The sequence below is a fragment of the Leptothoe sp. PORK10 BA2 genome (assembly GCF_034932105.1).
Lineage (GTDB): Bacteria > Cyanobacteriota > Cyanobacteriia > Phormidesmidales > Phormidesmidaceae > Leptothoe.
On sequence record NZ_JAYGIG010000128.1, the window covers coordinates 1 to 53,826 of the forward strand.

The 53,826-nt window shown below is 46.2% G+C and carries 42 protein-coding genes; 25 read left to right on the forward strand and 17 right to left on the reverse strand.

Features of this window, described 5'->3' with window-relative positions; translation table 11 throughout:
• Positions 1 to 438 precede the first annotated feature (438 nt).
• On the reverse strand, positions 439 to 2,643 hold the full coding sequence (locus VB741_RS20405) for a GumC family protein (RefSeq protein ID WP_323367046.1): 2,205 nt from the start codon (positions 2,641 to 2,643) through the stop codon (positions 439 to 441).
• A 239-nt stretch (positions 2,644 to 2,882) separates the two neighbouring features.
• On the reverse strand, positions 2,883 to 4,352 hold the full coding sequence (locus tag VB741_RS20410; RefSeq protein WP_323367047.1) for an SLBB domain-containing protein: 1,470 nt from the start codon (positions 4,350 to 4,352) through the stop codon (positions 2,883 to 2,885).
• 1,131 nt (positions 4,353 to 5,483) lie between these two features.
• Between VB741_RS20410 and VB741_RS20415 the strand changes: the two genes are divergently transcribed.
• From VB741_RS20415 to VB741_RS20500, 18 genes are all read left to right on the forward strand, one after another.
• Positions 5,484 to 6,347: a WecB/TagA/CpsF family glycosyltransferase gene (locus VB741_RS20415; RefSeq protein ID WP_323367048.1), complete on the forward strand. Its 864-nt coding sequence runs from the start codon at positions 5,484 to 5,486 to the stop codon at positions 6,345 to 6,347.
• A gap of 749 nt (positions 6,348 to 7,096) precedes the next feature.
• Positions 7,097 to 8,947 carry a heterocyst formation ABC transporter subunit HepA gene (gene hepA / locus VB741_RS20420; protein ID WP_323367049.1) on the forward strand — a complete coding sequence of 617 codons (1,851 nt, stop codon included), beginning with the start codon at positions 7,097 to 7,099 and terminating at the stop codon, positions 8,945 to 8,947.
• A 56-nt stretch (positions 8,948 to 9,003) separates the two neighbouring features.
• Positions 9,004 to 9,927: a glycosyltransferase family 2 protein gene (locus tag VB741_RS20425; RefSeq protein WP_323367050.1), complete on the forward strand. Its 924-nt coding sequence runs from the start codon at positions 9,004 to 9,006 to the stop codon at positions 9,925 to 9,927.
• Positions 9,928 to 10,190: 263 nt separating this feature from the next.
• Entirely contained in the window at positions 10,191 to 11,438 is a 1,248-nt protein-coding gene (locus VB741_RS20430; protein ID WP_323367051.1) for a polysaccharide pyruvyl transferase family protein, read from the forward strand.
• Positions 11,439 to 11,590: 152 nt separating this feature from the next.
• Positions 11,591 to 12,415, forward strand: a complete 825-nt coding sequence (locus tag VB741_RS20435) for a hypothetical protein (RefSeq protein ID WP_323367052.1) — start codon at positions 11,591 to 11,593, stop codon at positions 12,413 to 12,415.
• Positions 12,416 to 12,604: 189 nt separating this feature from the next.
• Entirely contained in the window at positions 12,605 to 13,750 is a 1,146-nt protein-coding gene (locus VB741_RS20440; RefSeq protein ID WP_323367053.1) for a glycosyltransferase, read from the forward strand.
• Between the two features lie 2 nt (positions 13,751 to 13,752).
• Positions 13,753 to 14,730, forward strand: a complete 978-nt coding sequence (locus VB741_RS20445; RefSeq protein ID WP_323367054.1) for a glycosyltransferase family 2 protein — start codon at positions 13,753 to 13,755, stop codon at positions 14,728 to 14,730.
• Positions 14,731 to 14,824: 94 nt separating this feature from the next.
• Positions 14,825 to 15,577: a sulfotransferase family 2 domain-containing protein gene (locus VB741_RS20450; protein WP_323367055.1), complete on the forward strand. Its 753-nt coding sequence runs from the start codon at positions 14,825 to 14,827 to the stop codon at positions 15,575 to 15,577.
• A 369-nt stretch (positions 15,578 to 15,946) separates the two neighbouring features.
• On the forward strand, positions 15,947 to 16,843 hold the full coding sequence (locus VB741_RS20455; protein WP_323367056.1) for a glycosyltransferase: 897 nt from the start codon (positions 15,947 to 15,949) through the stop codon (positions 16,841 to 16,843).
• On the forward strand, positions 16,840 to 17,970 hold the full coding sequence (locus VB741_RS20460) for a hypothetical protein (RefSeq protein ID WP_323367057.1): 1,131 nt from the start codon (positions 16,840 to 16,842) through the stop codon (positions 17,968 to 17,970). The genes VB741_RS20455 and VB741_RS20460 overlap by 4 nt, the downstream gene beginning before the upstream one ends.
• 4 nt (positions 17,971 to 17,974) lie before the next feature.
• On the forward strand, positions 17,975 to 18,886 hold the full coding sequence (locus tag VB741_RS20465) for a glycosyltransferase (RefSeq protein ID WP_323367058.1): 912 nt from the start codon (positions 17,975 to 17,977) through the stop codon (positions 18,884 to 18,886).
• Positions 18,887 to 18,940: 54 nt separating this feature from the next.
• Positions 18,941 to 19,858, forward strand: a complete 918-nt coding sequence (locus tag VB741_RS20470; RefSeq protein WP_323367059.1) for a glycosyltransferase — start codon at positions 18,941 to 18,943, stop codon at positions 19,856 to 19,858.
• A gap of 62 nt (positions 19,859 to 19,920) precedes the next feature.
• Positions 19,921 to 20,886, forward strand: coding sequence for a glycosyltransferase family 2 protein (locus VB741_RS20475; protein WP_323367060.1), 966 nt, complete (start codon positions 19,921 to 19,923; stop codon positions 20,884 to 20,886).
• A gap of 331 nt (positions 20,887 to 21,217) precedes the next feature.
• Positions 21,218 to 23,509: a glycosyltransferase gene (locus tag VB741_RS20480; protein ID WP_323367061.1), complete on the forward strand. Its 2,292-nt coding sequence runs from the start codon at positions 21,218 to 21,220 to the stop codon at positions 23,507 to 23,509.
• Between the two features lie 8 nt (positions 23,510 to 23,517).
• The gene (locus tag VB741_RS20485) at positions 23,518 to 24,660 is read left to right on the forward strand and encodes a glycosyltransferase family 4 protein (protein WP_323367062.1); all 1,143 of its coding nucleotides are present in this window, start codon (positions 23,518 to 23,520) and stop codon (positions 24,658 to 24,660) included.
• A 17-nt stretch (positions 24,661 to 24,677) separates the two neighbouring features.
• Complete coding sequence (locus VB741_RS20490) at positions 24,678 to 25,925, forward strand: glycosyltransferase family 4 protein (RefSeq protein WP_323367063.1); 1,248 nt, start codon at positions 24,678 to 24,680, stop codon at positions 25,923 to 25,925.
• A gap of 67 nt (positions 25,926 to 25,992) precedes the next feature.
• Positions 25,993 to 27,135, forward strand: a complete 1,143-nt coding sequence (locus VB741_RS20495) for a glycosyltransferase family 4 protein (protein ID WP_323367064.1) — start codon at positions 25,993 to 25,995, stop codon at positions 27,133 to 27,135.
• Between the two features lie 95 nt (positions 27,136 to 27,230).
• Positions 27,231 to 28,628, forward strand: a complete 1,398-nt coding sequence (locus VB741_RS20500; protein WP_323367065.1) for a hypothetical protein — start codon at positions 27,231 to 27,233, stop codon at positions 28,626 to 28,628.
• A gap of 160 nt (positions 28,629 to 28,788) precedes the next feature.
• Here VB741_RS20500 and VB741_RS20505 read toward each other — a convergent pair whose 3' ends face one another.
• The 11 genes from VB741_RS20505 to VB741_RS20555 all read right to left on the reverse strand — a co-directional run bounded on the left by VB741_RS20505 (position 28,789) and on the right by VB741_RS20555 (position 40,634).
• Complete coding sequence (locus tag VB741_RS20505; RefSeq protein WP_323367066.1) at positions 28,789 to 30,015, reverse strand: nucleotidyltransferase domain-containing protein; 1,227 nt, start codon at positions 30,013 to 30,015, stop codon at positions 28,789 to 28,791.
• 109 nt (positions 30,016 to 30,124) lie between these two features.
• Entirely contained in the window at positions 30,125 to 31,849 is a 1,725-nt protein-coding gene (locus tag VB741_RS20510) for an ABC transporter ATP-binding protein (RefSeq protein WP_323367067.1), read from the reverse strand.
• Positions 31,850 to 31,923: 74 nt separating this feature from the next.
• Positions 31,924 to 32,847: a hypothetical protein gene (locus VB741_RS20515; RefSeq protein WP_323367068.1), complete on the reverse strand. Its 924-nt coding sequence runs from the start codon at positions 32,845 to 32,847 to the stop codon at positions 31,924 to 31,926.
• 304 nt (positions 32,848 to 33,151) lie between these two features.
• Positions 33,152 to 33,325, reverse strand: coding sequence for a hypothetical protein (locus tag VB741_RS20520; protein ID WP_323367069.1), 174 nt, complete (start codon positions 33,323 to 33,325; stop codon positions 33,152 to 33,154).
• Between the two features lie 135 nt (positions 33,326 to 33,460).
• Positions 33,461 to 35,482: a lasso peptide isopeptide bond-forming cyclase gene (locus VB741_RS20525; RefSeq protein ID WP_323367070.1), complete on the reverse strand. Its 2,022-nt coding sequence runs from the start codon at positions 35,480 to 35,482 to the stop codon at positions 33,461 to 33,463.
• On the reverse strand, positions 35,482 to 35,922 hold the full coding sequence (locus VB741_RS20530; protein ID WP_323367071.1) for a lasso peptide biosynthesis B2 protein: 441 nt from the start codon (positions 35,920 to 35,922) through the stop codon (positions 35,482 to 35,484). The genes VB741_RS20525 and VB741_RS20530 overlap by 1 nt, the downstream gene beginning before the upstream one ends.
• Positions 35,906 to 36,202, reverse strand: a complete 297-nt coding sequence (locus VB741_RS20535) for a lasso peptide biosynthesis PqqD family chaperone (RefSeq protein ID WP_323367072.1) — start codon at positions 36,200 to 36,202, stop codon at positions 35,906 to 35,908. The genes VB741_RS20530 and VB741_RS20535 overlap by 17 nt, the downstream gene beginning before the upstream one ends.
• 480 nt (positions 36,203 to 36,682) lie before the next feature.
• Entirely contained in the window at positions 36,683 to 37,603 is a 921-nt protein-coding gene (gene crtC, locus VB741_RS20540; RefSeq protein WP_323367073.1) for a cyanoexosortase C, read from the reverse strand.
• Between the two features lie 346 nt (positions 37,604 to 37,949).
• Positions 37,950 to 38,636 carry a PTPA-CTERM sorting domain-containing protein gene (locus VB741_RS20545; protein ID WP_323367074.1) on the reverse strand — a complete coding sequence of 229 codons (687 nt, stop codon included), beginning with the start codon at positions 38,634 to 38,636 and terminating at the stop codon, positions 37,950 to 37,952.
• A 565-nt stretch (positions 38,637 to 39,201) separates the two neighbouring features.
• Positions 39,202 to 39,831: an HpsJ-like protein, cyanoexosortase C-associated gene (hpsJ-C, locus tag VB741_RS20550; RefSeq protein WP_326522198.1), complete on the reverse strand. Its 630-nt coding sequence runs from the start codon at positions 39,829 to 39,831 to the stop codon at positions 39,202 to 39,204.
• Between the two features lie 146 nt (positions 39,832 to 39,977).
• Positions 39,978 to 40,634 carry a sugar transferase gene (locus tag VB741_RS20555; RefSeq protein ID WP_323367075.1) on the reverse strand — a complete coding sequence of 219 codons (657 nt, stop codon included), beginning with the start codon at positions 40,632 to 40,634 and terminating at the stop codon, positions 39,978 to 39,980.
• 789 nt (positions 40,635 to 41,423) lie between these two features.
• Here VB741_RS20555 and VB741_RS20560 point away from each other — a divergent pair.
• From VB741_RS20560 to VB741_RS20570, 3 genes are all read left to right on the forward strand, one after another.
• Entirely contained in the window at positions 41,424 to 42,593 is a 1,170-nt protein-coding gene (locus VB741_RS20560; RefSeq protein ID WP_323367076.1) for a hypothetical protein, read from the forward strand.
• Positions 42,594 to 43,452: 859 nt separating this feature from the next.
• On the forward strand, positions 43,453 to 43,956 hold the full coding sequence (locus VB741_RS20565) for a PTPA-CTERM sorting domain-containing protein (protein WP_323367077.1): 504 nt from the start codon (positions 43,453 to 43,455) through the stop codon (positions 43,954 to 43,956).
• Between the two features lie 259 nt (positions 43,957 to 44,215).
• A complete protein-coding gene (locus VB741_RS20570; protein WP_323367078.1) occupies positions 44,216 to 44,884 on the forward strand; it encodes a CIA30 family protein in 669 nt (222 codons plus the stop codon).
• Positions 44,885 to 44,903: 19 nt separating this feature from the next.
• Here VB741_RS20570 and sodC read toward each other — a convergent pair whose 3' ends face one another.
• The 4 genes from sodC to VB741_RS20590 form a co-directional block, all read right to left on the reverse strand.
• Positions 44,904 to 45,446 (reverse strand): superoxide dismutase [Cu-Zn] SodC, encoded by a 543-nt coding sequence (gene sodC, locus VB741_RS20575; RefSeq protein WP_323367079.1) that lies wholly within the window; start codon positions 45,444 to 45,446, stop codon positions 44,904 to 44,906.
• Between the two features lie 345 nt (positions 45,447 to 45,791).
• Positions 45,792 to 46,742 carry a DMT family transporter gene (locus VB741_RS20580; RefSeq protein WP_323367080.1) on the reverse strand — a complete coding sequence of 317 codons (951 nt, stop codon included), beginning with the start codon at positions 46,740 to 46,742 and terminating at the stop codon, positions 45,792 to 45,794.
• Between the two features lie 50 nt (positions 46,743 to 46,792).
• Positions 46,793 to 48,703, reverse strand: a complete 1,911-nt coding sequence (locus VB741_RS20585) for a fumarate reductase/succinate dehydrogenase flavoprotein subunit (protein ID WP_323367081.1) — start codon at positions 48,701 to 48,703, stop codon at positions 46,793 to 46,795.
• A 29-nt stretch (positions 48,704 to 48,732) separates the two neighbouring features.
• The gene (locus tag VB741_RS20590; RefSeq protein ID WP_323367082.1) at positions 48,733 to 49,605 is read right to left on the reverse strand and encodes a glycosyltransferase family 2 protein; all 873 of its coding nucleotides are present in this window, start codon (positions 49,603 to 49,605) and stop codon (positions 48,733 to 48,735) included.
• A 213-nt stretch (positions 49,606 to 49,818) separates the two neighbouring features.
• Here VB741_RS20590 and VB741_RS20595 point away from each other — a divergent pair, with 213 nt between their 5' ends.
• The 4 genes from VB741_RS20595 (at position 49,819) to VB741_RS20610 (ending at position 53,760) form a co-directional block, all read left to right on the forward strand.
• Positions 49,819 to 50,391 carry a 2-amino-4-hydroxy-6-hydroxymethyldihydropteridine diphosphokinase gene (locus VB741_RS20595; RefSeq protein ID WP_323367083.1) on the forward strand — a complete coding sequence of 191 codons (573 nt, stop codon included), beginning with the start codon at positions 49,819 to 49,821 and terminating at the stop codon, positions 50,389 to 50,391.
• Positions 50,392 to 50,611: 220 nt separating this feature from the next.
• Positions 50,612 to 51,526 (forward strand): hypothetical protein, encoded by a 915-nt coding sequence (locus VB741_RS20600; protein WP_323367084.1) that lies wholly within the window; start codon positions 50,612 to 50,614, stop codon positions 51,524 to 51,526.
• Positions 51,527 to 51,752: 226 nt separating this feature from the next.
• Entirely contained in the window at positions 51,753 to 52,514 is a 762-nt protein-coding gene (locus VB741_RS20605; protein ID WP_323367085.1) for an SDR family oxidoreductase, read from the forward strand.
• 520 nt (positions 52,515 to 53,034) lie between these two features.
• Entirely contained in the window at positions 53,035 to 53,760 is a 726-nt protein-coding gene (locus VB741_RS20610; protein WP_323367086.1) for a hypothetical protein, read from the forward strand.
• The last annotated feature ends 66 nt before the right edge of the window (positions 53,761 to 53,826 follow it).

The window sequence follows — 53,826 nt, forward strand, 5'->3', positions numbered from 1 at the left end:
GTCACTGAGTTTGATGCGACCCTTGGGCTTGCTCAAGGAGGTTACCAATTCCTATATTTGGATTACGCTAGCTGATAATCTCTGTAACCTGGGAAAACTCTCTAATTTTTTAAGCCTGAGTAGTTACCTAGAGCCAGCGAATTAGGCTATAGGTTTCAACTTGGACGTAGTTTAGCACCTTTGATATTTTTTGAAGAGAGAATCACCCATGCCTAGCAATCGGGTATCAACTTAAGCCGGAAAATCCTGGTTAGGTAGAGAATCAGGGACCAGAAGCCAGTGAGGCCCTGATTCCTGACGCCTGACGCCTGAATACTATCCTTGGGAAAACGTCCCGCTTTGAGTTAGTACCCTAGCAATCCTCACTCCATAGCTACATTCTATATTTAGGACAAAAGAAACTCCATAAAGGAGCGGTCAATTATGGCCTTTTATGATTTAGCTTTCTCGAACAGCGACACCAAAGACATTTACATTGGCAATGCGCAGCTGGTCCATGGCTTGGTCCAGGAGATTTTGCTTGAGTTGACCAGGACGGGCAACGATCAACATGCCATCTACTTGTTCTGCAATTAAATAAGCATCTGACTGGCCAAGCAGTGATGGGGCATCAAACACAACTAGGTCAAATCTAGGCTTAAGCTGTTGAATGAGCCGCTGCACGCGCTTGGTTGTTAGGATATGACCGGCATCGTGTCCTTTTGTTCCTGCACAGAGAACTTTAAGTCCATCTATCGGCTCATGGAGAAATGTATTTTTGGCAACAGACTTGATATCGGTCAATGCCAAGTCTGTCAATCCTGCCTCATTGGATAACTTGAGATAGCTATGGATCTTGGGATCCCGCAGATTTGTATCCACTAGTAAGACTCGCTGCCCCAGCAGTGCTGCTGCTTCGGCCAAGTGAATAGCAGCTACTGATTTTCCCTCATTACCCATCACCGAGCTAATCACTACTGATTTAAGTGGTTGGTCTGAACTACTCAGTCTTAGATTGGTATAGAGTGATCGAAACGCTTCCATAAACGGATCTTCGATAATGGCTCCATTGCCATTGGGTGAGCCATGGCCCCTAGCGACATTTTCCACGCTCCCCTTGTCTAGCTGTAATGCTCTGGCAGGTTCCAGTACCTTAGGAATAATCTTCCGAGGAGTTGGAATTTTACCCAAGATCGGCAGTTGCATAGCCCGTTGAATCTCTTTTTCTGAATAGAGTACGCCCGTTGACTTATCCAGTAACAAGGCTAGCACCGACCCTGCCAATAGTCCTAACACTCCACCCACGATCAAATTTTGGATTAAATTAATGGGTTGGGAACGGGATGGCGTGGTCGGAGTCACAATTTCCCATGGAATTTCTCGCTGGGCTGCATCAATTTCTAGGGCCGCTTGCTTGGCTAAAAACTGATTTAAATTTTCGGTGGCAATCCCTAGCTCTCTTTGGATGTCAACATATTCCCTGGAGATGCCGGAGAGTTCATCCACATCGGAGCTTAATCCCTGAAGCGTTTGGTTTAAAGAACGTTCCTGGGCTTCTAGTTCCTGCATTTGACTGACTAAGTCTCGCTGGGATTGCTCACCCTGCTGATCTAGCAGCACCAACAAATTCTGCCGCTGTTCTTTGAGCACTTGCATATCGGGACTGCTATCTAGATAGAGCGTCGATGCTTCGGCAATTTGGGCATCTAGCTCTAACAGAGAATTGAGCAGTGTTTGATAGCGCGGATTTTGGGCTAATGCTGAGGAGGACGCTTGCTCTTGGGGACCCCCGAGCTGGGCACGTAGGTTTTCATAATTAGCTCGATTTTGATCCAGAGCTATTTGTAAATCTAGCTGTTGTTTAGAGAATGTACCGACTTGTCCCGATAATTGGGCACCACGGGAGTCGGGATCAATGATGTTGTAATTTAATCGGAGTGACTGAAGCTGGTTTTGCAGCGTATCCACCTTATCCGTCAAATCAGGGAGTTTTTGCTCAACAAACTCGATGGCACGACGGATATCAGCTTGTTTGGATTCTAGGCTGTAGGCGAGGTAAGCATCGGACACCAAGCCCAAAATTTCCTGCACTGTTTGCGGCTCAGGGTCCTGTAATGTCACTCGAATGATATCTGAGTTTTTACCCACGGGAGTTACCTTTAGACTCTGGGATAAAATCTGATAACAGGGATCATAGTTAATATTTGGCTTAATATTTGGCTGATCTGCCTCAGGCGCTGGCAAATTAGCCCCAGACAAGGTTGGGGGACAGTAATTAGGGTAGCGTTCCTTAACTCCTTCAACCACTGGCTGTAAGACGTTTGGACTGGTTAATATTTTGAGTAAATCTCCGTCCACGAGGGTCGATTGAAATTGTTCTGAATCTTGACTGGTGATGGTTTCTGGAATATTGGAGATCACCTCAGTTTCAGTACTTTGAGCCTGTACTAAGATTTCAAAGCTGCCGTTATAAATAGGTTTCTCAGTGAGGACCTTAGCGGCAGCCAACCCCATGGTAACAACTGTTACACCCGTGATTACCCACCATTTGCGCTGTAGGGTTTTAACTAGGGAACCAATGTTCAGTCCACCTTCGTCTTCGGTGGTGGATCGGTCGGGCGCTATCCAGTTTGGGGGGGATGAGGGAAGGGTGTCAGCTCTCATGGATTAGGAGATAAATAATAGAAGGTTAGTAGGGATTAGATGTTAAAAGTCTTCGTTCTAGATAGGGCATCAACTCAAAGCGGGACGTTTCCTAAAGGGTAAAAGTCAGAATACTGAAGTCAGAATATATCGCTGTACTGACTGCTGACTTCTCCCCCGTTCGGCTGAACTCATATCGAGGCATGACTTCCCACCTAGCAAGATTTTTCGGCTTGAGTCAATATTCCTGGATCGTTAAATTAGTCAAGGATATTAAGGAACCTGAGGGGCGAGATAACGTTGTCAATCACTTGTCCAACAGGGCCTAGGACTGTCCCAATACTGTCACTTAGGCGGGCCAGAGCAGATGGGTTGACGATAATCACATCATTATTTTGCAAGATGGGATTATTTTCATCGCTGATGCCCTGGGCAAAGTCCACCGGCAGGGTGGAGCGAGTTACGGAGCCATCGGGATTGAGGCGGATGAGTTCGGCCTCACCTTTCTTAGCTCGGTTGTTAAACCCGCCAGCAGCCAAAATAGCCTGACTGAGGGCTGTGTCGGGAGGCAACTCACGCAATCCTCCTTCGGTGACTTCCCCCACGACATTGACTCGAATGGAGTTGGGTGAGAGGCTGGACCCCACCACCGTGGGAATTTCTTCTGGGTTTAATGCGGTGGCTAGGGGGACAAAAATAGTGTCGTTGGCCTGCAAGGCAATGTCCTGATAGATATCACCCGTTTCCAACAGTTTCCAAAGGTCGACATCAATCACCTGGGTTCCACCAGCCCGAGTCGGGCGGACAATCTGAACCTGGCGGATGTTGGCTCGGGGTCTAATGCCTCCGGCCAATTGCAAGGCCCGAGTAACCGTTGTGGGGGTACTGGTTCTGGCGGATGAGCCGGTGTCTCCGGCATCTCTGGTGGTGGCCAAACCGCCCTGAAGGGTGTAGGGACCCGGGCGATAAACTTCACCAATTACTGCAATATTAATCGGCTGACTCACGCTGGCGGCAAAGCTGGCATCGGCTAAAAGAGACGCCTCCTGTAGGGATAGGGTACCGGTGGGGATAAAGATGGAATCGCCATCCCGGAGGGAGATATCGTATTGGGAGTTGCCCGTGTCCAGGAGTTGCCACAGATCGACGGTGAATATCTGTGGGTTGCCATCGCGGCCGGGGCGCTGAATCTGGACTTGATGAATGTCAGCTACTTGGGTGACGCCCCCTGCCTTTTCTAGCAGTTGGGTTAACCGAGGGGCCTGGGTGCCGGTTTGGGTGAGAGTGTAGGCACCGGGGGTATTAATTTCACCGGAAATGCCAACCTGCAATGGACGGCGGCTGAGCAGACTGAGGGTGACCAGGGGACGTCTGAGATATTGAGCATACTGGCTTGAAAGCAGTGCTGTGGTTTCATCTATACTTAGTCCGGCCACATTGACTGGGCCCACCAAGGGCAAATTCAGGGTGCCATCCAGGGCAACTTCCCTCTCGCCGCTGTATTGCGGCACCCTAAAGATGTCTACACGGACAACATCGCCAGCACCCAGGGTATAAGCTGTTTCTGCCGGTGGGGCGGAGTAGGCAGGTGGCGGGGTGGTGGACACCGTGCTGCTACTGCCAGGTAGGGGAGGCAGGGATGCGGTGGCGGGGATTGGTGCGACGGTGATGGCCGCTAGGGCAACACAGAAGAATGTTAGTTGTGAGGGGGGCAAGGTACGGGGCAACATGGGCAGATTGCTTATGTTGTAGGACGGTTCGTTGGCACAAGGGGCAGACTAGCCAATTGCCAGCCTTGGAGCCTACATTTTCATCACTACCCTAGGGAAATCCGTTTAGTTTTGGGTCAGTAATTGGATTGATCGACCAACTAACTTTGCTCTTTTTTCAGGGGCTGTTTAAAGATTTTAAATATAGTCGGATTCTGTTCATATGTTAAGAACTATTTATTTGGCCGCAGTTATTCAACTTATTTGGGAAATACTGACTTCATATGAAAGCTGAAAATGCACTCTATATAAGCCTTGGCAGGATTTTAGCGAATGTTCCCGGTTCTGTAGTGACAAATCAAAAATATTCGCCTATGCTGTGTAATATGAAGGGTGAGTGTTGAATAATCGAAAAAGTTGATTTTTACTTCCTGATTGATTAGGTATTTCCCGTATTGTTCATTACATTAAAAAAATTGAGCAATGTTTGGTCTATACCTATAAACAGTTTGTAAGTACAAACCACTGAGTTTCCTATGTACCTCTGCATCTATCTGAAGTAGGAAATTTCTCAACACACCTCAGGGCTTTTTAAAAATGATGTTGCTACTCTTTGGAATGATTTAACCTGAAAAGTCTGGTATTGTTCCCTTTGCCCAGATTGGCTTATCCTCTTGATTAGCAACGGCCAAAGTTTGAATTATTTAGGCTCATTTCCCAGATAAGTATGCTTGGGTTCTAGAAATTAGCTATGGGTGAAATCCTTTACAGGCAGCTAGAGTCTTGTATTGTGAACAGATCTCATTCCCTAGGCCGTTTGTACTCATTTAGTTAAGTACATTGATGCCAACCCGTACCGTCCTATTCTTGATCCTGTCATGCTTATTTTAGGCAAAATTTTCTGAGTCTGATCCCCATTTGCAACAAAAATAAAAAAGATAGTTATACGCATGTGCTTAGTAGAGTTTAAATCTTTTCCTTGGTGAGTTCGCCGTTAGACGGTCAGTGAAATTAAGGTCACGTAGTCCGTTGAAATTAGTTGCGTGACGTTTGGCTTGCCATGGATTAATGGGATTGACTGCTCGCCGTATACAGTGGCATCTCATACCAAAGTCTTTTCGTTAACCGACCTCAAAGTATTCGAGAGTAATTATGCTGTATTCAACTAAGTCTAGACTGAACAGTCTTTGGAAGAAGAGTACCAAGAAGCTGGAAACTCAAAGTGTAATAGGGTTTCCGGTTACTGCAGAACCATTTGATGTGCAAATTGATACTATGTTGAGCTGGGCTCATCAGCGGCTGAGTAAAGTTGTCTGTGTAGCTAATGTACACATGCTGATTGAGGCAAAATGTAGCCAAGGTTTTGCACGAGTCTTACATCAGGCCGATATGCTCACTCCCGATGGTATGCCTCTAGTGTGGGTTACAAGTCGTTTGAGAAAGCGGAAGCAAGATCGGGTGGCAGGTATGGACATTCTGCTGAGCCTGTGTAAGAAAGCGGCTAAGGAAAATACTGGTGTGTTTTTCTTGGGATCAACCCCTGACGTGTTGTGGAACATGAAACAACGTTTAAAGAAGGAGTATCCGGATTTGAAGGTTGTTGGGATGGAGTCACCTCCATTTCGTCCACTAACGGCAGAGGAAGATGAAGCCCTAGTGCAACGCTTGAATGAAAGTGGTGCTGGCTTTGTACTAGTGTCATTGGGTTGTCCCAAGCAAGAATGGTGGATGTCCGACCATAAAGGCCGGGTAAAGGCGGTGATGGTTGGTCTGGGTGGGGCGTTCCCCATTTTCGCTGGCGAGAAGAGATGGGCTCCTGTTTGGGTTCAGGAAAACGGTCTTGAGTGGCTATATCGCTTGGTTCAAGAGCCGAGAAGACTCTGGAAACGCTACGCGAAGACGGTTCCCCTCTTTATGTTGTTGGCTTTTAAGCAATTAGTCAAAGTCAAGCTGGGAATAGAACCTCGATTTGGTGCTCCCCGTTCTGAAATATTACTGGGACATAACAGACAATGAAACCTAATCGGGGCTAGATAAATCTTATCTCGGTCTCGTGGGTAACTAAATTAACAAGCCTGTTGCGTGCATTGACTGGAGCGATGTACACAACAGGCTGCAGACTAATGACTTGAATCCTGTGAACTTCTCAAAGCCTTTGGTACTGATGCTTTGAGAGGCGTAGGGAATATAAATTTCTTGGGTTTTGAGGCATTTTGACTCATTTTCAGAGGCTGAAATCCTTATTCCTTTCTTGGCTGGCTAGCATATTCCAAGTTCACACGTGCCTATAATCGATGATAAGTAAGGATTTCAGCAAAACACAAAATTCAAGTAGTGACTTGATTTAGCTGCCTAAAAAGTCGCTAAATAGCTTGATCATCAATGCAATTGGACACAGGAATACCTTGAAATCACAAGGTACTAAAATATTTGGTGAATAGAATAGCGAGCTGTAAAATATGCATAGTTGGCTATACATATTTGGTTATACCTATTTGGCAACAGGCTTTAGCTAATGGCATTCCTCACCAACGATCAACAGCTGAAAGTATACTGTAATCCATCACAGAACATAATAATTTGATGCAGTGAAGAATCACTATCAAATTATATAACTGTTATGAGGTATCGATTCTGGTTTGGCCTCCCTTAGCTCTCCCGAAAGCCTCCCTATGATAGGAATATTATAGTGTCATGAGTTGGGCTTAGACTAATAACGTTTGTGGGTTGTGAACTAATTGTCAAGTGATCTATATCTTTAGCATATGAAAATGAAGTTGCCTGGAGCCCTCCGTACACTAGTTAAAACAACCCAATTTTGGAAAGATAACCACCTAATTCTTAGGGAGTTCAGATATTTCCCGAGAATCGTCTTTCTAGCTATACTTTTTGCTCTAGTTGCAGCTGCCTTCGAAGGGATAACCGTTGGACTTATTGCCTCTTTTTTACAAGGATTGACTAACCCAAATGAGCCCCCAATCCAGACAGGTATAGCATGGTTTGATACTATATTCTTGGGAACTCAAGCCTCTGCCACACAAAGGATATATAGACTTTCGGGTCTTTTGTTAGTTGGAGTATGGTTCCGGTCAGGTTTTGAATACATTGGCGAAATTTATTCTAAAAGGGCTTCTCTTAAATTAGTTGATCGATTACGTGGTCGTATTTTTGACCAGTTAGAAAGCTTTAGACTCAGCTACTATACTACCGTTAGCCCTGGGGCTTTAATGAGCACCGTCCGAGGGGAAGTCAACCAGGTACAACAAGCATTTAATACTCTTGCCATATCTATCGTTCATGGCTCTAAGGTATTGGCGTACCTCGTAGCAATGCTGGTACTATCCTGGCAATTGTTTGCGATCTCCATCTTAGTCTTTGGCTTAATGTCTGTTGGACTGACATCCTTAACTGCCAAGGTACGAGAAGCCAGTTTTGAAGTGCCAACAGCCAACAAAGCATTTACCAGCCGGGCACTATCCTTTGTTAACGGGATTCGGACTGTCCATGCCTCGGGCACCCATGAATTTGAACGTAAGCATTATTATGCCGCTGCCAAAAAAATTCACGACTCTCAACTTGCAGTCATCAAGCTATCCGCTTTGGTGAGACCTTTAATCGAGGGGTTAGGCGTTACACTTTTGGTAGGTATGGTTGTTGTATCCTACGGTCTACTAATCTCCACCGGTAGACTGAAGGCAGCAGAACTACTGACATTCTTATTTGTGCTTATTCGAACAACACCATTAGTCTCATCCTTAAATGGTACTAGAGTGGGCTTTATCTCATCCCAAGGTGCATTGCATGCCGTAACTGAGCTACTCAGACAGGATGACAAACCCTATTTTCAGGATGGGCACAAGATATTTCAGGGGTTACAGCGTTCAATTGATTTTGTCTCAGTTGACTTTTCCTATAATCCTGGCGAACCCATACTCAATGACATTACGCTTTCGATTAAGCGTGGAGAAACCACTGCTCTCGTGGGAGCCTCTGGAGCGGGTAAAACTACCCTAGCAGATTTAATTCCTCGCTTTTATGACCCCACGCAAGGGAAAATTCTAATTGATGGTGTAGATCTAAATGAATTTAAAATTAGTTCATTCCGACAGCGCATGGCAGTTGTTAGTCAAGATACCTTCATCTTTCAAACAACCGTAGCTAAGAACCTGGTATATGGTGTCGAAAATGCCAGCGATACTGATATTATCGAAGCCGCTCGAGCAGCCAATGCCTTAGAGTTTATCCAAGAGTTACCACAAGGGTTTGAAACCCAGTTGGGCGATCGTGGCGTGCGATTATCGGGAGGACAGCGACAGCGGATTGCCATTGCCCGCGCCCTACTCCGTAATCCTGATCTCCTGATTCTAGATGAGGCGACCAGTGCTCTGGACTCAGTAACCGAAAAGCTAATTCAGGAATCGCTTGAGAAACTCTCTAAAGGACGAACAGTTGTCGCTATTGCTCACAGACTCTCTACCATTGCTAATGCAGACAAGGTAGTCGTAATGGAAAAAGGACGGATTGTAGAACAAGGAAGATACCAAGATTTACTTAAAAAAGAAGGTAAGCTTTGGAAATACCACCAAATGCAATTTGAAATGGGTGGTGCTCACTAAAGTTCTACAATTCTCAAACCAATTTATCTAAAGTGTTGTTGTGTTCGAGATTAATCATGATGCAAACTCCTTCATTAGAGTTCAAGGTCAGTGTTGTTATTGTTTCAGACTACGAAGCAAGTACTATCAAGTCATGGAAGGTTGAGGAGCGCATGCTCAAAGCGTTTGCTGCTCAGACTTTTGATGAATCTTTTGAAGTCCTACTCGTTGACAATGAACAATACCAAGCAAATGTACCTGACCACTTGTATGGTATTGTCCCAAATTTGAGAATAGTGTTCTCAAGTGAGATACAATCTGCCCGACTAAAGGATTATGGTGTAGAACTTGCCTCGGGGGAACTTGTTGCAGTACTTGAAGCAGATGCACCGCCTTGTCAGAACTGGCTACAAACATTAGTCGAGATACTGCGTCTCAATCCTGATGTAGCAGTGGCCACCGGGAGAACTTCTTACGGAACTGAAAATACGTACAAGCGTGTTCTCAATTTATTGGATCGGAGCTTTGATGACTTGGGCAAACCTGGCACAACTCCTAATATTTCCAATAACGGAGCAGTTTATAGACGCAGTGTATTAAAGGAGTTTCCGTATCCTGATGCAGCAACGCCTTTCTTGTCTTCAAGACTACGAAATAAGCTGATCAGAGAAGCGGGACACAAGTTTTATTTTCATCCAGATGCTGTCACATTTCATGAAATTGGAGGATGGGGTTTTATTGTAGATGTGCGGAGAAATATGGGGTACTCGGACATGAATACCTTTTCTAACAAAATCGGTTATTCTGCAATTCCTGGTTTAATGAAACGACGCCTTAAAAAAGAACTGTCCTATTGTAAACGGTTGGGCAAACAGTATCTACGCTGGTGGGATTGGCCTCTGTTTGTGACCCTAGCTCCAATTATCCCTTTTTTAGAAGTACCTGGCATGTTAGATGCAGTCCAGAAGAAAGAGGAGATCCCCAGAACCGCATATCGTTAAACAGCATGTGTATTAGGCTAAATTGCTTACACTCTTAGTTTCAAACTAAAGCATTTCATGTAAGAAAAAGCAGCGTTGCTGAATCCGGCCGTGAAAGGATTTCTGAGAGCCTTGAGACTCTATCCAAAACCCGGCGAAATCATAGCGCCATTCAACAACGCCGAAAAAGCCATTACGCCATCCAACGAATTGAATAATTTTGAACTGCTTATATGCGGTGAAAAATTGATTAGTAGTATTAACGAGCAACGAAATAATTAGCGATGAATACAATCAAAGCATTGGTTAATGAGACTAAGTTTATAGCTCTTCGACTACAGAAAAAAACCATCAGAAAAAGAATCCCAAATTCAGCGTTCATACTACCTCCAGCCTCACCAGGCAGCCTAGGTGATGAAGCTTTAGTTGTAGGAGCTATAGAATATTTAGCACAATCTGGAATCACCACAATCGGCATTATGTCCCATGATCCGAAGCGACAGTGGAAAATTGATAAACCAATTGAATCAACTGATATTAAACACCACTATTTATATGGATCTTTATCATCAGAAAAGTCCCCATACAATTTTTTGAAGGCTGTTAGTGACTATGAGAAGTTTTACTGCATCGGTGCGGATGTAATGGATGGTTATTATTCTGAACGGGACACAGTGCAAAGGCTGAAGTTCACCTCGATAGCCCATAGTATAGGAATTGAGTCTTCAATAGTCAGTTTCAGTTTTAATCAGCAGCCTCCTGTTGGATGTGTTGAGGCATTCCAAAGATTATCTCCCAATATAAGACTTTGTGTTAGAGATCCAATTTCTTTAAAGAGACTGGAAAAAATCACAAACAACCCAATTAACCAAGTTGCTGACTTAGCCTTTCTCTTAACGCCTAAGAATAATACTAAGGTCTCGGAAATGGTTGACAAGTGGGTTTTTGAGCAACATACTAAGAACAATATTGTCCTCGGAGTGAATGCAAACTATAAACTTATTGAGAACCTCGAAAATCAATCACTACAGACTCTTTCGAATATATATATAGATACCTTGATAAGACTTTATGATGACAATAATGCCCTTAGTTTTGTATTAATTCCCCACGACTTTCGAAATATCGGTGGAACGAACAGCGATGTTGCACTTGCTGAAGCAATTTATCAAGGGTTACCCACTACTCTGCAATCACAATGCTTTAACGTTCCTGCTCCCTTCAGTGCAGGGGAAGTCAAAGGAATTGTAGGTAAGTTAGATTTTGTACTCAGTGGAAGAATGCATCTTGCCATTGCTTGTCTAGGCCAAGGAACACCTGCAGCTTGCATTACCTATCAAGGAAAATTTGAGGGTCTGTTTAGACACTTTGACATAAAGGGTATGGAAATCGAGCCTAAGGAAGCATTAGAACCACAGCAGTTAGTAAGTTTCTTAAGCCCTCTAATTGAGAAGCGTAATGAGATTAGTCAACATATTAGGCAAAAGCTACCTCAAGTAAAAGAAAAATCTACAAGAAATTTTTCATCATAGGAGTTGAAAGAAATCAGGTAGAAACTTTCAACTAACTTTTTTACTCATTTCTTCAACGCTAAGAATAGTTTTATGAGTTAAAAATCTAATTTTATCTGGAAGATCACAACGAATCATTGAAATAGTATTCATTAGACCCTCATATTGTATCAATGCTTAAATCTCTAGGCAAAAAAATCAGCTCTCCTATACTGAATAAGTTGAGTCCTGGCAGTATTGCAATGTTTCATATTGGCCGTAGTGGCAGTACAGTACTAGGAAATTTGCTGAACCAAAATCCAAATGTTTTTTGGGATGGAGAGGTGTATCACACCTATGTTGACTGGGGTGGCCAGAAAGCACTGAAAAAAGGTCAAAATCCTTCAATTGACCCTGTAAAACTCCTGCAAGTTCAAAAAATAAAAGCACGCAGAAGGTACTATGGTTTCGAAGTTAAATTTTACCACCTGGATCGGACAAACATTAGTCTTCCAGACTATGTTCAACAAATTTCCGAGCAAGGTATTAGCCACTTCATTATCCTTAAACGAAAAAACTATTTACGAAAAATTGTTTCTAGCTATGTATCTTTTGATAAGAAAAAAAGCCGTTTGAGAACTATTTATGAGTCAGATCATCATCCAGCAGATACAAAAGCTAAGCTACATCAGATTAATCTAAACGTTAATAGTTTCACAATTGATGGCTCAAGAAAATCTTTGCTAGATCATCTTGAATATTATCAACAAAGCTTTCAAAAGCTAGATACTGAACTTGTTAACAAAAAGGTCTTACGACTAACTTATGAAGAACACATCGCCCAGGGACCCATCAATGGATATCACCAAGCCTGTGATTTCCTCGGTATTAGTCGCCATCCAGTCACAGTCCAATATGGCAAAACTAACCCATTCAAACTATCTGAAATAGTAGAAAATTTTAGTGAGGTAGAAAAAACACTCAACAACACTGAATTTGAATGGATGCTTTATGAGTAGACTCAACCCCTTATAGGGGGTCTATGACTCAGAGTTGTCTTATTGTTTAGATATTCGACTAATATCCAACAACTTCCTACCCCATGGCTACCGATATTACTTAACGACTTTACAAGTATGAGAGTTCTATTCGTTTCTAATAACTTCCCCACTGATCTTCGCGTCAAAATCCATGGCGTTTACAAACGAATGGCTCTTTTTATCGATGCTATTAAGGGCTTAGCATCCATTGATTTCCTCTACTACGTTTCTCCAAATTTTGATACATCTTCCGCTAACATTTTCAAATTAGAAAAAGAATTTTCAGAGCATTGGCAAGTTGATGTCACCCTAACCCTATGTAATCGTTCAACACTGCAACATCAGCTTTTACGACAGCCCAACTACCTACCCGGTGCCCTAAACTTTTTTGAACAAAAACCTTACGTTAGCGTTAGCGGAAAACAGCAAATAGCAGCATTGGAAACCTGCTTAGAACGTAAACCAGATGCCATTTTTGCCCATCGGTTACAGGCCATGTGTCCGCTAATGTTGACTAACGCTAAACTGCCCCCCATTTTTTTTGATCTAGATGATATCGAACATATCTCCCTAGCTCGTCAGCTAAAACAACCCGCCCCTTATCGTAAAAAAGGCCGTGGTTACGCTTTATACTTACCTAGTCTCAAACGCGCAGAACTCAGGGCTATTCGTAAAGCCAAGAAAACATTTATTTGTTCTGAGCAAGACCGTACCTACTTAGCTGATCAGCTAAATCTCCCCGGCATCGTCACCATTCCCAATGCCATCACCCTCCCATCGACTTATCCCCTCACCACTGAGCCGACACTGTTGTTTATTGGTTCGTACACCTATCAGCCCAACGTCACCGCAGCAGAGTTCCTAATCGAGCAGACATGGCCTTATATTCATAAAGCTATGCCAAAGGCTAAATTACTGATTGCTGGAGCCAATCCAGAACATATTCGGAACCATCAGAAACCACCTCCAGGGGTAGAATTTACCGGATTTGTTGAAAATCTTGATGAACTATATCAAAAGGTTAGGGTTGTCTGTTGCCCAATTTTGTCGGGTAGCGGCACCCGCGTCAAACTGATTGAAGCAGCCGCCTACCGTAGACCCATTGTGTCCACTCGTATTGGAGCAGAAGGGCTGGATCTTGTCGATGGAGAAGCTATCTTTTTACGGGACCATGCCCAAACCTTTGCAGATGCCTGCATCGAACTACTTCAAAACGACCAACTGTGCCACTGTCTTGGCAACAACGCTTATACTGTAGCCTCAAAACGATACAACAGAACTCAGATTTTGCAGCAGATTCAACATCATCTCTAGTTATGAACATAGTGACGACGTCGATTACTAGCACCCTGGTCCCTGATGTATCAGTGATCATTCCTACCTATAATCGCATCGCGATGTTGGAGGAAGCTCTGGCCAGTTTGTACTCTCAAGAGTATGACGGCACAGTGGAAATTATCGTCATAGACGATTACTCCCAAGATGGCACCACCCAGGTTATTCAGGAGAAATATCCAGATATTCACCTGATTACGTGTTTTGAAAATAGCGGAGTTTCTGCTGCACGTAATCAGGGAATTGCTGCGTCTAAGGGTAAATTTATTGCGTTTTTGGACTCGGATGACCTTTGGGAGAAAGAGCACTTGCGATCGCAAATGACCCTCTTAAACAGTAAGACCATCACTGACACTCAAACACACTTTGGGGTCAGTGATATTTTTATCTGGGAAACCATCAAAAATATTAGATACAAAAAGTCCCAAAAACCCAAACCTCAATATTCATCAACATTACATCACCTATTATCGGGAGGCAGTTTTGTATCCACACCATCAGCTGTCATTTTCCCAAAACACATCCTTAATGAAATTGGTGTTTTTGACACCAATCTAAGGCTGGCGGAAGATACCGATCTGTACACTCGCGCCATTCTCAAAGGCTTTCAACCAGCCTTTACAGAGCAAGCATCGGTTATCAGACGTAAACATGATAGTGGTCAAGCCATAACCATCAAGAATATCGAACCTAGGATCAAAAATCGTCTCGATGCATTGCAAAAATACTACCCCCTAGCCAAACAAAAGCTAGGTAATATCAAACAACGTCAAATTTATTCCGAAATTTATTCAGACTTTGCCAAGTATTACTACGAAGATAAATCTTACGGTGATTGGCTAAAGTTTCTCCTTACTTCTGCTCGCTATAGTTCTCCACTATTTGTACTCCGTACTAACTGGCGTTATATCAACGATTTCTTCGGCAGAATCATCAGTAAATTAAGGTTTGCAAGCTGATACTAAACAACCCTTTCAGCTCTTCTTAGCCACCTAAATTCCGGCGATTGCATTGATAAATAACACTACGCACCCCCTTCGTGACAAGCCAACCATGAAAAAGATAAATCTACTAAAATTCAAACCTGCCAAGCCCTCTATATTCTTCATGCATCTTCCTAAAACAGGAGGAACATCCGTTGATTCAGCCTTTCAGGAATATTACGGCAGAGAACACGTAAAAATTGAAGCATCTGAATCCTATGAAGCCTCAAAAGTTCTCTACGATAACCCTCACAAAGAGTTTAGCTATGACGACTGCTTTCGCTATCGTGAAAGCCTGCTCTTATACCATATGCAATTAGGGTCACAATACATCAGTGGCCACATCCCATTTAATCAAAAAATCTGGGAAAACACTAAAGACAAGTACGCATACGTTACTGTCCTCAGACATCCCGTTAAACGCTATATTTCCAACTACTTCTTTAACAAATATAAGACAACCGAACACTGCAGAATCAATGATGGCTTGTCAGAGTTTCTCGACTCTGACCGTGGCAAATCTTGGGGATACATGTATACCAACTACTTCTCTGGTAATCCCAACTCAGCTGTAGAACCCACTGAAGAACTATTAGAAATTGCAAAGGAAAACGCATTGAAGTTTAACACTGTTGGGTTCCTAGAGAAGCTAGATGATTTTGTCGCTGAATGTAAGGCCAAATATAATCTAAGGCTCAGAATTCCCCATAAAAGAAAAAACCCCAAGTCTAATCGCGAAATATCTCAGACTGACCTAGAGAAAATAAACCACATTACTCGTTTTGATTTAGAGCTCTATAACTTCATCAGTCAAAACTCCTAACCTCTATAAGTTGAATCTGCTAACGAAGGATATAGAAAACTATAGGGCACCCTAATTAATTCAGTTTTGTTAAAAGAAAACTCATTCTATTGAGAATAGCAAACGAAGTTCCAATGGGTTCAGACATTGTTTTTGAGATCAAGGCAATTAATAGAGGTGCCCTATAGATATTCAATAGCCAAATCATCGAGATAGAAGACAATTAGCTTTGAAATATGAATTATAGGCTTAAAGCTATCGGAGACCAGATAAGACAAATAAAAAACTGGATTAGGGGCATGGCTATCTCATGCATATAAAGTTACACTAAATTTTAGTCGCTTATCTTGCAGATTTCGTTACATAAAAGACTATAGTCACCAAGATTTTATGACTACTCCATTTGTATCCGTTATTATCCCGGTATATAACGACTCTGAACGCCTACACAAATGTTTGGAATCGTTGGAACATCAGACATATCCTCAAGCATACTACGAAGTAATTGTCGTAGACAATAACTCCACTGAAGACCTTAAATCCATCGTCTCTCAGTTTAAGCAGGCCCAGTATGAGTTTGAGTCAGCTCCAGGCTCCTATGCCGCACGCAACAAAGGGATTAACCATGCAAAGGGAGAAATTTTTGCCTTCATCGACTCTGATTGTCTACCACAAGACTATTGGATTGCAGAAGGGGTCAATAGCCTAAAGACTAATTCCGCCGATTTGGTAGGGGGACAGGTCACCTTCACGTTTTCCCCGGCTAAAGGGCCAGCAGAGCTATATGACTCTGTAACCAATATGCAAATCAAAGAGAATATTGAAACCCGTAAGATTAGCAAGACGGCTAATCTTTTCACGTATAAATACGTGTTCGATAAGATTGGGCTTTTCCCTGCTCATCTAAAATCTGGCGGTGATGTTTTGTGGACCAAGAAAGCCACCGACGCAAACTTTCAGCTTGTCTATGCACCAGCAGCAGAAGTCTTCCATCCAGCACGTAATTTCTGGGAACTGATGCAGAAGCAATACCGTGTTGGCAAAGGACAGCTCAAAATATTACAGGCCGAAGGGCAATCTACTCCTGCTGTGGTAACAGGGGCCTTAAAGGGGCTTTTGAAACCCCCTTCTATGAAAAAAATACAAGAGCTGACTGAGCGAAAAGGTTTAGGACTAGAAACCACCAACTTGTTCTCTATTTGGCTAGTTAGCTGGATGTGTCAAGCATCCAAAGGGCTCGGGCGTCTAAGTAAACTTGCTGCAGAAAGTTCTTTACTAAACCGATGAATTTATACGACATTCTCATTCAAAGTGCCACTGTGGCCCTATCACTTCAAGACTCTGAACAAGGCTTTATGCCCCCCGGGCATAACGGTGCGTACCATGACCCGGAAACACCTGTTCGGAATACGGCCCATTGGCTAATTACATTTTTAAAAGCCTACGAAATATCAGGGAAACAGAAGTTTCTAGATGGCGCTAAGTCAGCAGTTAAGTATCTCTGTAGCCCAGAAATTCGTCCTATGGGTGCCACATTCTGGCACCGCAAGAACCCGCGCAAAGATTTTTGCAATGGCCTAATGGGCCAAGCCTGGACAATCGAAGCATTAGCCGTTGCTGCTGAAAAATTGGAAATGCCAGAACTGCTAACCATTGCAGAGCAAGTATTTTTAATACACCCCATCGACCAAGTTAGTGGCGGCTGGCAGCGAGTTGGCGTTGATGGCTCGTATTTAGACGTTGACTATACCTTTAACCATCAGCTATGGTTTGCCGCTAGCGGTGGCCTACTGGCCAAGACAAGTCAGTCTAAAGAAGTAGAACAACAAGTTCAGAAATTTCTTGATGGTTTACCCTCAATGTTTGAGGTTTATGCCTCTGGGCTAATCAGACATATGATGCCCTTCAAGTTATTTTCCATCGAAAAACAGGCACAGGTTTTCCGTAAACAATTTCGACAGATTAGAAAGCCCCACATTTTTCTGAAGGAAAAGGAGTACCTGCGCAAAAAAGAAGTAGGCTACCACGGATTTAATATGTATGCCTTTGCTTTGTTAAAGCAGACATATCCCGAGCATGCTTTCTGGAAAAGTAGCAAGTTTTTAGGCACACTGAAATTTATCCGCTCTGATTATTATGCTAAAGAAATTCAAACCAGTAAGTACGGTTTTCCTTATAATCCCCCTGGATTTGAGATACCGTTTGCCCTAAAAACATTTTATCCAGACTCAAAATCCCAGGCTGAGCAAAGCCGTTGGATCTCTCAACAGTTAAACGCTTCCTATAACTTCGAGACAGATCTAATGAATAAAAATACAGATGATTTGATGACCCATGCTGCTCGCATTTACGAAGCAACCCGATTGGATAACTTGCCTCTAGATATCACCATTCTCCAAAAGGAGCTGACTTAAAACCATGAGCAGTCCTCCCCCTTTTGTTTCAGTTATCATCCCGGTCTATAACGATTACGATCGGTTAAAAAAGTGCCTAGAAATTCTAGACAATCAGACTTATCCTAAACAGTCTTATGAGATCATCGTTGTAGACAATAATTCAACCGATGATATTAAGTCTTTAATCGAGAAGTTTGAGCAGACTAAGTATGAGTTTGAATCTGTTCCAGGCTCATACAGTGCTCGCAACAAAGGACTCTCTATCGCTCAAGGTGAAATCCTTGGCTTTACTGATTCTGACTGCACACCTGCCACAAACTGGATCGAGAAAGGCGTAGTCAATATCCTGAAAAATCCTGGTTGTGGACTTGTTGCCGGGTGCATTAACTTTGCCTTTCAGGATCCAGAAAATCCCCACCCGGCTGAACTATACGATAGTCTGTATTTTCTCCAGCAGGAAAAGTATATTGAGGAAGACCATTTTGGTGCTACGGCCAATGTATTTACCACCCGAAAGATATTCGACGTCGTAGGACTATTTAATGCCACCCTCAAATCCGGCGGCGATCGGGAATGGGGGGAACGAGTTTACGCCGCAGGTTATGAGTTGATTTATGCCGCCGATGTAGAAATTTCTCACCCCGCTCGGGCCAGCTTCCAGGAACTCAACAAAAAGCTGCACCGCGTATTTAAAGGCAGTTTTTATATCAATAAAAAGGCAGAAATACCAATCTTCGACTTATTGCAAGAGCTTACCTTTGATATCAAGCCACCAGCAAGATTTCTATTTCGAGCACTGAAAGAACGTGGTATTAATAATCGGAAAAAGTGTATGTCCGTTGTAATTCTCTATATGTTACTTAAAGTATCCAAAGCTATTACAGAGCTACAGCTCTACTGGCAGGAAAACTGGAAGCTACAGTCAACTGGTTAACTGTATTTTTAATCAAACAGCAATAGGGAAACCCGTATTTCACCCTTTATCACCATGTCTCTTGAACCTAACCAAATTCCATTTGTCTCTATTATCATTCCTGTCTACAACGATAATGACTTTTTGAAAGTTTGTCTGGCAGCACTGACTAAGCAAACCTATGGCAAAGATCATTTTGAGATTATTGTCGTGGACAATAATTCGGAAGAAGACGTCAGCCAAATCACCAACCAGTTTGAGCCAGTAACCTTAACCCATGAAGCCACCGCAGGTTCCTACATTGCCCGCAACAAAGGGCTAAGCGTAGCCAAAGGAGACATTATTGCCTTTACAGATGCTGACTGTATCCCTCAATCCGACTGGCTAGAAAAAGGCGTCGCCGCCCTAACCCAACGCCCTAATATTGGCCTAGTTGCTGGTCGCATCGAACTATTTTATAAAAACCCTCAAAAACCCAGATCATTTGAGCTATACGATAGTTTAACTATGGGCTTTCCCCAAGAAGACTTTGTCAAAGACAGTCATTTTGGAGCAACAGCTAATCTGTTCACATTTCGCTCTGTTCTAGATAAGGTTGGCGGCTTTGATGAAAATCTTAGATCTGCTGGAGATCGGCAGTGGGGCAAACGCGTTTACGACAGTGGGTACGAACAAGTTTATGACAATAATGTTTGCATTCATCATCCAGCAAGATATTCATGGACTGATGTCAAAAAGCGCGCCATCAGAATCACGGGTGGTCGATATGATTTAGCCAAACGAAGTTGGAACTCTCAGTGGGATGCCATTAAGGACTTAGTTGATTATCTAAAGCCACCCTTTAGGAGCTTCTTTAGGATTTGGGCTGACGACAGACTCAAGGGACCTCAACAAAAATTGCAGTTTACAATCGTAATGCTGCGCATTCGCGATGTAGTCATCAAAGAACGCCTAAGACTCCAGATTTGGGGCGGCACGCCCGAACGCAGCTAGTAGAAAACCCTTTTTAGTATTTACGTCTAAACTCGCAATATTACCAATTTTGAAATATGGCTGTGGGAAATACTTCTCCATTAGTTAGTATTATAATTAACAATTATAACTACGGCTCTTTTCTTGGACAGGCAATTGATAGCGCCCTCGATCAGAACTACAAAAATGTAGAAGTTATCGTCGTTGATGATGGTTCACAGGATAACTCAAGAAGTATCATCAGTAGCTATGGTAATAGGATTATTCCCGTACTTAAAGAAAATGGTGGCCAAGCATCAGCATTTAACGCTGGCTTCTCCAACAGCAGTGGAGACATTATATGTTTTCTAGATGCAGACGATCTTGTCTTTCAAAATAGAGCTGAGCAAGTAGTTAGACTATTTACAACTTATCCAGAAATCGAATGGTTTTTCCATGAGTCAGCTCCTATCGATTCTGAAAATATAGCCCAAATAACCCTTTCCAATATCCAAGCTAAACACCCTAAAAGTTCTGAAGAAACTCACTTTGAAATAATCGACTTTAGAGATAACTTACGTAATGCTGTATTACCTCATTTTGCACCTTCTACCTCAAATCTTTGCTTCACTAGAACGCTTTTAAATAAGTTTTTTCCCTTGCCAGAAGTTAAAGGCCATTCTGGACTAGCAATCTGTGATGTCTATTTGAGGACGGTGGCCGTGTGGCTAGGCATAGGAATTAAATCTGAAGAATATCTAGGCGTTTTCAGGTTTCATGAAAGCAACCTATATACAACTCAGGGAATTACAAAAAAAAGGAGAACTTACTGTGAAATATTATTATTCACTGCATACTATTTATTATTAAATTATCCGGAACTATCAAGATTAGGCCAGAAGTTATTATCTAAGGGCATCTGTCTGCATTGGAATGTCAGGAATAATAATTTTAATTATGATAATATAATTTCTAAATCTCAGTCAAAAATGTCTTACTTAGTGCGGTCAAGTCTATATATAAGAGCAACCCTATATTCTATGAAACTTAAATTTTCAGATCTAGTCTAAGGCTAGATTACAGAATTAATAAAAATATTAACAGAAGCACTAAAGAAACAAATTTAAATCGGCAAAACCTCTAGTCCACAATATTTAATTATAATACCTCTAAGTAGAGGAGAAAAGATTTTAACGTCGATAAGTTAGCGGTCACACCTGGAATCGTAGAGTACGTGACGAAGCTATAGGGTGAAGGCGTTATCAGTCTGGAAGAACTTTCTGTACAGGTTTGCAGTTTGGGAAAGGCTGATGCTAGTGCCTAGAAATAAGTGTTTTCTGTTAGAAGTTTTTTGATTTTAAGTGTACGCAAGGCCTGTCAGGCATTACAAGTATCTGTATCATGCAGCACCCTCTTTCCGTCAGTATTATCATCAATAACTATAACTATGACCGCTTTTTAGCCAAGGCAATCGACAGTGCCTTGGCACAGACCTATGCCCATGTGGAAGTCATTGTTGTAGACGATGGTTCTACTGATAACTCGCGCAAGATAATTGCCGGCTATTGCGATGCAAGAAGTGCTGACCCGTCGGTTCGCTTTACCTCAATTCTGCAAGCCAATGGCAAACAAGGTGCCGCCTTTAACAATGGCTTTAAACATTCCCAAGGAGACATCATCATCTTTCTAGATGCCGATGACTACCTATATCCCCAGGCCGCAGAACACATCGTCAACGCTTGGCGTCCCGATATCGCCAAAGTTCACTATCGCCTTTCCGTCGTAGACGGAGACGGCCATCCCAAAGGATTCTCCTTTCCCCAGGGCGGCACTCTAGACAGCGGCCACCTACGCAATAAAATCCTCCAAACCAGCGGCTACGCCAGTGTCCCCACCAGTGGGAACGCTCTCAGTCGCTCTGTGATGGAAAAAATATTTCCCATTCCGGTGGAGTTTAATACCACTTCAGACGACTACCTTTCCTCCCTGGTTCCCCTGTACGGTGAAGTGGTTGCCATCGAAGAAGAACTGGGCGCATATCGCATCCATGACAGCAATCAATGGGCCTTGGTAGAGCTAGACAGCAGCCGTTTCCGGCGCTTTGTCGCCCACGACCTGCAGCGCTGCGCCCTACTCAAAGCCACCGGCCCCACCCTAGGCTACCAAGTGCCCGACAACCTAGAAATCCGTAGGTTTGGCTCCGTCTGGTCTCGCCTGGTCTCCCTGCGTTTAGAACCCGAGAAACACCCCGTCCCCGACGATAGTGCCATTCTGCTGGCCCTGTGGGGAGTCCAATCCCTCTGGTTATATTCCAGTGAGTCCTTAGTTAAACGCATTCTCTTTAGTCTCTGGTTTATCTGGGTAGGTCTGTTGCCATTGCCCTTAGCCAAGCCAGCGATTCATTGGCTATTTATGCCCAATCAACGGCCCCGCCCCCTGCACTCTTTGATGAATATACTGCATCGAAACCGGCCCAAAGACGTCCCTCAGGATGGGGCGGAAGATATCGAAAAACCCTTACGAGTTTTGTTTATTAGCCACACCTATGTGGTTGGCATCAACCAGGGCAAACTGGCCGCCATCGCCGACCAGGCCGAGGTGGGACTGCTCACCCCAGCGACCTGGTGTTCCCAAGGATGGGACCGGGTGCTGCTCTTAGAAACCCCCTTCCCGAATATCACCATGTTCCCCAGCAAAATTCTATTTTCTGGGCGGGGTGGAGCCTATGTCTTTAACCCCTTTAGAATTTGGCAGGCCATTGGCCAGTTCAAACCCGATATTCTCCAGGTCGAAGAAGAAGTCTTCTCGCTGTGTGCCCTACAGCTTGCCATTTTTTCTCGGTTGATGAGACTGCCCCTAGTGATCTTTGGTTGGGAAAATATGGATCGTAACCTGCCATTACCCCGACGCTGGATACGTGACTTTGTGCTCAGTACCGCCTCTGCGATTTTAGCGGGTAACCGTGACGGCGGGCAGCTGCTCAAGCAATGGGACTACCGAGGCATCATCGAAGTCATGCCCCAAATGGGAGTGGATGAGGAAATCTTTTCACCGGAGCTAATCACCAGCAGCAACGACAAAATCAACATTGGTTTTTTAGGCCGCATCGTCCCAGAAAAAGGAATTGACCTGATGCTGAAAGCTGCCCAGCAGCTTCAAAAACAAGGATTGCCCTTTGAAATGACCATCTGCGGCTCAGGTCCAGCCCAGGCCGATCTTGTCACCATGGCCAAAGACCTTGGGGTGGAGGGCTGTGTCCGCTGGCGAGGGGCCGTGGCCCATGGGCAGGTGCCTGCTGAAATGGCCCAGTTCGATGTGTTGGTGCTGCCTTCTCGCACCATAGACACCTGGAAAGAACAGTTTGGCCATGTCCTGATCGAATCCATGGCCATGGGAATTCCCACGGTGGGCTCCACCTGTGGTGAAATTCCTAATGTGATTGACCATCCTGAGCTGGTGTTTGCAGAAAATGATGCTGACGGGCTAGGGACACTCCTGTCACGGCTGGTGAGGGATCAGGAATTTCGGCAGTCCATGGGGAATTTTTGCCTGCAGCGGACGCAGCAACATTATACCCATAAGCGCATTGCCCAACGGCTGCATACCCTGTGGCATAACATCCTGAACACGTCCTGTGCCAAGCGCACTCTTCCTCAGGGGCCGATCACCAAATCAACCATATCAGAGGCGTAGGGACCATTATGCGTGTTGTCATTGCTCGAACGATGACCGAGTTTAGTATGGATGCCTACGCCACAGGCATTGTTCAGGGGTTGCGTACGGTACGACCTGAGTGGGACATTGTGGATCTTAAACCTCACTCCGTCGATCGCCGGAGTGGATCGTTACGGGTGCGGGCCCATAAAGCCTACGAACGATTTTGGAATTTTCCTAAGACAATTCAACGGCAACAGGCAGATATTTATCACATCATTGATCCTGCCGAAGCCCATGCGGTATATCGCCTCAGGCGCAGAACCCACAAAAAGATTGTTGTCACCTGTCACGATCTGATTAATTTTCACCATCAATATAACCTACAGGGTTCGGTACAGTTGCCGCTGGTGAGTAGACGGCTGTGGCTATGGGCGGTCCACGGCATGAAACAGGCCGATCACATTGTCTCCGTGTCAGCGGCTACGGCCCAAGACACCTCCGATCTGTTGGATATTCCTGCCGACCAGATTACCGTCACCCCCAACGGTATCGATCCGCTCTTTCAGCCCATTACGCCTGAGCTGTCGGCCTCTATCCGTCAACGCCATGGCATGGCGGCCAACACCCTGTGTTTACTGAATGTCGGTTCTAATCATCCCCGCAAAAATATTTTGGTTATTTTGAAGGCGGTTAATCAACTAAAGCAGCAGGGATTGCCAGTTTGTTTTTGGAAGGTGAGTGCCGATTTTACCGATGAGCAAAGGGCCTATATTCGGGACCATGACCTGGAGTCATCGGTGGTCTACCTGGGGCAACCGGCCTCGGAAGAGTTGGTTCAGCTCTATGGTGCTGCCGATATCTTGATAGCGCCCTCCCTCCAGGAGGGGTTTGGTTTGACCATTTTAGAGGCGATGGCTACGGGCACTCCAGTCATCACCTCCAATGTGTCAGCCATGCCCGAGGTGGCAGGCGATGCGGCAATTTTGGTGAATCCACATCAGGCGGATGCGATCTCATCCGCTGTCCAAACACTTTACCAAGATCCCGACTATCGCAACAGCTTGATCCAGAAAGGTCTAAAAAGAGCTGAACAATTTACTTGGAAAGCAACGGCTGAAAAGGTCGCTCAAGTTTACGAATCCCTGTTAGTCCAACAGAGCCCCGCATCTTTAGCTTGTAAGCCCTAATCTCAACTGATATTGCCATGAAAGTACTGATTTCTGCTTACTCCTGTGAACCGGGTCAAGGCTCAGAGCGAGGCGTCGGTTGGAATGTGGCCAAAGAAGCCGCCAAACACCATGACGTGTGGGTATTGACTCGCCCCGACGAAAGCAAAGCGGCCATCGAGGCTGAGCTAGCGGCCAACCCCGTTCCCAATCTACACTTTGTCTACTTTACCCTGCCCTTCTGGAAAGACAGCTTATCCTTAGGGCAGTCTGGGGCCATGCAAATCCACTACTATCTGTGGCAGATTCAGGCCTATTTTGTAGCGCGGCGCTTACATCAAGACATTAACTTTGACCTGGTTCACCACGTTACCTTTGTCAAATACTCCTCCCCTAGTTTATTATCCCGTTTGCCCGTTCCCTTTATCTGGGGACCCGTGGGTGGGGGAGAATCCGCCCCACCCAAATTCTGGAAAGACTTTAGTCCCCGCGCCCGCCTCTATGAATTTGCGCGGGACATTAGTCGCAAAGTAGGAGAAAAAGATCCCCTGGTGGCCCACACCATTCGCAACAGTGCCATAGTCCGGGCCACCACCGACGACACCGCCCAGCGCCTCTACAAAATGGGCGCAAAGCAGGTGGAAGTTGTCTCTGCCATCGGCTTACTAGACGAAGAAATCAATGTCCTAAAGCAGCACAGTCTGCCCCCAGCAGAGCCCCTACGCTTTATCAGCATGGGTCGCCTCCTCCATTGGAAAGGGTTTCATCTGGGTATCCGCGCCTTTGCCCAAGCCAACCTCCCCAATGCTGAATTGTGGCTGGTGGGGGATGGCCCAGAGGCCGATGCCCTGAAACAGCTGGCCGTCGACTGTGGTGTAGCCGACCAAGTCAAATTTTGGGGTCACCTCTCCCGAGACGAAACCCTGAACCGTCTCAACCAAAGCCATGTGCTAGTCCACCCTAGCCTGCACGATTCCGGTGGCTGGGTCTGCATCGAAGCCATGGCTTCCGGTCGCCCGGTCATTTGCCTCGACCTGGGCGGTCCCGCTGTTCAAATTACCGAGCACACTGGCTTTAAGATTGCCGCCCAGGACCCTGAACAATCCGTGCGCGACATCGCCATCGCCATGCAGCAGTTTTCTCAGACTCCCGAGCTTTGCCACCAAATGGGCCAAGCCGGTCGTCAGCTGGTGGACGACACCTTTAGCTGGACAGCAGTCGGCCAGCAGTTAAATGCTCTGTATCAAACCACATCTCAGGCTAAGTCTGTCCCAGCAACGGCCTAGGCTTGTCCCTATGGGATCACCAGATCCACAATCTAGAGCACCCCTGACCCACTCTCCTTCTCCTGCCATGCACGTGCTGATTCCAGCCCTCCATCGCCCGATCAAACCGACCGGAGTCTGCCGCCATGCGGTAAACTTAGCCCAGTGTTTAGCCGCCACCCCGGCGGTGGCTCGGGTCACACTGATCATCGGCTCCTGGCAGCGCCCCTACTTCAACGATGCATTCCAGCTGGACTCGGCCAAAATCCAATTGGTGGAGGTGGATATTAAAAATAGCTCCCTGGCTCGCAACCGTTGGTTTTTATTTGGTCTGCCCCAGCTTGCTAAGCAACTCCAGCCTGACATGATACACATGTCATTTCCCTTTCCCTTTGTGCGCCAGTGGTTTAACAGCCCCATTGTCTCCACCATCCACGATCTCTATCCCTACGAATGTCCGGAGAACTTTGGCTATCCCCGCGTTTGGTTTAATCAGCTATTTCTTCACCAGTGCATTCGTAATAGTGATGGTCTCACCTGTGTCTCTAACTGTACCCTGGATGCCCTCAAGGACTACTTTCCCCAGGCTAAGGGCCGTCAAAAAAACACCGTTGTCTACAACGTGGTCGACTTTGAAGGTATTCATGCCAAAGTCCCCCACCAGTTATTGTCCCAGTCGTCGCCCATGGTCCCTGGCGATCCTTTCCTGATGACCGTTGCCCAGCATCGCAAAAATAAGAACCTGGATCTCTTGATTCGAGCCTATGGCACCCTGCGCCATCGCCATCAGCTTCAGGCCAAGCTGCTGATTGTCGGCAGCTCTGGTCCTGAAACCGAAAGCCTTACGCAGTTAGTCAGCCAGCTAAATCTAGAGCAACAGGTGCTGTTTCTGTCTGGCTTGTCTGATGGAGAATTGCGCTGGCTCTATGAAAATGCGTCCTTGTTTGTGATTCCGTCTACGACAGAAGGGTTTTGCCTACCCCTGGTGGAGGCCCTTACCCTGGCATGTCCGGCAGTTTGTTCGGATATTCCCATCTTTCGCGAGGTCGGTTCTTCCCAGGACTCTTCACAGTGCCACTACTTTTCCCTCAATGGTCAAGACTCCACCCCCCTAGCCGATGCCATGGCGGCAGCTCTAGCTGCCGACGCCCGTCAAACCCAAACCCCAGACAACCGGTTTTCTAAAGCAACGATATCGAACCAATTGCTCGATTTTTATCGGTTATTTTAGGGCTGGAAAGATTGGGAACAGCGGGTAATAAACCACAGTTCAGCTGGGTTAAAAGATCTGAGCACCAATTCCCCTTTCCCTAAATCCCTGGATCAATGCAAAACCGTCTGCAGCTTTCTGAACTCAATGGGCCTGCCAATACCGAGGGTCGAATTGGTAGTACAAGCCTGGTGTTAATCGGGTTTGCATCCGCATTTTTCCCTCGATTACTGGCCTCCATGGGGGTTCCGTCTATTATTAATTTTGTTCATTTTTTGATTATTCCCAGCGCCTTTTTAATTACCATTTTTACGGCCAAAACCCGAGACAAAAAACGGCTAAATGTAGTGTGGCAGCTGATGACTGGCATGGTCATTTTCCTGATTTGCATGATGGCTAGTGCTTTGCTGAACAGCGCCGGCATTATCAACATCGTGCTGCAGTTTCTGTTCCTGTTGGAGCCCTTTATGTTCCTGGCGGCCATTATTGTCTTACCGATGTCGGGGGACCGGCTGAAGCGTTTTCAATACTGGGTTTTGGGGTTTGCGGCGTTTAATTTGCTACTTGCGATCGCCCAGTCCATTTTGCTCCCCATTGGCCTCTATCCCAAGCCCGATGGCGGCACCCTGCAGGATAACATTGGCGGTGTTTTTGGCGGCGGCGGCGGCAGTGCGGCCAACTACATCGCCTGCACCGTCTCATTTTACGTTGGAGTATATTTCTTTAATCAATTTAAGCACCGAGCCCTCTGGGTCAGACTATTGCCCTTGGTGGGAGCCATCTATCAAATCCAAGTATCTGATTCTAAGCAGGTGTTTTTAGCCCTCGTGGCTGGCTGGGGATTACTGGCCGCCACCAAGGTGGAAAGACCGGCAAAACTCTTGGTCTATATATCCATTTTTGCCATGATCATAGCTGCCTTTAGCTGGGCTTTGCTCAATTTAGAATCTGCCATTTTAAGTCCGTATCAAAACTGGATCAATCGACCCATTTGGGGATGGGATGGCCTAGCCGCCGAAACAAAGTTCGCTGCCTTTAGAATTATTCCTACCCATTTTGAATCTCCCCTAAACTGGCTTTTTGGCCTAGGACCAGGGCATACCGTAACCCGCCTTGGGGGTTGGGTAATGAGGGACTATGACAGTCTGCTCAGACCCCTAGGAGCCACGATTCATCCCGCATCTAAACAAGTCTTTGATGTGGTTTTTAGTAGCTATCTTCCCCAGGAATCCACCATTTATTTTCCTTTATTTTCCTGGGCAGGTATCTGGGGGGACATGGGCATCATCGGCTTACTAGCCTATCTGTTTATCGGTTTCATCATTTGGAAACAGATCTGTGTGGACGATTTTGGCAAATTTTTACTATTATCCACGGCCGTATTTGGCTGTATTCTCACCCAGATGGAAGAGCCAGGGCATATGCTCACAATTGTCTGTTTGCTTGGTTTACGTTGGCAGGAAAAGCGAGCAAAAGAACTAACGCAGCGTCAGATTGCCATGCAAACTCAATGAACTGGCTGACGCCTGACGAATCCTTGCACCAAACAGACTGGACACAGCAGGTAGTAAACGAAGAGTCAGGGCATATGCTCACAATTGACTGTTTGCTTGGCTTACGTTGGCAGGAACAGCGAGCAAACAGACTAATGCAGCGTCAGATTGCCACGCAAACTCAATGCACTGGCTGACGCCTGACGAATCCTTGCACCAAACGGACTGGACGCAGCAGGTAGTAAACAAAGAATAAGGGCTTGGGTAAGGGCATTGCCGCAATATCTGCCAGGGTTGGATTCATTAACGTCAGCACGCAGTGCACGCGATTTTTCCACGTGGTCATCAGTCGTAATTGATAAAGTACCAAACCCATAGTTAGTTTGGTACTCTGATGCGATGGTTTATTCACAAGAATATGTCGCTGGACAGTTTGAGCTAATCCCTGGGTTGAGGGAAACCTCTGGATTGTTCTAGCCACACTGTCGGGTAAGGTTAACCCATACAGTTGCTGAACGAGACTCATGCCTAAGACCAGTCTCGGTAAAATATCCAAGGTTTCTGCAAGTTCCAGCAAGGCATGCCAGTCTAGATCTGGGTGTCTGTCGATTAGCATGGCCAAATCCAAGAGCTTACCAAGCTGCCGCCAATAGTCTTCTGCTCCTTGGGCCACCATCACCAGCACCTGCACCTCTGGCGTCACCCCAAGTATTAGATGGCCCCCAATATCCACTGTTTGGGTATGCTGCCAGATCCAACGAGTATCAAACAGTGGAGCAAAGTGTTTAGATAAAATGCCTTGGTGGATATCCAGACAAGTACGACTCTTGGGTTCTAATAAGCTGTACTCCTTCTGGGATTGAAAGTAAATCGCCTGCTCATGGCTGCTCAGCTGCTTGAGACACTGTTGTTCTGGAATAGCCATTAGCCTGTCACACTGATACCCGTTGCGAAGCGCAATGGGCCTTAGCTTCAAGAAATCATCGGGGTGCACTAACACATCTAAATCGCTAAATGTGCGCAGCGATAAATCACCGTAGGCGCTCATTGCCGTCATGGGACCCTTAAAAGAGATCCCCCTAATGTCATGGGCTGCCAAAATTTTTAGAAACCCTATTAGTTCTTTTAGTAGGACTAAATTGTTGGTTATATTTCTGAACTGAAGGTCCCGTAGTTCCTTTAGTACTGCTTCCGGCAGCTCTATCGGCCCATTTGACGAGAATACTTTATACAGTATGGGTAGCAACCGATGGAATCGAGCTAGGTTCAAAACATTTTGCCAATCTAGCTCTGGCTGTTGAAGCAGCTGTTGTATTCGCTCCTGGGATGTACCCCTTAAATAATGCTTAGCACATTCCAGGAGTAAAACTAGTTCTGGCTCTGATTCAGTCGTGTTTAAAGAACTCACGGATTTTAACGATTTTGAACTAAAGGAAATAGTAAATCAGCAAAATATCAGGGTTAAGAATGTCAGGGTGATGTATATCGGAACTAGGAAAAAAATAGTCTCAGTGGTCCTATGACCAGTAGTTTTTAGCCTGCATTTCAAACAAATGCGCATAGGTACCCCGATGTTCCACTAGTTCTTGATGGGTACCATTCTCTACAATGCGCCCTTTCTCCATCACATAAATACGATCGGCCATTTTTACAGTGGACAGCCGATGGGTAATCAGAATTGCTGACTGGTCTTTGATCAGGGTTCGAAATTTACTAAAGAGTTCATATTCAGCCTTGGGATCCATTGCACTGGTGGGTTCATCCAGCACAATCACCTGAGACTGACGTAAAAATGCCCTAGCCAGCGCGACTTTTTGCCATTGACCAATACTCAGCTCTTCTCCACCATGGAATAGCTTGCCTAGCATGGTGTCATATCCAGCGGGTAGTTGGGTAATCACATCGTGGGCACCAGCATCATGAGCTGCTTCTATAATGCGCTTATCTTGCGGCGGCAGATGAATATTGCCTAGCCAGATGTTGTCTTGAGCAGAGAGATGATACTTGGCATAGTCTTGAAAAATGATGCTGATTTGCTGGCGTAAATGGTCGACATCCAGATCCCGTAAGTCAATACCATTGAGGGTAATTCGTCCTTGTGTTGGATCGTACAAACGGCATAATAGTTTGATCAGTGTTGTCTTTCCCGACCCATTTTCTCCAACTAGAGCAACAGTTTCGCCAGGATGGATCGTAAATGAGAGATCTTCAAGGGCCTGTCGGGTGGTGCCTTCATACTGAAAACTAACGTTTTCAAACGTAATTCCCTGTTCTTTTACGGGTGGACAGAATTTGGGCTGTAGTGGCGTTTTAATTTGAGGACGTAAGTCTAGAAATTCGTAAAGATTGGTGAGGAATAAATTATCCTCATGTAATCCAGAAAGACCGGCGATGAAAGATTTGAGAGCACCTTGCCCCCGCTGTAACGCCTGATGGTATAGGACGAGATCGCCTAGCTTTAATACGCCTTGCAGAGCCTGATAGAGGATAAAGCCATAAATCGCACCAACCATAACGCCTGCAATTATATTGGCGATCAAAAACGATAGTGAACGCCACGCCATTAGCTTAAACTTTGCTTGATAAAGTTGCGATCGCAATTGATCAAACCACTGACTAAACAATTCACCCAAACCAAACAGGCGAATTTCCTTAGCAAATTGTTCACCTGTCAACAACCAGGAAAGATACGCCGATTTGCGATCAGCGGTAGTCCATGTACGCTGCCACTCATACAATTTACGCGTATAGTATAAACGCACTAATATTGTTGGAATAATGGCAACTAATAGTGTAGAGGTGATGCCCCAGTGAAGCGTCAATAGCAGCCCCACCATGGCCATGAGTAGAATGCCGTTTTCTCCTACCAGCGCTAGGCGCTTTAAGATCTGATTGGGACGAAAAGTGGCTTCTTGCTGTGCTCGCTGTAATGTATCGTGGTAGCGAGGGTTTTCATAGTAGCTAAGATCAATTTCAATTGACTTAGTATGGAGTATGCTCCGCATATAGTCAGACACCTTTTGCGTCTGGGATGTAGTGACTAATTCGGAAAGAGCATTAGCTATCAGCCCAACAAGAAGCACAATAGCTAGTCCAATCAACAGCGGCTTACTGTCTTCTAATAGTTGCAGAGAGGATACACTATTGAGCTTAGCGGTAATGGCATCGACTAATAGCTTGACTAAATAAATTTGCAATAATGGCTGTAACCCCTGGACAATAAGCAAGCTAATCTTTGCCATTGTCCAGCGAGGACTACTCCGCCAAACTAATCGCAGAGCTGGGACCAGTCGCTGAGTTCCCTTGAAAAATGTGATTATATTTTTGCTAAATTGCACGATAGGTTCACCCTTGCCTGTTCGGTCGATGTATCTTTTACATGTTCCTCCACCATGCGAACTAAATCCGGTAACTCTTCGAGGCCGGGTTTACGAATAAAACGGTAGCAGGGTATCTGCTTTAGTAACTGAGTACATTGTTGGAAATGTAGTTGCAGTGACTGCGGATCTCGCAGTACATTCATTGCACGAGTGTGACTAACCAAATGACAAAATGCCTCTTTAGGGCTTAAGGGGCTGATGCTATGCTCATCCCCTTTATCTAATATGTAGATCTTTTGTAGCGGCAGTTGCTCTTTTTGAAAGCCAGTTTGAAAATTATAGGCGCGCTTAGGGGCATTGCTATAAAGAGGAGTTAGCTCAGTTGGGTCTTGTTTCAGCGCTCTTGCTGCTTCATTAGAAAGCTTACATTGAGGAAACGATGGAACAACCTGAAAGCCTCCAGTTCCCTCTAGGTTGATTGCTAGGACGTCGTCTGTGATGACCGTGTGACCGTGGGCATGCAGTGCTGCTGCCAAAGTCGATTTTCCCCAGCCTGAATGCCCTAGAAAAGCGACGACGTGTTTTTGTATGGCAATACTGCTGGCATGAAGGACAAAAAAGCCACGCTGTCGCAAAATAACCGACATGCAACCCCCCAAAATATTCGGTACCAACATATCTTCGGTAACGCCATCATAAGGGGCAATAGTAATCAATCGTCCATCTGAGATCCAACAATCACCTATGCCCACTAGCTGCCCAAACAGCCCATTTTTCGGCTTGACCTTACTATCATCATCCTGAGTTGCGTCTGAACTCTTCAAGCGAACAATGACATCGGGCTCGCCTTCGGCAACAGTCAACCCCACCAGGGGAATTTCCGAGTGGATGCAGAGCTGGTAGGCAGAATGAGAATACATAATTTATAAAAACTAACTCTATTTAGACTTAAGACAAATTTTTAAACAAAATTCTGCAGTGCTATTGCTAATAGCATTTTTAGACACAGACATAAGTAGACGTCAATCAGATCGTCTACTTATGTCTGTTAAAAGCAAGGTGATAAAGAAGGGTATCTAATTAGATACCCATTGAACCCATTCCATGAATCACTAGAGTCCTTGGATGTGAACTGTTCCCATTACTCTTCGGTGATAGCGAGTGGAATTCAATGAATCGTTTATTAGATACCCTCGCAATCAGACAACTGGAAGACTCTTAGGTTTAGAGATCGTCAGGGATCCTCAAATCTGCAGAGCCAAAACCTTCAACTGTGGGCTGGCCAGGAAGCTGTGTGAAGATGATGGAATCTCCTATAGCAATTGTTCCATTACCCTTAGTTAGCTGCTCTACGCTACCGTAGGTCGTCAAGTTGGGCTGAATGTATTCCTTTTTCATGGTTTTATGTTCTCTAATTAAATTGGTTAATTTGACATTGAGTGATACTCCCTGATTTTGGACTTACAGTTAGGGTTACCCCATAGAATAGCCCCAACTTGCCAAGAGAATGTCGATCCTTTGTAACCATATGCTTTACATTCGCTGCAACCAGAGAGCAAGTACGGTTGCTCGCCACACTATCAAATTATCCTTGGTTGTCGAGTTGATCGTCTTATTCGACCCTGGGTACTGTTTTAACCGTTGCCAAGCACTGTGCCAAGTATCAGGATTGATATATTTTAGGACAAGGTGCTGATCCCTATTGAGCACTTGTTCAAACAATGGACGATTGATATTGAGGAGTCCATTTAAAAAGTTAGCGCTCATATTGGCTTTGTCACCTCGCCACTGAATTGTCTTGGGTAGGATTGTATTTAATCCATGTCGCATGATCATTCGACCAAACCCTCCCCTAAACTTTTGATCAGACGGAATAGCTAAACAAAATTCGACTAGCCGACGATCTAAAAATGGATGTCGAGCTTCTAAACCAAAAGCTGCTGCACATCGATCTACACATTCAAGATTTAGGGACAGGACTCCCCCTGTCATTTCCTGCCAATGCTTTTGCCGCACAGGCATTGGAAAATTTGGCTTAGGGGTAAATTGATCAATCCGCTCCCTTAAACAAATCTGCTTTGCAAAACTCGCGTTTACTATTGTTCCTACTTTAGCTAAATCATCTGCTTTCTTCCTTCGTATTCGATGAAATTTGCGTAAAGTCTTATTAAATACTACAGGCCTAATTCCTTGTCGCATCCATAAACTACGGCGTGAGTATTGAAATCGATGGTGGATATAGTCAACGCTCTTAGCAAACGTGAGCCACTGACCACGTTTGCTAAGCTGTCTCAACGCTGGCAAACCGTAGTACACTAGCATATAGTTTACCGGTAGTTGATAGTTTTTGCTGGCAACTTCTACAGCCTCAGCAAATTCCGGCCATTTGTGTTGAAAGGCAAGTTCATGCAGGCGCTCTAAGCTATGGGAAACGACTGTGTCACCATCAAAGCCATCAAAAATAACTCGTACGTTAGCTTGATGGGCAGCCTGGTTTAACCGCCACGGGTAGTGATGGCTAGGTCCTAGCAGTGGCTCATCTTCATACTTCCAAATTTCTTCTACATCGCTTAGAGGGCCAAATGTATCAGCGTGGATGTAGTGAGGGGTATACCCTCCTTGCTTGAGCACCTCATGGATGTATGGACGTTCATCACATTCTTGGACAGTGTCAAAAATATTCGAAAATGTGTGAAGGGTTTCGCCTGTGGTTTCAGCAAGGATTTTACGGGCCATGCAGCTGATCGAAGATGAATCTAGGCCGCCACTTAAATGAGACCCTACTGGGAAGGCGCTGCGCAAACGACAGTTAACGGCTTCAGCAAAAATCTTATGAAATGCCTCTGCATATGCCTCATCAGATTCTAGCTTCAGCTCATAGTCAGGATTTAATTGCCAATAGGTATCTACTTTAATACCTGTAGCATCTACCCACATTCTAGATGCAGGAGGCAGTCGTAAAATATCTTCGAAGGTTGTAATTACCTTATCCTCAAGCATTAGGGCTAGATAGTCGGCAATACGAACTTCATTGATCTTTTTGGGAACCCAATCTAGGCAAAGGAGACCTTTGATTTCGGATGCGATCGCAAAAGCGCAATCGGGTTGATAGTAGTAATAAAAAGGCTTTACCCCAAAGTGATCGCGAGCACAGAAGAACTGTTGTTTTCGTCCATCCCAAATAACAAATGCAAAGTCTCCGATCAAGTGCTCAGGGCAATCATGCCCCCATTGCTCGTAAGCAGCCAAAATAAATTCACTATCAGATATTTTTTCCAGTGGACGATCCGGCAGTGACAGTATCTGACTAAGCTCAGAGCGGTTATCAATCCGAGCGTCTGCTGTAATGCTCAGCTCACCTTTTACCAGAGGAAGGTGCTCATGGAGTGATTCTGGGGTTGTCCACAACATGCGATGCCCTAGCCCTATAGAACCTTGACACCAAACGTCTACACCATCGGGGCCTCGATGAGCCAGAGCGTCTACCATCTGACGTAGCTCGTTGGACTCTGCCGGGGACTGATCGAGCCTATAAATGCCAACAATCCCACTCATTATTTAACTCCTTCACTAGTGAGCGATTTAAATCGACTCAAGTTACTTAGCCAGCCAACAATGATATGGTCTTTATATTCAATCCAAGCATGCGCTTCTAAGGTATTGTCGGCACCTTTAGCGACACCAATATGCAACTGATGGGAGTACCCATACCGATTTAGAAATAGCTGTGCTGTTAATGCTCGTACTAAACATTTAGCACCTCCCGGAGTATATCGAGTAGCAATATTAACAGCTTTAACAATAAAACTTACGCGGATAGAATGGTCCGGATTATCACATACCCATACTGTAGAAATTTGCGCTAGTTTCTGTCTGACAAAATTGAAAGGCAACAGCCATAATGCTAGGCGAATACCATTTAATAACATACAAGCATAGAGCAAAACGCTGCGCTCAGTCCTCGAAAGTTTTAGTAGTCTAGTAACCTGCCTCATCACTCACCTCAATCAGACGGGCCTCTTTCATATCTTCAAGAATCTTAGCTAGATCTTGCTGACAAATATCTGGCTGCACATCATATTCTTCAAGCAAGCCATTCAATATATTTTCAAAGGTACAGGGTTGTTGAATCAGCTCCCAAATTTTTGCTCCTACCTCATTAAGGCCATAGTACATACCTGAAACCAAGTTTAGAATAATAGCCTCCCCCTCTAGCTCAGACGCAATTTGGTTTGGAGCTGTAGAGATAACTGCGCTGGATGGTATATTTTGCATTTCAGATGACCTCGGGGCTTGTTAAAAATGTATTTTGGATGACAAATAAAATATTGATCGCCTAAGACTAGCAACTAAATTTTCTGGATCTCGTCAGAGTTTTACAGATGGACAGATAGAAGAGATCTACATTTCTGTTGATTAGAGTTTCAGGGCAACTTCTCGTAGAAAAGTTGCATGGATAAGTAGTCGTACAGAATCAATGGCAAAATAGAAATACTAAAGCTTCTAGAAAATCAATAGGACATTGTAAAAGCCTTTGTCATTTTCATTTTTCAGGACAGCATTACATCTTTCTTCTTACGTCCTGAGCCTTGATCAGAAAAAAAGCAATTTTTTCTGATCCTCAAACTACGCCTAACTTACATCCGTCGCCTTAACTATGCCAGAACAGATATGCCAGAACGGATATGCCAGAAAAGTATAAGGGGTCACGCTCTACCTAACACCGGTTATGGGCAGAGATGAGTAAAATCGATGCTAAACCTGTTTGAGACTGCGCTTTTGCCTATCTACCATTGCCATTGCAGTGTAGTAATAAACCGTAAACAGCAGACCTACAAAAATCTGTGATCCCCAGGAGCCGTGCCAAAAATCAAACCACCATTTCCCCCAATAGGCATGTGCCATGGTCATGAGCATCACCCTAGGCACATTAAATGCCAGCCCCACAACAACACCCACCACCATGAGCCTCACAATTTGTAAACGGGTGCGCTGAAAAAAGATGCCTAGCAGTAACCCTGTTACCGCCATGGCCACTGCCATGTTAAACCCATTACAGCGCCAGGCCACTTCCACCGCTCCTCCGGAGGACATGGTAATAAATCGGCCCTGGGCCACGGCAGGTTGCCCCATCCATTGCAGAATCTGAGCACTGGTCGCTGCCATAATATTTTCTAGAAAGTTTGGCGGCATGAGAAAACGCCAAGTTCCCTGGGCAATTACTCCGGGACGGGTGTAAACCGTCATGGGAATGAGCAGTGTGGTCAGGGGATATTTAACAAAGAATGTAGCCCCCCAAGTGCTGAGGGTGATTCCCTCCATAATAAATAGCCAGATTAATGCCTGGGCCCACATATCTGCCCGAAAAAAGGGAAACATGGCCACGCTGCCCACTATGATCAAGTGACCAATAATCCGATCTTCTTCGGAAGCAGCCAGTTGCCTTAGCTGCTGACGTTTTTGCCAGAGTGGAAGTAGCCCCAGCAAAGCGGCACAGGAAATGAGGACGAGGCCAGTAGATCCGCTAATGGAACGGATCACCAGGTCATGCATCCATAGAGGAAAATAAAGTAGACCAATCACAAGACCCAGCAAAACGATTCGGCCATGGTTAGTCTTGACTTGGGCGCTTAGCCACTCGATACTTTGCTGGCTAATCTGCTGTATCCATTTCATACAAACCTATTCCACTCTAGAGATTCATCCCAATAACATCCAAAGCAGCCATAAACCCGGTTTACCCGTGCCTATAAAGTGGACAAGATGCTCTAGGCTATCCCGTCCTTGTTTTTTCAACTTACTAAAATCCTGACTTCTACTCCGGAAAGAACCTATCATTCAGACATCAATGGTCCGATCATCCTACGTTCCATAGAACAGTTCGCAATACAGAATCAAGCACCTCACCCATACTGGAGTTAGAATCAGGTGCTCAATTCTGTTTCCATGATGCTTTCAGGACAGCTATTCTGCCCTTAGTCTCTAAGACCATCAGCCCAGAATTTATCCTGATGGCAAGGCTCTAGGCATCAGCTTCAGAAGCTTCTCCACGACGTTTACGGAGTGCCGCTACTCCCATGCCAATTAAACCAGGCAATAGAGCTGGCGTGGGAATCGGATCAGCCTCAGCATTAATCGTTAGGCTGGCAATGGTGTAATCATCATCCAACTCAGGGGCATAAAAACGCCAGATATTACCTGACGGTAACAACACTGAAGTAAAGTCGAACGTACCCGCACCGGTATCCAGACCATCACCACCAGGAATATCAATGTTTTCCAGAATGGGATTGCCGTCAGCGGACAAGCTGAAGTCATCATTGCCAACAGCACCGATCCCTGGAATAGGAACATCAGTGCCTACCAGGCGAAATGTAGCAGAGACAATATTAACAACAGTGGCCCCAAAGTCAAACTCAATGTAGTCTGGACCGTTTAAGGCAAGACCGTCAATCTCTTCTGGAGGAGCTACACTTAGGGGCCTGGCTAACCCAAGGCCGTAGGCAGTTTGGGTCACAACACCATTACCACTGACATTTGTGGTCACACCACCAGCCGTAAAGCTAGAGGGCGCAACATCAATCAATGGATCACCAAACCTGGTGAAGTCATAAACAATGGAAGCTGCACTGGCAAAATCAGCTTGGGCAAGAAAACCGATCGCTAATGTCCCTGCAAATAGGGCACCTTTTAGAATTTGATTCGTCATGATTGTTGTGGGAAGAAAATGGGTTTGAAAAAAACGTATTGGTAGAGACCGCTTCAAACCTCTAGCTCTAGCCTTTTTAAACTTAGTCCACGCCCATCACTGGGGATCTACTGTAGAAGATAATGCCAAGATAACTACAGGTTGACCATTGGACTTGGCTTAAACCAAGTTGCCCACTTTTAGTTAAATCTGGGTTGTCTGTTAACGTCGCACAAGTAAACAGGGATAGTTTGTCCTACACACACTAATCTACGGACAAACTTTAAAGTGTTGGGATGCACATACACAAACAGAGAAAAGGAAGCTCATCAAGCTTTCTTGCTTATATTATCCAGCCTATGAAGTTGATATATAGTCAGCTGGTGACAGTTTAATTAGTGCAATACAAAGTCTCTTAGCTAAAAAAGCAGCCTCCAATATAGGCCAAAGGAACTCTCCAATAATATGTAGGTTTTAGACCTATCCTAAAGTCCCATAGACAATTCCCGTACTTGACTCTGGGTCAAGTACGGGAATTGCTGGTAATTCAGATTTAGATATGGTGGTTCCTTACCAATCTTTGCAGCTAAGACCGTTTAATGCCCAAACGCCCCAGTCCCAGTAAGCCCAACCCCACTGCAATCAAGTTGCCCATGCTGCCTACACCCGCTTTAGTAATACCTTGGCGGGTATTTTCTTTAAGAGCGGAGGCTTGACTAGATAACTGTTGAGACGCCTGTTGTAACTGTTCAGGGGTAACGGATTCGGGTAAATTTAAATTGCCGCCTCGAGCTTCTTCAATTTGGGAGAGTGCTTGCTGTTCTTGATTGCTGATATTTTGTAAGGCTTCTTTTTGTAAAATGAGACTGTCACGAATCACCAAAACACATGACAGCATAAAGGCCACCCCTAGAACCAGACAAATAAATCCAAGGGGACGCTTGAGCGACCGTTGATCCCAGAAGGCATACATCAGCAGGGCAACTGCAAACAGTAAAATGATGCTGCGATCGCCCATCTGCTGCAGTAAATTAACCCGCCATTCCAAACCCAGTGGATCGGGGGGGGTACTTAGCACTAGCGTATCAACTAGAAAACCTAGTAGGCATGTCAGACCTACGATCAGGCAAATATTCTTGCCTGGAGTAGGATACGTACTCTGATGTGTTGCAGGTTGATTCGTTTTAGAAGGGAACGGTCTAGGAAGGCTTGTCATGGCAATGGAGATAGATGGTAGGTCTGTAGAAACAACGTTTAACTCTTTTACTGTGTTAGAAAGTTATACATTTTGTAATTTGAATAATCAGGTTAAGACTGTAGAACGATGTCGTTGACTAACTCTTGAACCGGATACATTTTTCACTAATAAGCGCCTTGCTTACCTAAAACAACAATAAATGTCCTGAGTAACAGCAACAGGTCATAGCCTATAGACCACTTTCGTTGATAATCAAGATCCATCCGTACGATTTCATCAAAGTTGTCTACGTTAGAACGTCCGTACACCTGCCACTCGCCGGTGATGCCAGGTTTTACACTCAAGCGCTGAAAATGGTGGCCAGAGTACTGGGCGACCTCATCAGTGGTGGGGGGGCGAGTACCCACCAGGCTCATTTCTCCTTTTAATACATTTAAAAACTGTGGCAGTTCGTCTAAACTTGTTTTTCTGAGGAACTGTCCAATGCGAGTCACCCTGGGATCGTTTCGGTTTTTAAAGATGTGTCCGGCTGCTTCATTTTTTACCAGGTGTTTTAGCTTTTCCGCATTGGTCACCATGGAGCGGAACTTTAAGATGCTAAACGGTTCGCCCTGTAGGCCAATGCGTCTTTGGGTGTAGAAGATGGGGCCGGGGGAATCTAACCGGATGGCCAGCACTATGGGGAAAAATAGAATAGCGGTAATCGATAGGCCTAACAGTGCACCTAGTATGTCGATACACCGCTTACGCTTACTGTAGGCAGAACGGTGGGTGCCAGGTGAAATTTCCTGGGGGATGGGGGAATATGTCGAGAGTCGCATAGCGCAAAAGTTATTTGAGAGCAAGGTAGGCGGTAGCTGTACCCTTGCAAAAAATGGCTTCTGTCTCAATCAAAAATGTTCAGCAATAACAGAAACCTGTAATACAGCTAAGAAGCGAATAACTTGTTGCGTACTATAATCTCGGATTCAATTTGCTTCATTATTGCTAGCCATTCCACAATGATCTGGAAGGAAATAGCTAGGTTTATGAAAGCTTTATCAACTTTCTTGGTTGATTGGCATTCTGTTGCATATCGTTCTGAGCCATTGCTGATATTGAGAATGAACCGATCGGTCAAAAGGTCACTATATCAAGATATTTTAAACTAAGTCATCTTGAGGATGATCAACGCCCGTTTTTATATGGATTTCAATAGGCTTCCGTGATACGCAACAGTTTTTGCTGTTTTTATGAAGCTTGACCATGATCTACAAGGTTGATGATGGTTCTCCGGAGGGAAAAACGGGTGGTCTTGTTTGATCGCTATTGGCCTAATGGCTGACCTAATGACGGGCCTTAATATTGGTATGGTGCTGCTGGATACGTTTGTTCGCTTTGTCACCGGCTGAGGTTGCCGATGGCGCGTACGTCACCTTGGACAGAAGCCATGGTCAAAGTATTTTAGTTATTTTGCCTGGTTTTTTGGCCCCCCTAGCCAGAGTGTTTTGCTGATTATGCCTGGGGTTCTTAGGGACCATGGCGTTTTTTTCCCTGTAAATACCCGGATCTTTTCCCTAATCTCTGTAGAAATCCATAGGCCAAGTCACGTTGTTTCTGTCTTCGTTGGTATGACTTTCTCCTCTAATACTGATAATTCTCTGAAATCCTGGCAGTGGCTATTGGCCAACTGTCTGGATCATGCTCCGCTCTACCAACGTCAAGACAAATACCTAGATTCTGAAACTACTACATCTAATACTGATTACTGGGCGGATGACCTATCCATAATGTCGTCCCCATCTTCAGCTCTATGGCAATATCATACGGCCCTGGCCATTGGCGCAACGGTGGTTTGCTCTGCGGGGGCCCTGATGCAGTATGCCGAGACAGGACTGTGGCAGCCAACCGATGCAGCTGCTCCGAACCCTGGGACCACGGCGACGGTAAAGCGGGCGACGGTGGAGGATGACACCCAGGTGGCGACGCCTCCCATTGCCAGCCCCCAGGCCCAGGCTACCGGATTGTTTAGTTCGGCGGGTGGGGATCGTGGTAGTGAGTGTAAGGATAGTACGTGTAAAGGCATCGAGTTTATTGATCAGCAGCTACCTGAGATTCAATCACAGGTGCGTCAGCTGAGGTCGGAAATGCAGCTGTTTCAGTCAAAGCATACGACCCAGAATTTGCAAACCCATCGCACGGTTTTGGCCTACCGCAGCAGTGGTTTAGCTAATCGCCAGGCTGAATTGTTGGTGCGATCGCAACAGCTCAGCCAGCAATTGGCCAGTACCACGTCTCTCCTAGCCCTGCAGCCAGATGAAGTTAGCCAAATCACCAATCTGCTGCAGACAGATGCCAACTATCAAGCCCACCTGCAACAGCTACAGTCCCTAGAAAATGCTATTGCGGATGAGTTTAGTAATCCTGATATGGACAACACCCAGCTGGGAGAACTTTATGCCGGCTACTATCAGATTGAAAACCAGTTACGGCAGATCGCTCAAACCGTATTAGCGAACTATATGTATGTGGCGAGTTTCGAATCCCCCGATCCACTGTGGCAGGAAGCCGCCTATCAAGCGCCCCTGCAGGAACTGATGGATCTGTCCCACCAGCGCCAAATGCTGCTGATGGAACAAAGTACATTGGATCAAATTGCCATAAAACTGACTGAACGACGTACAGAGCTAGCCAGTCTATTAAAACAGTATGCGATGATGCAACGGGAGTTAGACGGCCACAATCACGTTCTACAGCAGTACGTGGCAAAACGTCAGATGTTGAACAGTGAGCTGACCTAGAAAGGTAATGGAAACTGTTAGCGTTAAAAGTTATAGATGAGTGGGTTAGCCTAATGGTTTATAAGTTGGGTTTTATGCCTCAACCCAACCTCAAAGAATGATGCTTCTATTTAATCAGGCACGGTGGCCTGATGGTTTTATCAAAGAACGATGTCTCTGTTAATTCAGGCATCGTTTTTTTGCTTTTAATCAGCACCCAGTTTTGAACTTTTCGTGACAACGGCTTGACCCAATCTAGCACTATCTAAAATCGGCAAAATTTCATAAGTTAAAAAACTGATTTTGTTGCGTACATAGGACGTATTGATAACCTGCTAACGGTATACTAACTAAACTATATAAAGACCAATGTTAGGAGGAGATAAGCACAGTAAAAAGGGATTAGAAGCAGATTACAACCCAGAATAAAGATTCCTTGATCACACTAGCCTGCTACTTTCAGCTCATCAAACTACTCTGTTATGAAAGTATCAGGCATCAAACGTTGTTTTCAAACCTCAGAGTAAAACGGATGATTCACCGATGGATTTAAGTCTGTTCAGTGTGAACAGTTCTTAAAAATAGTGAAAAGTTTGGGCAATTTAGCTACAAAATTATCTCACTAAATAGTCTGTCAGAGGTTCGTTTTCAAGTTGTATTTCCGAAAGGTATTTTTATTTTTAGCTTTCTGAAACTTATTCGAGGTTTTGAATAGAGATATAGATCTAGAAAGGTCTTTTTGGGCCACATTACATGGCTTAGTTTTAAGAAATTGCACGTTTCCACTGTGTAGCTTTTACTCGGGTCTATTCTTCAAGACATCTGCCATCAATGAATTTTGTCTAGTTTATGGTTTTGTTGTTCTTTTTTGCTTGCGATTATGTTCAAGAAAATTTCCTGTATAGCTCTGGGGGCGGTGGCCACGTCCTTAATCTCGGCGGTTGAGCCTGCCCAAGCTCTGAGCTTTCGCTCCACTAGTACGCCTAGTGTAAGTTCCCTAAGTTCTTTTGGCAGTCAGCCTACTAGCTTTGGTCAATCCTTTAACAGCCAATTTAGTGGCTTAGATCAATCTTCTTTTGGTAGTAGCTCTTCCGGTTTAATTTCACGGACGCCAGGGCGCACGGCTATTGGTGGTGGTGGAGATTATTTGATACAGGCGGCCATGCTAGGGCTGATAGCGTTCGCTTTGGGTTGGGGAACGGACACCACGGGTGAAAGGACTGCGGTACGGGGTGGACCTGTCTATCTTCCTCCTGTCGATCTTCCTCCTAGCACTCCTCCTGGCACTCCTACCCCTGTTCCCACCCCTGCTCTGCTTCCTGGACTCTTTGGTATGGGTATTGCCGCTATCCGTAAACGCAACAAACAGGTCCAGGCTAACTAGGCATAAGGCATCGGGCTACCTCCGTTATTGCATGGATTTTCGAATGTCGATCGCCTAATGGCCTAGGGACATTAAGGCCGTGAATCAAACGCTTGTGTTAGAAGCTTTGCGAGGCTTCATGCTTGATCTAATAGTAAATATCCCAGTAAAAAAACGAGCCCCCACTTTTGGTTGAGGGCTCGTTTTTTGTGGAAACCTGCGAGCCAGAACTCAAAAGTCGCCTATACAATAAAGGCGTCCGTCAACTGAGCTTGAGGCTATGCCAGAGCAAACTCGTCAATCGTGGGATTTCGGTCGCTTTTTTGACACCCTCAGCTACTTTGACGCTATTCCCATCGTTAGCTCCCTGCAAAAAATGTTCTTTGGTTCACCACCGCCACCACCACCCCAGCTCCAGGCTCACCTCGTTTTTGACTTTCGCCAGCCTACGGAACAAATGCGCGAACTCTGGGGAGCCCTAGACGATGTGGTGATGGGCGGTGTCAGCCAGAGTAGTACCCAGCTACAGCCGGAGGGCCTAGCCTTTACGGGCTACGTGTCTACGGCCAATTCCGGTGGCTTTGCCTCAGTGCGCACCCGAAACTTTGAGCCCCCCTTGGATCTGAGTGCCTACAGCGGCATAGAGCTGCGAGTTAAGGGGGACGGGCAACGCTACAAATTCTTTCTCCGGGACGGTGCCGGTTGGGACGCCGTGGCCTATGCCTATTCCTTTGATACGGCTAACGGTGGCTGGGTCACGGTGCGGATTCCATTTGCCGATATGAAAGCAGTCCAGCGGGCACGGGTAATCCAGCGAGCACCGATCAATGCAGGCCAGATCTACTCACTGCAAATTATGCTGAGTAAGTTTGAATACGACCGCCAGCTGAACCCGCACTTTACGGCGGGTCCATTTCAGCTACTGGTGGAGTCAGTCAAGGTCTATTAATGGGGTAGCCCCGTCGTTGCTACTCACCAATGACGCCGCAGGCAAGGCGAGGTCCACCGCCACCGAGGGGCGCGGGCTGATCGGAGAAGTTATCTCCATTCAGATGCACCATTAGGGAGCGATTTTTCAGGAAGCTGACATCTAGCCGAGGCGCTAAGACTGGGGTGGTTGCCGTGCCGTCTCCTGCCACAAAGAGCGGGGGCAGATCGCCCAGGTGGCCAGCTCTGTAGGGGCCTTCATGAACTCCGGTTTCGAAGGGGTCAAAGTGGCCCCCTGCAGCTAACCCAGCAACGGGGTCACCTTGTTTGAATCCGGGACCACAGGCAGGATTGGTATGGACGTGAAATCCAAGCATGCCAGGGGTAAGGTTGGTGAGGTTCGGGGTCAGCACTACGCCGTATCGGGTATCGGCCAAGGTGACGGTCCCCACAGCGGGGCCAATCCCATGACTATCGGTTAGGTTGACGTTGACGGTGACCATGTGGTCATTGGCATAGGCTGGAGCTAAAGCGATAACTGTTACTAGAACTGCCAGGGCAGCAAGGCGTAAGATCTTAATCATTAGAGGGAGTATGTGTTCAAGGTGTGAATCAGAGTCGTTGCTGATGCTCGGGATAAAAATCCTGGCAGAGTACTCTGGGTCAAAATCTGTTCATGCCCTAATTCAGCAATGGCTAATCATGAGCTAATTGTTAAATTAATCGTTATAAATTAATGAACAATAAGAGGTAATGAATAATTAGCTGAATTAGCTATCATTTCCTACGTCGCTAATAACGTTGGTCAGACTCTCTTCTTAAGGAGATAGTTAAACTTTTGGCAAATTCTTTAAAGTCCTGAAGAACATTTTGCAAAACTTCTCCTAGACAACTTCTCCTAGACAACTTTGCATATAATTTGTTCCTCTTTATGAGGATTTTGTAGCATTCCCTGTCTGGGCATAAAGAATTCCTCCCATGAGCAATAGGGCTCCCAGGATGCTGGACCAGCCCATGGGTTCTTTAAAGACAAAAATGCCCAGTAGAGATGCGGTTAAGGGTTCGAGTAAAACGGCTATGCCGGCTACGGTGGCGGGGGTATGGCGGATGCCGAGCATGTAGATGCCGTAGGCAAAGCTGCTAGTGATTATGCCGAGGTAGAGCAAAAAAGGGAGGACCTTAAGCCAGATATCGAAAGAGGGTTGCAGGACCAGGGTGGGGGTGAGCAGAAGAGCGGCGGCGGTGAAGCTGTAGGATGCGATCGCAATCCCATCCATCCGATCGACCATTACTTTAGCCAAAATGGCATAGCCTCCATAGGAGAACGCGGCCCCCAGGGCCAAGGTTACCCCCAGGAGAAATTGACCGCCGTTGGCCGCCAAGGCATCGGGCTGGGCAATGAGCAGCAGGGTTCCCGTAACCCCCAGCACCAGGGAGATGCCCAGGACGCGGGTGAGTTTCTCCCCCAGGAAGACAAGGGCCAGCAGGGCAATGATCAGGGGCGATGAACAAATGGCCACCATGGCGGTCATAGCCACCCCCACATAGGGCACAGCGGCAAAGTAAAACACCTGGTATCCTCCCATGCACAGGCCCATGGTCAACAGCGGTAGACAATGGGCTTTGATGGGCCATGGGCTTTTTTGAGCCCGGCCAAGATTGTTGTTATGGTTGTTATAGGTATTTTTGTGCTGGCTGTTCTGGCTGTTGTTATGACGGCTATTGTAACTATGCCATAGCCAGAAAATCGGCAGGGCCAAGACCATGCGCCAAAAGCCAATGACCAAGGGTGAAACGGTGGCTTGCTGTGCAATCAGCATCGAGGTGGTGCCGGTGGTGCCCCAGGCAACAGCAGCCAGACAGATTAAGATTAGACCCATGGGTTGGTGGTTATTGGCGACTAATTTAGGCGCGGCTAATTTAGCCGCGCCTACTTATAGCTACGTTGGGTGAGTTCAACGTGATCAAAGCTGAGGGATTCCTGGTGGAGTTCGGGCACCTGTTCATCCCCGGTGTAGCGCCACGCGGCGACATAGGCATAGTCCACGTCATTGCGTTGAGCTTCGCCATCGTTGGTTTGGTATTCCTCTCGAAAATGACAACCACAGGATTCTTCTCGGTTGAGGGCATCGCGGGCCATGAGTTCCCCTAGCTCTAGAAAGTCGGCCAGCCGTCCGGCGTATTCTAGGTTTTGGTTGAGGGTATTGGCGGCACCGGGCACCCGCAGGTTTTGCCAAAATTCTGACCGCAGCGATTGAATTTGGCCAATCACCCTTTCCAGGCTGTTGCGATCGCGCCCCATGCCCACATGGTCCCACACCAGTTGGCCCAGTTCTCGATAGAACTGCATCACGGTTTTATCCCCCTGGATGCCCAACAATTTGTCGGTTTTACGCTGCACCGATGCCTCCGCTTCGACAAAGGCGTCATCCCTCGTATCCACGGGGGGAAGCGGGTTACGGGCCAGGTAGTCCCCCAGGGTGTAGGGAATGACAAAGTAACCATCAGCCAACCCCTGCATCAGGGCACTGGCCCCCAGACGGTTCGCGCCGTGGTCCGAGAAGTTGGCCTCCCCCAAGACAAACAACCCCGGTACCGTGCTCATCAGGTGATAGTCCACCCACAGTCCGCCCATGGTGTAGTGCACCGCTGGGTAAATGCGCATGGGCACTTCGTAGGGGTTTTCGTCCGTAATGCGTTGGTACATCTGGAATAGATTGCCGTAGCGAGATGCGATCGCAGCCTGTCCATCCCGCGCCATGGCATCCCGAAAGTCCAAATACACCGCCAGACCCGTTGCCCCCACCCCACGGCCTGCATCCGTCATGTGCTTAGCATTGCGAGACGCCACATCCCGAGGTACCAGGTTACCAAAGCTGGGATAGCGCTTTTCCAGGTAATAGTCCCTCTCCGCTTCAGGAATCTCGTTGGGAGGGCGATTGTCCCCCGGTTTGAGCGGCACCCATACCCGGCCATCGTTGCGCAAACTCTCACTCATCAACGTCAGCTTTGACTGATAGTCCCCCGACACCGGAATGCAGGTAGGGTGAATCTGGGTATAACAAGGGTTAGCAAAGTAGGCCCCCCGCTTATAGCAGCGCCACGCTGCCGTCACATTGGAGTTGCGGCCATTGGTGGAGAGATAAAACACATTGCCATAGCCCCCCGTACACAGCAGCACCGCATCCCCCTGGTGGCGCTCCAGTTCTCCCGTAATTAGGTTGCGGGTAATAATCCCCCTGGCATGGCCGTCAATCACCACCAGATCGAGCATTTCCCGCCGGGTAAACGTCTCAATCTGGTCCGCCATTTTCATCATGGCGCTGTAGGCCCCCAGCAGCAGCTGTTGCCCTGTCTGTCCCTTCGCATAAAATGTGCGGGATACCTGGGCTCCACCAAAGGACCGATTGGCCAACAGTCCCCCATATTCCCGCGCAAAGGGCACCCCCTGGGCCACACAGTGGTCAATAATGTGGTTGCTAATCTGGGCCAGGCGATACACATTGGCCTCACGGGAGCGGTAATCTCCCCCTTTGATGGTGTCGTAAAACAACCGCCAGACGCTGTCACCATCACTGGGATAGTTTTTAGTCGCGTTAATGCCCCCCTGGGCCGCAATACTGTGGGCCCGCCGAGGAGAGTCTTGAATGCAAAAGCTTTTAACACAATAGCCCAACTCCGCCAATGTGGCTGCTGCTGACGCCCCCGCCAGCCCGGTGCCCACAATGATGACCGTATGCTTCCGTTTATTATTTGGGTTAACCAGCTGGCAGTGGTCCTTAAAGTTGTTCCACTTGTCCTTTAGGGGGCCAGACGGGACTCGAGCATTTAATGAAGTCATACTACTATCGTTCGGTTTGTTGTTCAGTTCTAACCCTCGGCCGCCTCTGTTTGTGGATGCATAATCTTCTCTATGCAGTCTTCGAACAGAGCCTCAGGATCCGTTGCCAATGCCTTGCTCAAAGCTGCTTCTGTTGCGAGGGAAGCAACAAAGTAACGCTCCATATAAGCACAGGTTTCTGGGTCTAGAAATGGGTAGTACCCAGATGACAATCGTTGTAGAATTGTGTTTTTAACTTGAGTATACTTTTGCTCCACAGTCGGGCCATTACTCACAGAAATAGGGCGCTTGACATAGGAATGTAAGGGTCGACCGAAGTGAAAACAATGATCGCTTTTGGCAAACAGCCGCAACACAAAATCCACATCATTAACGCAGGGTAAGGAAGGATCAAATCTGGGGTCTACCACTTGGCGATCATAGACCACCATGGCATCGCTAGAGTAATTAGTGTATTTGTAGTCCCGACTGGATAGGACCCGATCCGCGCCCTCCCCCACTGTTCTTAAAGGCTGGAAGTCGCTGGTGAGGAGTTGCAATGCACAGGAAATGATCGGATGTATCTGGAGTTTATCCACCGCATATTCCAATTTCTGTGGGTGCATAATATCGTCAGCATCCAGCAGGGCGACGTAGGAAAATTTAGCGGCATCCAAACCTATATTTCTCGGTATGGACGGCCCCGATCCATGGCTGCTTAAGGCACTGTCTGAGGAAAGGAATCGAATGCCTGGGTGCAATAATCCAGCCTGGCCTAGAATTGATGCATAATCCATCCCATCATCGGCAACAATCACCAACTCCCAGTGGGGGTGAGTTTGTTGAATCACACTTAAAACAGTTTTAGCGATCGTGTCTTCTGCTTTAAAGGCAGGCATCACGATTGAAACGTCCTGGGTCACAGCCATCTCCTAGGGCACTTAAGGCTTTGTCATTGCTGATTTAGGGTAGGCATTGCTGAGTTATCCAGATGACTTGTCAAAACAAATTGGATTGAATTATGTGGAGGAGCAGCAATGGCAATCTTTGGTTAGTATCTTTAAGATTATGCAGGTATTTTATGGTATCAGAGTGATTAGGTATTTTTATTCAATGTAGTCAGCACTGTAGTCAGTATGTTACTGTCCTCATTAGACCATAGCTCACCGCCTGTATCGCTAAATTTTACAGCGCTATCATCGGTAGCCTCAGGTGAGAGAAAACGCTACTTAATTGGTATCGGCAGCAATTTAGACCCCCACTCTAATGTATCTCGGGCATTGCAGAGCCTATTGCCCAGTGTAGAACGCTGCATTGTGAGTCGCGCCATTCAAACCTCTGCCGTTGGCATGGAAACCGACTTTCCCTTTATCAATCTAGCGGCCTATATAGAAACGAGTTTGGATGCCGTAGCCTTGAAGGCCCGTTTTAACGCCATCGAAACCTCCCTAGGGCGCGATCGCACGGATCCACTGTGTAAGGTTAAGGATAGACCGATAGATCTAGATATCCTGACCGAAGTTCATAGTCTCAAGGATTGTTTGTACGCCATTGAAGATTCTCCAGCCTATGGCCGTGCTATTCTTTTTGAGCTACTAGAATACCTATTGTTCGATGCAACAGCCCTAGATCAGCAAACTGTTTTATTCAACTTTGAGGGCATATCCCTGGGTTTAACCCCCCAGGCTATTAAATTCCCCTTAAACTAGCTAACCGGGATTTGTAGCCTGACATTGGCCATAACATTTCGATCAAAGCAGTAACTTGGGTGCGATCCATCAATCACTTAAGGATTAGTCTGCCTGGGATGTTGGTTCCGGGAGGTTGGCCAATGGATAGGTTCTAGTAGATTGATCGAGCTACCCCTCGATCCAATTGTCTTTGTCACGGTTGTAATTTACAAATATCATGATGGCGCAAAATAACCAGATGCGACGATGGCGTATGCTTGCCGACGACGCCATGAATTCACATGCGTTGTCGCGGCTGTATGACTTTCAGCATCCCACCGATGTATCCACAGGCCTGATGCGATCCCTCGCCTACATGGCCAAGCCTCGATATATCATTCTATTCACGCCACACCGACCTGATTTTTACTATCCTCCCTACATTGTTTACAAGCTCTGTGTGCTGCTGGGCTATCGCATCGAGTGGGACCCCACAAAAGAGTACGACATTGCTTTCCGATTTGCCGATCGGACCATTGGCCTGCCGGATTTGCCGGCTATTCGGGCCGATGTCCCCGTTATTAATCAAGGGGTGTGGGACATTAGCAAATCCCACGTCCAGAAAGTTTGGGAGTCAGCGGCTAACTATGCATTTAGGATCAATCCCACCACCCACCACGGTCAGGCCCTCTGCAAAAATAATCGGAACGCCACCCATGATGGCCAGGTGATTGACTGTCCCATCCCTCCAGATCGGGTAGAGTCTGGGAAGGTCTACCAAAAACTAGTTGACAATTCTGTTGGGAATGGCATGGTGCTGGACTATCGGGTCGTGGTCCATGGCGCTCAAATTCCCTTGGTCTATCGTAAGTATCGCCCTGTGGAAACTCGATTTTCCAATGATAATGCTAGGGCTGAACTGGCCGATCCGGTGCAGGAATTTTCAGAACAGGAGCGGGAAACAGTGCTAACGTTTGCCCGCACCATGGGCCTGGATTTTGGCGAGCTGGATGTGCTGAGGGACGCGGCCGATGGGCAGCTCTACGTCGTGGATGTCAATAACACCCCCTGTGGGCCGCCCAATGGGTTAGCCCCCAAAGACCAGTCCCAGGCCATAGGTATTTTGACCGAATCCTTCCGCCAGCTGGTGGAAAGTTTGAGTGAGTGTCCATAGCGGCCCCTGTAGAGGCAATCGGGAATTGCATTGCAATCCCTTGGGGTTGCCCTGGGACATGGGGGGCAGATACCCAGGATCTCGTGTCAGATGATCCGTTTGACCATAGCCCCTAGCCAATGAGCTAATGGGATATATTAGAAACTTTGTCGGTCCCATGGCGATGCAGCCTCGGACTTCATCGCCATGGGACCCATGCATGTTAACCCCCCTCAGGAGATGCTGAATGAACCGTAACCAAACTGCTTTAGTCACAGGAAGTGGTGTGCGCTTGGGGAAAGCCATTGCGATCGCACTGGCCAAAGCAGGCTTTGATATTGCTCTGCACTACAATTCCTCCCAGGCCAAGGCAAAAGCAACCCAGGCTGAAATTTTGGCCCTGGGGGTGCAGTGCGAAACGTTTCAACAAGACCTAAGTCAAGCCGAGGCCTTAGACGACTTTTTGCAGACTGTCCAGGCTAAAATGCCGACCCTGGCGGTGCTGGTCAATAGCGCATCCGTCTATGACTCAGGAGAAATAGCCGACACCTCGGTGGCAATATTTGAACAACAATTTGCCGTCAACCTGCGGGCACCTTTCTTTTTGTCCCGTGCCTTTGCCAAGGCCGTAGAGACGGGCAACATCATCAACATTTGCGACAACAAAATAGCCTTTAACCAGTATGAGTACGCGGCTTATTTGCTATCTAAGAAAACCCTGGCCGAATTTACCAAGTTAGCGGCCCTAGAATTTGCCCCCCACATCCGCGTCAACGGCGTTTCCCCCGGGGTGGTGATGCCCGCTGGTTCGCGGTCTGAGGATTATATCAACTGGCGGATCCAAGGCATTCCAGTGCAGCGGCAAGGGCATACGGACAACATTACCCAAGCCATTGTGAGTCTGATTGATAATGACTTTATGACGGGACAAATTCTATTTGTCGACGGCGGTGAATCCATCACCAATGTGGGGAGAAATGCCACCCAATTTGACCCCAATCTGGTGTAGTTAAGACATCACAAAAGCAGACTGTGACCTGTGACCCCCCTGGTTGACTGATAAGAGTTGATTGAAATTGGCTGAATGCCTTTCGGTGCCCTGGGCACATCGAGCCCATTTGACGACCTGCCTTTGGATGGTGGGCCCTGCTTCAGCGCGGGGAGGTTAGCCTGGCGCGGTAGCTCCCCTATATTCCCTGTCGAGGGGTGCAGGCGCAAAGCAAGCAACGCCGCTTGAGCCGCTGGTTGCACAACAGTCGTATCAATATCCACCGCTTGTACAAGCCGTTGATTCAAGCGGCTGACGCCGCTTGAGGTTGCGTTGCTAGCACACTACTCTAGCCTTCACTGGTGTAAACGGTGCGTTCCACGGCACCCTACGCTAAAGAACTAATCGACTCAATGAGATAACCGGCATTCAAGCATCTACGAAACCACTTCCAACTTGGGATCTTGCGTTTTCTCTGGGAAAAAACAGCAGATCTGAGGACAAGGTTTATATTAAAGACCTACTCTGCTGAAGGTTATTTATGAAGCAACCTCGTTGGTTTCGACATGGTTTTTCTGGCCTTAGGTACGTCTTACTTCTCTTTATTGGCTCGCGAGTTGCACTCACGATCATCGGCTTATTTTCAACAGATTTGCTCGATCGGGGCTATGGTAAGCAGTTTAGCTGGAGCCAGTATGCTTGGCTCGATATCTGGGGCGTTTGGGATAGCTTTTGGTATATGGACATTGCCCAGAATGGCTATTCTATAGTTGGTGCGATCGCACGTACGCCCGACCAAACTAATTTCCCCTTTTTTCCACTGTATCCAGGGTTAATGCATCTGCTGGGAAGAATCACAGGGGGAGAGTATTACTTGGCAGGCATTGTGATTTCAAATGTAGCGCTGGTTGTTGCTGGTTATCTGCTGTATAAGCTAGTCGAGATAGATTCAGGGCACACAACAGCGTTGCGTTCGGTCAAATATCTGTTCCTATATCCGGTTGCTTTTATTTTTTCAGGCGTTTTTACCGAATCTCTGTATCTGTGCCTGACGTTACTTTGCTTTTATCTAGCAAGACGGCAAAAATGGTGGCTAGCTGGCATTGCTGGCGCATTTCTGTCGGCAACTAGAATCCTAGGCGTACTCATTGTGCTACCGCTAGCGTTCGAATATTGTCGAAATATTGACTTTAAAGTTAGAAATTTAGGCACTGGTTCCGCCAGGTGGGTCAGCGTAAAGGCATGTTGTATATACGATAGACGATAATAGGTTCAGCAAAAGCTGATCTAATCTGGGTGGTGTTATGGATCTATTTTCTCATCCGTGTCCTTG

Coding starts and splice junctions, on each gene's coding strand:
- VB741_RS20405 (WP_323367046.1), bottom strand. CDS start 2,643: ATGAGAGCTGACACCCTTCCCTCATCCCCCCCAAACTGGATAGCGCCC.
- VB741_RS20410 (WP_323367047.1), bottom strand. CDS start 4,352: ATGTTGCCCCGTACCTTGCCCCCCTCACAACTAACATTCTTCTGTGTT.
- VB741_RS20415 (WP_323367048.1), top strand. CDS start 5,484: ATGCTGTATTCAACTAAGTCTAGACTGAACAGTCTTTGGAAGAAGAGT.
- hepA (WP_323367049.1), top strand. CDS start 7,097: ATGAAAATGAAGTTGCCTGGAGCCCTCCGTACACTAGTTAAAACAACC.
- VB741_RS20425 (WP_323367050.1), top strand. CDS start 9,004: ATGATGCAAACTCCTTCATTAGAGTTCAAGGTCAGTGTTGTTATTGTT.
- VB741_RS20430 (WP_323367051.1), top strand. CDS start 10,191: ATGAATACAATCAAAGCATTGGTTAATGAGACTAAGTTTATAGCTCTT.
- VB741_RS20435 (WP_323367052.1), top strand. CDS start 11,591: ATGCTTAAATCTCTAGGCAAAAAAATCAGCTCTCCTATACTGAATAAG.
- VB741_RS20440 (WP_323367053.1), top strand. CDS start 12,605: ATGGCTCTTTTTATCGATGCTATTAAGGGCTTAGCATCCATTGATTTC.
- VB741_RS20445 (WP_323367054.1), top strand. CDS start 13,753: ATGAACATAGTGACGACGTCGATTACTAGCACCCTGGTCCCTGATGTA.
- VB741_RS20450 (WP_323367055.1), top strand. CDS start 14,825: ATGAAAAAGATAAATCTACTAAAATTCAAACCTGCCAAGCCCTCTATA.
- VB741_RS20455 (WP_323367056.1), top strand. CDS start 15,947: ATGACTACTCCATTTGTATCCGTTATTATCCCGGTATATAACGACTCT.
- VB741_RS20460 (WP_323367057.1), top strand. CDS start 16,840: ATGAATTTATACGACATTCTCATTCAAAGTGCCACTGTGGCCCTATCA.
- VB741_RS20465 (WP_323367058.1), top strand. CDS start 17,975: ATGAGCAGTCCTCCCCCTTTTGTTTCAGTTATCATCCCGGTCTATAAC.
- VB741_RS20470 (WP_323367059.1), top strand. CDS start 18,941: ATGTCTCTTGAACCTAACCAAATTCCATTTGTCTCTATTATCATTCCT.
- VB741_RS20480 (WP_323367061.1), top strand. CDS start 21,218: ATGCAGCACCCTCTTTCCGTCAGTATTATCATCAATAACTATAACTAT.
- VB741_RS20485 (WP_323367062.1), top strand. CDS start 23,518: ATGCGTGTTGTCATTGCTCGAACGATGACCGAGTTTAGTATGGATGCC.
- VB741_RS20490 (WP_323367063.1), top strand. CDS start 24,678: ATGAAAGTACTGATTTCTGCTTACTCCTGTGAACCGGGTCAAGGCTCA.
- VB741_RS20495 (WP_323367064.1), top strand. CDS start 25,993: ATGCACGTGCTGATTCCAGCCCTCCATCGCCCGATCAAACCGACCGGA.
- VB741_RS20500 (WP_323367065.1), top strand. CDS start 27,231: ATGCAAAACCGTCTGCAGCTTTCTGAACTCAATGGGCCTGCCAATACC.
- VB741_RS20510 (WP_323367067.1), bottom strand. CDS start 31,849: ATGGCAAAGATTAGCTTGCTTATTGTCCAGGGGTTACAGCCATTATTG.
- VB741_RS20515 (WP_323367068.1), bottom strand. CDS start 32,847: ATGTATTCTCATTCTGCCTACCAGCTCTGCATCCACTCGGAAATTCCC.
- VB741_RS20520 (WP_323367069.1), bottom strand. CDS start 33,325: ATGAAAAAGGAATACATTCAGCCCAACTTGACGACCTACGGTAGCGTA.
- VB741_RS20525 (WP_323367070.1), bottom strand. CDS start 35,482: ATGAGTGGGATTGTTGGCATTTATAGGCTCGATCAGTCCCCGGCAGAG.
- VB741_RS20530 (WP_323367071.1), bottom strand. CDS start 35,922: ATGAGGCAGGTTACTAGACTACTAAAACTTTCGAGGACTGAGCGCAGC.
- VB741_RS20535 (WP_323367072.1), bottom strand. CDS start 36,202: ATGCAAAATATACCATCCAGCGCAGTTATCTCTACAGCTCCAAACCAA.
- crtC (WP_323367073.1), bottom strand. CDS start 37,603: ATGAAATGGATACAGCAGATTAGCCAGCAAAGTATCGAGTGGCTAAGC.
- VB741_RS20545 (WP_323367074.1), bottom strand. CDS start 38,636: ATGACGAATCAAATTCTAAAAGGTGCCCTATTTGCAGGGACATTAGCG.
- hpsJ-C (WP_326522198.1), bottom strand. CDS start 39,831: ATGACAAGCCTTCCTAGACCGTTCCCTTCTAAAACGAATCAACCTGCA.
- VB741_RS20555 (WP_323367075.1), bottom strand. CDS start 40,634: ATGCGACTCTCGACATATTCCCCCATCCCCCAGGAAATTTCACCTGGC.
- VB741_RS20560 (WP_323367076.1), top strand. CDS start 41,424: ATGACTTTCTCCTCTAATACTGATAATTCTCTGAAATCCTGGCAGTGG.
- VB741_RS20565 (WP_323367077.1), top strand. CDS start 43,453: ATGTTCAAGAAAATTTCCTGTATAGCTCTGGGGGCGGTGGCCACGTCC.
- VB741_RS20570 (WP_323367078.1), top strand. CDS start 44,216: ATGCCAGAGCAAACTCGTCAATCGTGGGATTTCGGTCGCTTTTTTGAC.
- sodC (WP_323367079.1), bottom strand. CDS start 45,446: ATGATTAAGATCTTACGCCTTGCTGCCCTGGCAGTTCTAGTAACAGTT.
- VB741_RS20580 (WP_323367080.1), bottom strand. CDS start 46,742: ATGGGTCTAATCTTAATCTGTCTGGCTGCTGTTGCCTGGGGCACCACC.
- VB741_RS20585 (WP_323367081.1), bottom strand. CDS start 48,703: ATGACTTCATTAAATGCTCGAGTCCCGTCTGGCCCCCTAAAGGACAAG.
- VB741_RS20595 (WP_323367083.1), top strand. CDS start 49,819: ATGTTACTGTCCTCATTAGACCATAGCTCACCGCCTGTATCGCTAAAT.
- VB741_RS20600 (WP_323367084.1), top strand. CDS start 50,612: ATGCGACGATGGCGTATGCTTGCCGACGACGCCATGAATTCACATGCG.
- VB741_RS20605 (WP_323367085.1), top strand. CDS start 51,753: ATGAACCGTAACCAAACTGCTTTAGTCACAGGAAGTGGTGTGCGCTTG.
- VB741_RS20610 (WP_323367086.1), top strand. CDS start 53,035: ATGAAGCAACCTCGTTGGTTTCGACATGGTTTTTCTGGCCTTAGGTAC.